Raw genomic sequence first — 55939 nt, 5'->3', positions numbered from 1 at the left:
AGGCGGGCGCTCGCCACCTACGGCGGGATCGACACCACGCGAGGGAGGCCAGATGTTGCGCCGCACGACATATGGTGATCACACCGTCCTCTGGCGGATCATCCGAAGGTCACGGATCGCGATCGAATCATTGATCGACCATGCCGCGACGACCCCGGCCTACCGGATGAGAATGGACGGCTCCATTGTCGATATCCCGAACGGCGACCCCGGCGTGGTCCTTTTCGGCGAGGGCGACCACCGCCCCGACCTCGCCCAAGTCCGCGAGTGGTTCCCCAGACACTTCCAGCTCTGGAATGCGGTGAAATCCGACTACTGGAACGCCGTAGCGCCCCGTCGATAGCGCGAGTGGCACACCACCGAGAGGTCTACTCGACGTTTGCCTCAGCCAGGTGCCACTCGTCGATTCGGCCGCCGGGAGGCGATGCGCCGGTTGGGGGGGACAGTTTGCGTTGCCGGGGCGCCTACTATGGCACCGCGTGAAGTTGTTGGCGCTGGTCATCGGAGGCTGCGCGATGTGGTGCGGCGGGGTGTGTCTACTCGCAGGAGGGTGAACGGTATTGGCTGACGGTGGGATTCGGCGCGGAGCGGTACTGCGCTGGACCATGGCGGGGATCTTGGCGACGGTCGCGGGGCTCGGGATCGTACTGCTGGCCGAGACCACCGGAAGTCGGCCGCCTTTCGATCCGGACGCGGTCGCGGGGACGCAAGTCGTTTGGGTGACAGCCCCGGCAGGCGCCGATCGAGGGACGTTGGAATTGTGGCAGCGGAACCGGTTTCGACGGTGGGAGCGCACGTTGGCGGCACCCGCCTGGGTGGGCTCGGCGGGGATTTCACGGGAGGCCAGAGAAGGGGCGGCGTACACGCCGGAGGGCACGTTCACGTTGACCGAAGGGTTCGGTCGATTGCCCGGCGCAGACGCGAAGCTTCCCTATCTGGCAGTGGATGAGTCCATGTGGTGGGTGTCCGATACGGAAAGCCCGCTGTACAACCAGGAATATCGGTGCGCCGAGGGCGAATGCCCGTTCGACACCGCGCTCAGCGAGAATCTCGGCCGGACCGACCCGCAATACAACTACGCGCTGGTCATCGACTACAACCGTTTTCCGGTCGTGCCGAAGCGGGGCTCGGCTTTCTTCATCCATGTGGAGGTCGGCAGGCCGACGGCAGGATGCGTCGCGGTCGGTGACGACGTCATGCGTACGCTGCTGGCCACCCTCGAGCCGTCGCAGAAGCCCGTTATCGGCATCTATGCGATCTGAATCCGTTGCCGCGACCAACTCGGTGACAATGTTCGGCTACTCGCCCAACGGAGCGACATCCGCTCGCGCCGCATGGTCACCAAGCCCAGCCAGCGCGCGCAACACGCCGACAGGTTGCGGCGCGGCTATCTTTGCGAACGTCGAATCCGCAATCGACCGACGGCGTTGGACACGTAGACGAGGCGTTTCTCGAATGCCACCGTGAGATGAGCGAAGGGCCCCGGAAGCCGGAGCCCTTCTCGAATGGTGGGTGTCGCCTGCGATCAGAGGGTCACGACAAAGGTTCGGTGGACTTGGCGGCGGACGTGAGGACGCCGGCGTTGGTGAGGTAGGTGAAGGCGGGGGCCGTCAGATCGGGCTGGAGGAAGTAGAAATGAGCCTTGGTGACGGTGCCGTTCTCGGTGGCGTCGCAGAGGGCGTGCAGGGCGGTGGGGTCGACGGTGAGGGCGGTGAGCTTGCCCGCCTCGTAGTCCATCTCCACCCACTTCGCGTGGATGGCGGCGCTCATGACGCTGCCGGTGAAGCTCTCCCGGTCGGAAGCGGCGCTCAGGCCCATCTCGAGACCGTCGTCGAGGTCGGTCGGCGTGTGCTGCCAGCGGCCGAACTCCCACCAGCGCACGAAGCTGACCGGGCCGTCGACGCCGCCGGGCAGCTTTGCCGTCGGCTCCACCGAGCGCACCCAGGCGGGCGCCGCGGCGAGCGGATCGTAGGAGGTCCCGGCGACCTCGTTGTCCTCGTCCCGCCCGAATAGCAGCGCGCGGTCGCCGGGATATCTGACCAGCGAGTACCAGTTGCCCTCGCCGTCGTCGCTGATCAGCCGGCCACCTTCCACTCCGGCCGTCTGCCCGATCTCCTGTCCGCTCGCGACCCGATCCGTGCGAGTGGCGGCGGTGATCACGTCCAAGACGGTCACGCGCGCCCACAGCACCTCGGGATGCGGCAACTGAAATCCCATGCCGGGCAACGTATCACCGGCCCCTTACGGCGACAACCGATCGGCAACCGGCCGGACAACCCGCTCGGCCGCGCGTGCCCACCCTGGCAAACAGGGGCGAACGGGGCGCTCACAGGGTCCCCTCAGGCTCGAAAAGAAGGGGCAAATTTGTAGCTACGACGGGGGCTGGTGCAGCATTCCGCACCGCGAGTTCCGCCGACGTGAACTCCGATCGCTCGGCGCGTCCGGAACGCAGCGCACGAATAACACCAGGTTCGAGAACACGCCCGTGACGGGGTCGCCGATCAGGCGGACTCCGGTTCGGAACGCTCGGTGCGCCGGGGGCGCAGCGCGTAGGCCGGGACCAGTTGGTCGCGCACGTGCAGGTCCGGGCGGCCATCGGCGAACTGGATGCTGTAGGTCACCCGCCCCATCCAGTCCCCGTCGACGGTGGGGAACCAGTGCGTCAAGGTGCCGGGGCGCTCGCCGCGCATGACGACTCCCGCGCCGTTCACGTGCCGCGGGGTGCCGGGGTCGCGGACCAGGATCGCGTCCAGCCGCACCCACACCGGGCGCGGCGGGTAGGTCAGTGTCCGGTAGTAGTGACCGGTCCTGTTCGGGTATACCAGCTCCGGTCCCGTGCCTTCGGTTCGCGGCGTTTCATCGCTTATCGAACCCATGTTCGAATGTTAGCCGGACATATGCGGCAAGCACCAGGCAACCCGGTCTCGAATCGGACGACATGACTCCGGCCACACGACTATGGCCGACACGGCCGAGACGTTCTAATATGATCGTTCTAGAACAATCACTTTAGAAGGAGTCGGACATGTCCGTGAAGAGCGAGGTCGTCAAGGGTTTCTACACCGCTACGCAGACGGGTGACGGACCGGCGATCCTGGCCCTGCTGCATCCGGAGTTCGAAGTGCGCACCGCCCCGGGCATGCCGTGCGGCGCGGGCGGCGCCTTCCACGGCCCGCTGGCGGCCATGGCGCGGATCTGGGGCGCGGTTGCCAGGGACTTCGACACCGCACCGTTCGACGAGACCTGGCAGGAAACCACGGACGGCACCGTCGTCGTGACAGGTCACTATCGCGGCGCGGCCCGCGCGACCGGCCGCGCGTACGAGGCCGAGTTCGTGCACCTGTGGCAGGTCGACGACGAAGGCCGCATCACACGACTGCACCAGTACACCGACACCGCGCGCTGGCACGCCGCATTGGCCGCCTGACGCAGCGAAACCGTTCGCCGCGAGTCCTGACCACCGCACCGCACCGCAACGCATGGCCTCGTGTCGCGGCCACCCGGTATCCACCGTTCCCGTCCTCGATACCCCTCGGTACCGAAGCCGACCGTTGCCCGTCGCCCGCCCGAACGATCCGACCCGTTTGGTTTCCGCTACCCCGGGCACGCCTTGGCGTAAAGATCCAGCCACCGGGGGTAGACCGGAGGACGAGATGGCTTATCCACCGGGCGGGCAACCGCCGGATGATCGACCGCCCCACCCGCAACAGCCCTCGCCTGGCCACCCACCCTCAGAGCCCGGCCAGGTACCACCGGGCCAGGGCCATCCACGGCCCGAGTCCGGGCAGCCACCTCCGGGCCCGGGCTATCCGCCCGCGGGGCAGTCGACCTCCGGCCCGGACTATCCGCCACCCGCCCCCGGGCAGCCACCCTCGTCCCCTGGTTATCCGCCACCCGGCTACCCGCCCTGGGGATATCCGCCGCCGCCCAAGAAGAGCCACACCGGCTTGATCGTCGGCTTGGTGGCGATAGTCGCTCTGGTGATCGCGGGCGCGGTGATCGCGGGGGTGTTCCTGACCTCGCAGGGCAGAGGTCCGCTCGCCTCGGACGAGAAGCGGATCGAACTCGCGATTCGCGACTTCTACGAGACCCTCGACACCCGCGGCTTCCGCGCGGCGGCCGAGCAGGCGTGTGCGCACGAACGCGCCGCGTTCGAGGCGATGACCGAGAGCGAGAAGAGCGAATTCGACAGCACCTCGATTTCGGTCACCATCGATAGGATCGAGGACATCGTCGTCACCGGAGACACCGCGACCGCGAAGGTCACCGGCAAGCTCACCGTCGCGGTGCCCGGCGAGCAGCCCGATACCGAATCCAGCACGACCGAGCATCTGACGAAAGAAGACGGCAAGTGGAAGGTCTGCTCCGCGGAGGGCACGCGCTGATCGCATGCACCCACGCATGAGTTGTTGCGGACCGAACCGCAGAACCGTTCTCGGGGCACTCGGCCTCGCCGCACTCCTCCCCTTCGCCGGTCGAACGAAAGCTCGGGCACTGCCGGACGCGGCCGTCGCCACCGATCTGGAAGTCGTGACGATCACCGACACCTCGGTGATCGTCACCTGGACCACGCTCGCCCCCGACCCGGCCGGCCGGCTGATCCCCGTCGACGCCGACACCCACGTACGGATCGGTCCCGCCGACTCGGCGCGAGCGCCGGTGCCGGTTTTCGCCGACGACCACCCGACGCCGTTCCACTATGCCGAGATCGGCGGCCTCGAACCGGGCCGCGCCTACCGCTTCGAAGCCTGGTCCGCGGGCCTGCGGGCCACGCCCGCCCTATCGCTCACCACGTCCGATCCCGCCGCGCCGGAAGCACGCGGCGAGTTCACCACCCTGGTTCCGCCGCCCGGCCGCAGGCTGCGCACCCTGGCGCTGGCCAACGACGTGCACTTCGGCGAGCAGGTCAGCGGGCTGATCGCCGGTGACCTGCCGCCGGGCTTCCGGCAGGGCCCTGGCCTCGCGCCCTACCCAGAGGTGATGCTGGCCGCGGTGCTGGACGACCTGCGCCGTCCCGACCGGGGAGCCGAACTGCTGCTGCTCGCGGGCGACCTGACCGCCGAAGCCTCCGAGTTCGACACCCGCACGGTGCGGGCCCGTCTCGACGGGTGGGGTGCGCTCGGCCGCGACTACCTCGCCGTGCGCGGCAATCACGACCGGCCGCACACGGGCGGCGAGTACACCGGTTGCGCCCCCGCGCCCGCTGATCACCGTGACTGCTGGGCCGATGCCTTCTCCGCGCGCCAGCAACTCGTCGAGCACGAGGTGGGCGGGCTGCGCGTGCTCGGCTTGGATACCAGCAGCCTGGACGGCGCGGGCGGGTCCATCGAGCGCACGCAATTCGATCACCTCGCCGCACGTCTGCGCGCCGATCCGGACCGGCCGACCCTGCTGTTCGGCCACCACCCGGTCACGACCGAGTCCGGACTGACCAACCTCGCCGGACCGGGTTTCGTGCTCGACGGACGCGACAGCGGCGAACTGCAAGCGCTCTACACCCGCTCCCCCGGCGTCTTCCTACAACACAGCGGCCACACCCACCGCAACCGCCGCACCAGGCCGGACGCGCCGTGCGCGGTGGAGTTCCTCGAGGTCGCCGCGGTCAAGGAGTACCCGGGCGGCTACAGCCTGCTACGCCTCTACGAGGGCGGCTACATGGTCAACTTCTACAAGACCCGCACCGAGGACGCGCGGCGCTGGAGCGCGCTCACCCGCGGCGAGTACTTCGGACTGCTTCCGGATTACACGCTCGGCACCTGCGCCGATCGCAATCACGTTGTGCCGCGCGATTTCTCGGGGCTGCGGTAGCTGGCGCGCGGGTTCGCCACATCCGGGAAACGTTTGCGCACGTCGGACGCTGTATCTTCCTTAGGTAAGGCTCAACATATGCAACGGGGAACGTGGTCGGAAGGACGAGGATGAAGCCGGTCAGATGGAAGACGATTGCCGCTGGATTGGTCCTCGCGATGACGGCGCTCGGCAGCACGGCTTGCTCGAATTCCTCCGACGACGCGAACGAGATCACCGTCTACAACGCGCAGCACGAGTCGCTCACCAAAGAATGGGCCGACGCGTTCACCAAGCAGACCGGCATCAAGGTGACGTTGCGCCAGGGCGGTGACACGGCGCTGGGCAACCAACTGGTCGCCGAGGGCGCGGCCTCGCCCGCCGACGTCTTCCTCACCGAGAACTCCCCCGCCATGGCGCTGGTGGAGAACGCGGGCCTGTTCGCCGACGTGAACGCCGAGACGCTGGCGCAGGTGCCCGCGCAGTTCCGGCCGTCCACCGGCAAGTGGACCGGCGTTGCCGCGCGCTCGACGGTTTTCGTCTACGACAAGAACAAGGTCCAGTCAGGCCAATTGCCTGCCTCGCTGCTCGACCTGGCGCAACCGCAGTGGAAGGGGCGCTGGGGCGCGGGCGTATCCGGCGCCGACTTCCAGGCCATCGTCGCCGCCCTGCTCGCGCTGAAGGGCGAGGACGCCACCCGCGCCTGGCTGAAGGGCATGAAGGAGAACGCGACGCCGTTCCCGAACAACGTCGCCACCATGAAGGCGGTCAACTCCGGCAGCCCGGACGGCGGCGTCATCTACCACTACTACTGGTACCGCGACCAGGCGAATACGAAGGAGAGCAGCGCCGACACCGCCCTGCACTACTTCAAGAACCAGGACCCGGGCGCCTTCGTCAGCGTCTCCGGCGGCGGCGTGCTGAAGGCGAGCAAGAAGCAGGAGGCGGCGCAGAAGTTCCTGGCGTTCATCGTCGGCAAGGCGGGGCAAGAAGTGTTGCGTGACGGCACATCGCTGGAATACCCGGTCGCCAGTGGCGTGGCCGCGAACCCGGCGCTGCCGCCGCTGGAAGACTTGCAGGCTCCGGCGATCGACCCGTCGAAGCTCGATTCGAAGAAGGTCACGCAGCTGATGACCGAAGCCGGTCTGCTGTAGCCGTGGCACTCCGGAACGTCGTCGCCGCGCCCCGGGTGGGCAGACCGGGGCCGGTGGTCACGGGCGTCGCGCTGCTGCTGGTGGCGGCGACGTTCGTGCCGCTCGGGTACATCGTTTCGACCGTTTTCTCCACCGGTGTCGATCAGGCGGCGGAACTGGTGTTCCGGCCCAGAGTCGGTGAACTGCTGGGCAATACGGCCGCGCTGGTGGCGTGCACCGTGCCGATCTGCGTGGCGCTCGGCGTCGGGCTTGCCTGGGTGGTGGAACGCACCGACGTGCCGGGGAGGTCGTGGTGGGGGCCGGTTTTCGCGGCTCCGCTGGCGGTGCCCGCCTTCGTCAACAGCTACGCCTGGGTCAGCGCCTTCCCGACCATGCACGGTCTTCGGGCAGGCGTGGTGATCTCCACGATGTCCTATTTCCCGCTGGTCTATCTGCCCGCCGCCGCCACGCTGCGCCGCCTGGATCCGGCGGTGGAGGAGTCGGCGCGGGCGCTGGGCTCGGGACCGGTCGCGGTGTTCGCGCGGATCGTGCTACCGCAGTTGCGCTTGGCCGTCCTCGGCGGCGGGCTGCTCATCGGGCTGCATCTGCTCGCCGAGTACGGCGCCTTCGTGATGGTCCGGTTCGACACGTTCACCACGGCCATCTTCGAGCAGTACCAGTCCAGCTTCGCCGGTCCGGCGGGCAGCATGCTGGCCGGTGTGCTCGTGCTGTGCTGTCTGGCGCTGCTCGGGGCCGAGGCGGGACTGCGCGGCCGGGCGCGCTACGCGCGGATCGGCAGCGGGGCTCCGCGCGCCGCGACCCGGATCCGGTTGGGCGCGGGCACGTTACCGGTTCTGGCCGCGCTCGTCGCGGTGACGGCGGCCGCGCTGGGCGTGCCGCTGTGGACCATCGGGCGCTGGCTGCGCATCGGCGGAGCGGCGGTATGGGATGTCACCGACATCGGCAACGCGCTCGGGCAGACGGTCGGCCTCGCGGCCGTCGCCGCGCTGCTCACCACCCTGTGCGCGTTCCCGGTGGCGTGGATCGCGGTGCGTTCCACCTCGGCGTTCGCGCGGCTGGTCGAGGGCGCCAACTACGTCACCAGCTCGTTGCCCGGCATCGTGATCGCGCTGGCCATGGTGACCGTGACGATCCGGTGGGCGCCCGCGCTCTACCAGACGGCGGGCATGGTGATCGCCGCCTATCTCCTGCTGTTCCTGCCTCGTGCCCTGGTCAGCGTGCGGGCCGGGCTCGCCCAGGTGCCGGTCGGCTTGGAGGAGGCGTCCCGTTCGCTGGGTAAATCGGCGCCGGCGACGTTCTTCCTGGTCACGCTGCGTCTGGCGGCGCCGGCCGCGGCCGCCGCCGCCGCACTGGTGTTCGTCGCGGTGGCGACCGAGCTGACCGCGACCCTCTTGCTGGCGCCCAACGGAACTCGCACGCTGGCGATGCGGTTCTGGGGCCTGTCCGGCGAATTGGATTACGCCGCCGCCGCTCCGTACGCCCTGATCATGATCGCCGCCGCCGTGCCCGTGACGTACTTGCTGTTCACCAACTCGCAGAAGGCGGCCGGGATATGAGTCGCGTTGTCGTCACCGATGTGTCGAAGACCTTCGGTCACACCCGGGTTCTCGGTGGCATCACCCTGGACGTGCCGAACCGCACCGCCACCGCCGTGGTCGGGTCGTCCGGATGCGGCAAGACCACGCTGCTGCGCGTCATCGCCGGATTCGAGTCGCCGGACGCCGGTTCGGTGTCGATCGGCACGGAAACCGTTGTCGGCGAACGCGTCTCGGTGCCGCCACAGCGTCGCAACATCGGTTACGTCGCCCAGGACGGGGCGCTGTTCCCGCATCTGACCGTCGGCCAGAACATCGCCTACGGCCTGCCCGGCTCGGCCCGCCGCAACCACCGGCGGGTGTGCGAACTGCTGGAGATGGTGTCGCTGCACGCGTCCTACGCCGACCGGCGGCCGCATCAGCTCTCCGGCGGCCAGCAGCAGCGCGTGGCCCTGGCCCGCGCACTGGCGCGCAAGCCGTCGGTGATGCTGCTGGACGAGCCGTTCAGCGCCCTGGACGCGGGTTTGCGCGCCACGACCAGGCAGGCCGTGGCCGACACGCTGCGCGAGGCGGGCATGACCAGCATCCTGGTGACCCACGACCAGGAGGAGGCACTGAGTTTCGCCGAACAGGTCGCGGTGATGCGGGAGGGGCGCTTCACCCAGGTCGGGACACCGGAGGAGGTCTACGCCACGCCGAAGGACCTGTTCACCGCCCGGTTCCTCGGCGATTGCGTGCTGCTGGAGGCGGTGGTCGAGGGCGATGCGGCCAAGTGCGCACTGGGCCGGATTCCGGTGCAGCGCAACGCCACGAGCGGACCGGCCACCGTCATGCTGCGACCGGAACAGCTCGTGGCCGATATCGCTTCGGAGAACGAGGCGGACAGCGGCCGGATCAGCGCCGTCGACTTCCGCGGCGCCGACGTCATCCTGACCATCGACCTGGACGGCGCGAGCACTCCCATCCGGGTACGCCGCGCCAGCGTCGCCGCCCCGGTCACCGGGCAGCGGGTGCGCCTCGACGTGGTCGGCACGGCCGTGGCGTACACCGAACCGAACGACGCCGTCTGACGCGGCACGCTGCGCGGGAACCCGGGCATACCGGGTAGAGGCGTGCCTCGAAATGCTCGGCTCGGCGATGACGTGCACCGAGCCGAGCGCCGAGGACACTTGGAGCGAGCGGCGGGAATCGAACCCGCGTTAACGGCTTTGCAGTTCGATGGTCGGCATCGTTGCAGGTCACGGCATCGTTGGCTGAGGTTGGCACTGTGAGACGACCTGGGGAAACAGCGGTTTGGAGCGTTGGCGCGGTTGGCTGAGGTTGGGCGAACTGCGGACTGAATGCGGACGACGATATCGGCGGTGGACGTTGTTCCCCCGTCGCCTTCGCGTGCCCGGGCGACTTCCCTTCCCCTGCTTCCTCATACTGGCCGCTCTGAGCTGAAGGAGGGCTAGTCAAGGGTGCCGAAGGCATCGCGCAGCGACGCGCAGCGCCCTTTACTCGCCCGGACTGAAGTCAGATAATTCGGCCATGAGGAGGCAGGGGTTTCGCAACCAGCCAGTCTCCACCCACGGATGTCCGCAGTCAGATTCGTTCAGCAGTGGCAAGACATCTCCGCAGGCGAAAGCAACTGTCAGAAAGTAGATGCTCCGGTCGGTGACGGCCGATACTGTCGACTGTTGACCCTAGTACATGTGATGGTGAGACGAGGAGTGGAACCTTGGGGGACAGCGCCGAGCTGTTAGACAAAGTTGCAAAGTGGGTGCGACAGCAGGGCTACCCATTGGAGTTGCGTACCGCTAGGGAACTGGAATCGAAGAAGATCTCAGCGACAATTGGCTGGTACTACACCGACCCTGACTCTGGTCAGGAAAGGGAGAGCGATGTACTAGCTCTGGCCACCCGTTGGGCTACGTCGGATGACTGCGTTGCAATCAGTCTTGCAATCGAATGCAAGTCGGCGCGGGACAAGCCGTGGGTCTTGGTTGCCCCTAACTCCGACGGGCTACGCTGGGCATCCTCACCGTGGTATCGCCTCCGTGCGCCGCAAACGAGCTGGTTGTCAGGCATAGAGCAGGTTGCAGACGGCAATCTTCCGACGCCTCTGCTCGACATGGATAGGTCGTGCGGATACACGTTGGTACGAGCGTTTGCTGGGGGAAATGAGGATGTCGCGTTCAGTGCGATGATGTCGGTAGCCAAGGCTGCGAGAAGTGTTCACGCAGAGCATGAGCATGATCAGGAAACAGGGAACTTCTTCGCGCCGTCATACGCCGTGGTGGTGCCGGTGCTGCTAGTTGATGCTCCGCTTTTTCGGTGTGATCTGAACAGCGATAGAGACGTGCGTCTGACGCCGATCGACCAGGGCACCGTTATTTTCAAGCACCGAGTTGTAGGCCCCAGTACAGCTCCGTTGGCCATCAAGGTTGTAACATCTGAAGCATTTCCATCGCTGGTTGATGACGTGAATGTGACCGCCGATAGCTTGAGCGCTGTCATTAGAGACCTCGGAGGCTCCGTTGAGGGAGGAGTCGAGACGCCGGATTGACTGCGTACTGCCGGATCCTTTCAGCAACTCGTCGGTGCCGGACTGGCGAATGCCGATCACGTAGTGACGCCGTAGGCGCTCTTGATGACCGCCGGTGTCGTGATAGCCCTCGGATCAGTCAGACCGCCACGGCCGGTGAGGAACTGGTGACCGGCGGGGCCCCGCTCGGCTGACTGCGGTGACCTGCTCGTGAACGTGTCCGGAGCTCCACGGGACCACAGCCGGTGGACCGGGCAGAGTGCCGGCCGATTCGTTGAGGGCTGCGGGAGGTAAGTCGGGTACGGCTCTCGTCGTGCCCAGCACTGCGAGGATGCTCGAAAAGTGGCCAGAGAGGCTCACTGCGCCCCGGCGGCCGAGTGTCGCCGACGCGCCCGCCGCTCCGGTGGCCGAGGAGCCTGCGACGAGGACGCCGCGGTGCGGCCTGGCGCGGCGGCGGCGCGAAGCGCCGCCGGGGCGCTCTTGATCCTATATAGCCAAATTCAGCAACAACTCGCACAACGCAGGATTCAGGCGTCCGTCGTGATCGGGTACTCATTCACGATGACAGTGCGTTCAGCGGGCCAGATCGACTCGGCCACTTCGAGAACGGTCTCATCTTCGGACTTCGCGCAGTGTACGACGTGGACCACCGGCGAACCGGCGGCGAGGTCGAGAACCTCAAGTTCATCGGCAGTAGCGAGTCGGGCGATTAGCCGATCCTGAGCCTTTGCGTAGCGTTTGCCTGACAAGTCCTCGATGCAGAGGAATAGAGCTTTCGGCACGACGGTAGGAGTCTCTAAGTAGGTCCCGGCTGCGAAGTCCATCGGGATGTAGCTAGCACCAATCTCCTCGGGCCGACCGGTCTCCTTGTCGTACAGGTGCCTACGGCGAGTCACGACATGCGTGGTGCCTTCGGGGAAGAGGTCCGCGACGTGTGACGGGACGGGCTCGACACCAGCGAATACGATCTCGTGACGTAGATGCGGAGTAAGCAACTTCTGATCCGCACGCGCTCGGCCGTAGTGCCTCCAGCCTGGACGCTGTAGCCGGTCAGTCTCCTTGACAAAGGAGCCGATGCCGTGTCGCGACACGATCAGCCCTTCGGAACGAAGAACACCTAACGCCTGTCGGACTGTCGGCAGGCTGACATGGAACCGCTCCGCAAGCTCCGACTCGGTCGGTAGCCGTTGCCCTGGGCTCAGCGCTCCGGCTTCGATGTCGTGACGAATCGACTCTGCGATGCGCCGGTACTTCGGAGCAAACGCGCTGGTGCTGCTGTCCACGTGAGTTCCTGTCTGTGCGGTATCCGTGGTTCCGGATTCTAGTCTTAAAGAAGACTTGACCTCCATCGGGCCGGATGCCGTACTGGAACAGTCTTAATGAAGACGTTAAGACATACCGAAGGACAAAAAACTCCCCGGCGGCTGCAACCACCGGGGAGTGAAGACCAAAGCGGCTGCAACCGCTTCAGCTGATTTCCAGACTTCAGAGAGAGGTCCGAAGCCATGACCATGGTACTCCGTCGTTCTGTCGACCAGGAGCTTCGTCCGCCGCGTTTGAACTTCGCGGGTTTCTGCGTGTACTGCCTGGAGCGGGGTTGTGACCGGCCGCGGTGCATCGCGAAGCACGCTCGGTTGGTCTGGCAGGTGTGCCCGGATTGCGGGGGCACGGAGTGGGTGCGCGGGCACATCGACCCGGATACGGCGACCGAGCGGTGCTTCTGCATCGGTGGCGTGTGCGAGGTTGCTCCTGCTGAGGCGGTGGCGTGATGAGCGAGGAGTTCGCGCGGCTGCTGCTGTTGGGTGTGGAGGCGTTGCCGGTGCAGGAGCGCTGGTTGCTGGGTTGGCTGTTGTCGCGGCCAAACCGGATGTCGATCGCGTTCGAGGAGACGGCGGGCCTGGGGCCGCTGGGTTCGCGGGCGTTCCGGGAGATGGTTGCGCGGTGGCGGGAGTGCGAGCTGCTGACTCTGGCCTACAGCGAGGAGCACGACGCGACGCTGTGGCAGGCCACCGACTTGGCGGAGCTGCTGTTGGGCCTGGACCCGGTGGAGTGGGTGCTGATGACCACCGACACGAGCAACCTGCCGCCGGTTGACCTGGACAACGTCGTGGAGCTCGGGATGGTGGCGTGATGGGTGAGCAGACGCGCGGGAACGTGATCGCGCTGCGTGGCCGGTCGGCTGAGCCGTTGCGTCCGCCTCGGTTGACGTTCGCCCGTCGCTGCATCTGGTGCGGCGAGCTGGATTGCCAGCACCCGGATTGCGTGGCGCTGCATGAGGTTTCGGAGTGGGCGGTTTGCCGTCACTGCGACGGCACCGGGTTGGCGTTCTCCGGGCCGCAGGGCTGCACGTGCGCGTTCGGCCTGGTCCACGTCGCTCCGGCGGTGCATCGGGTGCTGGGTGTCACCGGCAAGGGCGAGGTTGTGACCGAGCAGGGGCATTGGTCGAACTACAACGACCGCACCTACTACGAGTACACGCATCCGCCTGTGGCCTCCAAGCGTGTCACGCCAGTCGCTGCCCTCGACGCGGGAACGGGTGAGGCGGTGGCCCTGTGACCACAACCCAGCCCATAGGCACGGCTCCGGTCGGTGCTGTCGCGCCGAATCGTCAGACTGCCGCTGAGCGCCGGGCGATGCCGGACCTTCGGGATATCGCCGAAGCTGTCGCCGAACAGCACGGCGTGTGCGCTCGGGTGGTGCCGATGCGTGCGTTCGACACCAACACCGGCCATGTTTCCTACGTCGGTGCGCCGTGCAAGGCCACCGTGGAATCGACCTGCCCGGCGTGCGCGAAGGCGAACAAGTATGTGCGGGTGACCCAGCTGCGGGAGGGCTGGTGCGCCGAACACGAACCGGTGCAACCGGAACCGGTGGTCACCGAAGCACAAGCCGAAGTGCTGGCCACGCGTGCCGATCAGTTCAGCCGGTATCACGATGCCCGCCGCGACGGTGATGACGAACTGGCCGACGCGATCAAGGATTTGGTGGCCGACCTCGATGCCGAGCTTCGTGAACTCGGTGTGCGTGATCGTCTTCCGCCGTTGGATGCCAAGCCGCGTCGTAAGGCCAAGTCGACTCGTCGCCGTGACGATCTGCCGGACCTGCCTCGCAAGAAGGTCGCGCGCACCACGGTCGGCACCGCCTACGCGGGCGGCAAGTATCGGCCCTCGACGTTCCACACGTTGACGGTGGATTCCTACGGCGGGATCAACCGTGTCCGGGATGAGGAAACCGGGGAAATGGTGTCGGACGGTTCCCCGCGTGATCCGGAGTCCTACGACTACGCGCGTGCGGCCCGCGACATCATGCACGTGAAAGCGCTGTTCGACCGGTGGGTGCAGAACCTGCGTCGGGCGGTGGGCTGGAACGTGCAGTACTGGGGGTCGGTCGAACCGCAGAAGCGCGGGGCCCCGCACATCCATCTGGCGATCCGGGGTTCGATCCCGACCAAGCTGCTGTATCAGGTGACCGCGGCGACCTACGTCAACATCTGGTGGCCGCACTTCGACCGCGAGGTCTACACCGGCGACAACATGCCGGTGTGGGATCACGCGGCCGGCACTTTCACCGACCCGAAGACCGGGCGGGCGCTGACCTACTGGGATGACGCCCTCGCCATCATCGATTCCGTCGACGACATCGAACCCGCGCACACGCTGCGGTTCGGGGGCCAGTCCAAGCCGATTCAGATCCTCGCGGGCACACCGGAAATGGATCGCAAGGTCGGCTACCTCACGAAGTACCTCACCAAGTCCGTCGCCGAAGTGCTGGAGTCCGACAGCCCCCGCGTGAACCGTCACTACGACCGGTTGCACGCCGAGTTGCAGCGCACCCCGTGCTCACCGACGTGTGCGGTGTGGCTGCGCTACGGCATCGTCCCCAAGGGCGCCAGCGAGAAGACCCAGCCCGGCCACTGCCGGGGCCGCAACCATCGCCGTGACCTGCTCGGCGTCCCCGGCAAGCGCTGCGTGACCTCCACCAAGTGGAGCGGCAAGACCATCCCCGACCACAAGGCCGAACGCCTGGAGTTCGTCCGCAACGAACTCGCCGCGATCGGCATCATCCCGCCCGACACCTCGCACCTGCGCATCACCCCGGTCCGTCCGGGCGACCAGGACGCGCCTCCGCGCTCGCATCTGGTCATGGCGCTGGTTTCGGCGCGGATCAGTCAGCGCGCGCAATACACGATGGCTCGCCTCGCAACGACCGGAGGGCCACCAGGCGACGGCATCGCTTCGGGCACAGCAGTTGCAGCACAGCAGGATTCGTTCAGCAGCCAAGTGGCGGCATAGGGAGGAACTGACCATGAACGAGAACGACACCTTTCTCCGCGCGAAGCAGTGCGAGGAACTGACCGGTATCCCGGAAGCGACCTGGCGGTGGTGGGCGCACGTCGGTCGCGGCCCGGAGAGCTTCAAGCTGGGGCCCCGGCGGCGGGTGTGGCGCAAGTCCGTCGTGCTGGCCTGGATCGCGGAACAGGAACGGCTGACCGGCACGGGTGAGGCTGCCTGATGGCGACTCGGCGTAACCCGCGCTCGGGTATCGAGGATCGCTGGTATCCGACTGTGGTTGTGACTGACCCGGTGACCGGCGCGAAGTCAAAGAAGAAGGAGAAGTCAGCCGAGCGGTTCGGCAAGGGCAAGCGGTGGCGGGCTCGCTATGTCGACCCGAACGGCGTGGAACGCTCGCAATCGTTCGACACCAAGGCCGAGGCTCAGCGCTGGCTCGACAGCGACGTGACAACCAAGGTCGTGACCGGGACCTGGGTCGACCCGGACCGTAGCGGCGTCCTGTTCTCGGTGGTCGCGGAGAAGTGGTTCGCGACGAAGAAGTTCCGCAAACCCAAGACTGTCGCGGGTTACCGGTCTCTGCTGGATACGCTCGTTCTGCCGCAATGGGGGTCGGTGCCGCTGCGGGATATCGACTTCGAGGACATACAGGACTGGGTGGTGAACCTGTCGGAGTCAGGTAGTGCCCGGTTCAAGGGTCAGGGTCTGTCGGCGTCGCGGGTGATCCAGGCGTATCAGGTGCTCGGCCAAGTGCTGCGGTTCGCTGTGAAGTCCAAGCGGCTGGCGAGTAATCCTGCCGTCGACATCGAGCTTCCGTCGATGCTGGCGGGTGAGCGGCGATACCTCACGCACCTGGAGGTCATGCGGCTGGGTCTGGCGGCCGGTCGGTTGCGTCCGTTGGTGTTCACCCTCGCCTACACCGGTATCCGTATCGGTGAGGCATCGGCTCTGCGGGTGATGGATGTGGACCTGGTCAATCGACGGCTTCGTATAACTCGTTCAGCAACTCCGGTCGCCGGAAAAGGGACCGTGGTCACGGACACGAAGAACCACAATTCACGGGCGGTACCGATCCCGGAGACCCTGGCTAAGGATCTCGAAACCCTCATGGAGGGCCGCGAATTGACTGCGCAGCTGTTCCCGAGCGAGAAGGACGGCGGGCTCCTGGAATACCACGAGTTTCGCCGGGTGTTCAACGAGGCTGCGAACTCGGTCGGGCTTCGTGGTCTGGTACCGCACGGATTGCGTCATACGGCGGCGTCGCTGGCGATCAGTGCCGGGGCCAACATCAAGGTCGTCCAGCGGATGCTCGGACACAAGACCGCGATGCTGACGCTCGATTTGTACGGTCACCTGTTCCCTGACGACCTGGACGTCGTCGCGGCAGGGATGGAGGCCGGTGCCAGAGCTGCTGCGGACGAATTGCGGACCGCATGACGCAAAATCTGGCTCCGACCTCCAAAAAATAGCCCTGACCATTGAGCGAGCGGCGGGAATCGAACCCGCGTTAACGGCTTTGCAGACCGTTGCCTAAACCACTCAGCCACGCCCGCCTCGCCTTAGATAGTGCCCCCGCGGGTAGGCCCGGCCTACCATTGCGCTCACGGTGATCCGAAGCCTGGTCGGATGTCCCCGTCCGCCCCTGGCGGCATGGAATGATCGGAACATGTCTCGGCCACGCCCGCTTCCGAACGACCCGATCGAGGAGGCCCACCGCCAGTGGGTCGGCCACGGCTGGGGGGATGTCGCCGACGGCATGGCCGCGGTGACGTCACTGGTGCGGGCTCAGCAAATCGTCATGGCGCGGGTGGACGAGGCGCTCAAACCCACCGGCTTGACCTTCTCCCGCTACGAACTGCTCATGCTGCTCAATTTCAGCAAAACCGGTGCGCTGCCGATGGCGAAGGCCAGCGCGCGCTTGCAGGTGCACCCCACCAGCGTCACCAACACCGTGGACCGGCTGGAGGCGGCGAAGCTCGTCGAGCGCGTACCGCATCCCAGCGACCGGCGCGCTACCCTGATCGAAATCACCGACGCGGGACGGGAATTGGTGGCGAAGGCGACCGAGGAACTCAACGCGAAGGTTTTCGCGCTCCCCGGACTCCCCCCGGAACGACTGCACACTCTGCTGCAACTGCTCGCCGAATTCCGACACGCCGCGGGCGACTTCGACACCGCAGAGGGAACGGCGCGCTGGTCGGCCACGGCCACAGACTGATTCGACGTACCGGTCGGTCGCATACCTGAGGCGACCGACCGTCGGGTGACGATCGGCATCCAACCGGCGAATTGCCGGGCATGCCGTCTTGGCAGCGGAAGCGAAAAGGTCCACCATGTAAATCATGGTGCTGGTCTTGGGGGTATCGGCGGGCGCTGGCGGCGCCCATGCGATGCTGACACACTCCGATCAGCCACACCTACCCCCGATCGATCGCTGCGAAGTGCCGCGCCGGGCGGGCGGCGGTGTCGAGGAATCGGTTTTCGAGGCGATCCGCCGGATGAACGGCGCCGCCGACCGGCGTGACGAGCTGATCTCGGGCACGGCGGTGACGTGCCGCTGTCCGCTGCACGCCGACGCCATCCGCGCGGGCGTGCGCGGTGGCGGCGTGACCATCGTCGACGAACCCCTCGCCCAGCTGCGCTATCTGCGCTTCACCGGGCAACTGCCGGACAGCGGCTCGGTGATCCTCTACGACCTGGGCAGTTCGGGGCTGACCATCACGCATGTCGATTGCCGCACCGACGCGATCCTGTCCAGCAAGCGCAGCACGGTGCTCGGTGGCGACGGTTACGACGCGCTGCTGCGCTGGCGGCTGGCCCGCGACGGCGTGCTCACCGACACGCCGACCATCCGGCGCCACCGCGAGGAACTGAGCGAGGCCAGGGTGGTCACCGCCATCGATGACGGCACCGGCGACCGGGCCGTCGTCACCCGCAGCGACCTGGCCGAACTGTGCGCGGCGGGCATCCATCACTCGGTGTCGTTCGTGCGGCAGATCATCGACGAGACCGGTGTGCGGCCGGAAGCCATGGTGCTGCTCGGCGGCTGCACGCGCAGCCCGAGCATTCGCGCCGAACTGGCCGAACTGATCGACCTGCCGATCGTCTACGACCCCGAGCCCGAGTTCGTCTCCGCGCGCGGCGCCGTGCTGCTCGCCGCCGAACGAAGGGGCGGCGACGTGCGGATGGCCCGGCTGCGCGCCGGAGCCACCCTCGTCCCGGTCGCCGTCGACCGGCGCAAACTCATCGCGGCGGCCGCGGTCACCGTCGCCCTGGGCGCCACCATCGCCGGACTGCTCGCCGCAGAGAAGGACGCGCCCACGCCGGAGGGCAACAAGGTGCCCACGCCCGCGGAGATCGTCGCGCCCACATCGGGCCCCTTCGGATAACTCGCGACGAACCCGCCCGGCCGAGGGGATCGCCCGGGCGGGTCGGATGTCACCGGTTGGTGAACTTCGCCGGACGCTTCTCGACGAAGGCGCTCATGCCTTCCTTCTGATCCTCGATCGCGAACAGGGAGTGGAACACTCGGCGTTCGAAGCGCAGGCCCTCGGCGAGCGTCGTCTCGAACGAGCGGTTCACCGCTTCCTTGGCGATCATGGCGACCGGCAGCGACATCGACGCGATGGTCTCGGCGACCTCGGCCGCGGTGTCGAGCAGCTCCGCCGCGGGCACGATGCGCGAGACCAGCCCCGCTCGCTCGGCCTCCTCGGCGTCCATGTTGCGGCCGGTGAGCACCAGATCCATGGCCTTGGCCTTGCCGATCGCGCGGGTCAGGCGCTGCGAGCCGCCGATGCCGGGGATGACGCCCAGCTTGATCTCCGGCTGCCCGAACTTCGCGGTGTCGGCCGCGAGCAGGACGTCGCAGATCATGGCCAGCTCACAGCCGCCGCCCAGCGCGTAGCCCGCCACCGCGGCGATGGTGGGCTTGCGGAACTGCGCCAGCCGGTCCCAGCGGGCGAAGTAGTCGTCCATGAACATGTCCATGTACGACTTGGGCTGCATCTCCTTGATGTCGGCGCCCGCCGCGAAGGCCCGCTCCGAGCCGGTGATCACGATGGCACCGATCTCGTCGTCGTGCTCGAGTTCGTCGAGCGCGGCGATGACGTCGTCGAGGACCTGCGCGTTCAGCGCGTTCAGCGCCTTCGGGCGGTTCAGCGTGATCCAGCCGACCCGGCCCTTGCGTTCCAGCAGAATCGTCTCGAAGTCGGCCCCACCCGTCGCCCGGCCGCCGCCGCCCACGGAATCGCTCTGCGATGCGTTCATCCTTGTGCACCCTCTTGGTCGGATCGGTCACGGATATCGGTGACGATAGCCGAGAAGTCCCGTCCGGCATCCGTCTGGTTGAAGCGGTCGTAGATCGCGGCGGCCAGCAACCCGATCTGCCCGTCGATGTTGTTCTCGCGCAGGGCGTTCGCGGCCAGACCCAGGTCCTTCGCCATCAGGGCGGTGGCGAAACCCGGCCGGTAGTCGTTGTTGGCCGGGCTGGTCGGCACCGGGCCCGGAACCGGGCAGTAGCTGGTCAGCGCCCAGCTCTGGCCGGAGGCGGTGGAGACCACGTCGAAGAACGACTGATGGCTCAGGCCCAGCTTCTCGCCCAGCACCAGCGACTCCGACAGCGCGATCATCGACACGCCCAGCAGCATGTTGTTGCAGATCTTCGCCGCCTGGCCGACGCCGGAGCCGCCGCAGTGCACGACCTTGCCGCCCATCACCTCGAGCACCGGAAGGGCGGTGGCGAAGTCCTCGGCGGCCCCGCCGACCATGAAGGTCAGCGTGCCCGCCGCCGCACCCGCGACACCGCCGGAAACCGGCGCGTCCAGCGCACGGTGCCCGGCGGCGGTGGCGCGTTCGGCCGCGGTCTTGGCGTCGGCCACGTCGATGGTGGAGCAGTCGATGAACAAGGTGCCCGGTGCCGCGGCCGGGAGCAGTTCGGCGTACACGTCGAGTACGAGTTTGCCGTTGGGCAGCATGGTGATCACCGTGTCGGCCGCGGCGGCCTCGATGGCCGTGCCGACCGCGATCGCGCCGTCGCGCTCGGCCTGTTCGCGCGCCGCGGGCACCGGGTCGAAGGCGAGCACCTCGTAGCCCGCGCGCACCAGGTTGGCCGCCATCGGCGCGCCCATGTGGCCGAGGCCGAGGAAACCGATTCGCTTGCTCATCACGCCACCTCCCGGGTCGGCAGACCCAGCTCTCGATCGCCCAGCTCGGCGAAGTACGCGTCCACCTGCGCGTCCGTGACCGCCTCCAGCGTCGCGGGCGACCACCGGGGGTTGCGGTCCTTGTCGATCACCTGCGCGCGAATGCCTTCGACCAGGTCGTGCGACGACAGCGACGCGATGGACACCCGGTACTCCTCGTTCAGCACCGCCTCCAGGCTCGGTGCGGTGCGGGCCGCGCGCAGCGAACGCAGCGTGACCTTCAGGGCGACCGGAGATTTCGCCAGGATCTCGGAAGCCGCCGCCTGCGCGTCGGGTGCCTCGTGCGCCTGCAACCGCGCGACGATCTCCTCCACGGAGTCGGCTCCGTAGCACTCATCGATCCAGTCCTGCGCGGCGGCCAGCGCGGAATCCGGCGCGTCCGTGGCGAACTTGGCGATCGCGATGTCGGCGCTCTCCGTGCGCAGCGTCTCCAGCAGCGCGGGCAGATGCTCGGAGGCGACGAAATAGTCGGCGAAGTTCGCGGCGATGGCGTCACCGGCGCTCATGCGCGCGGTGGTGAGCCCGACGTGCGTGCCGATCTCACCCGGGGTGCGCGCGAGCAGATAGGTGCCGCCGACGTCCGGGACGAAGCCGATGCCCACCTCGGGCATGCCGATCTTGGACCGCTCGGTGACGATGCGGTGGCTGCCGTGCCCGGAGAGCCCGACGCCGCCGCCCATCACGATGCCGTCCATGATCACCACATACGGCTTCGGGTAGCGGCCGATCAGGGCGTTGAGGATGTACTCGTCGCGCCAGAACCGTCCGGTCGCCGAATCGGCGCTGGTGGCACCGCTTTTCGCGTCGGCGTGAATGGCGACGATGTCACCGCCCGCGCACAGGCCGCGCTCGCCCGCGCCGGTGACGACGACGGTGCGCACCGCGTCGTCATCGGCCCAGGTACGCAGCGCGTCGGTGATGGCGAGGGCCATGGAGTGATTCAGCGCGTTGATGGCCTTGGGCCGGTTCAGCGTGATCAGGCCCAGCCCGTCGCGCTGTTCGAGAAGAACCTCGGGTTCACTCGTGGTCTGTCCGCTCATGCCGCTCCTACCAGTGCGCGGGCGACGACCACCCGCATGATTTCGTTGGTGCCCTCGAGGATCTGGTGCACCCGCAGATCCCGGACGATCTTCTCCACGCCGTACTCGGTCAGGTAGCCGTAGCCGCCGTGCAGTTGCAGGGCCTTGTTGGCCACCTCGAAGCCGGCGTCGGTGGCGAAACGCTTCGCCATCGCGCACAGCTCCACCTTGTCCGGCGCGTCGGCGTCCAGCGCAGCGGCGGCCCGCCACAGCAGCGTGCGGGCGGCCTCCAATTCGATGCGCATATCGGCGAGGTCGAATTGCAGCGCCTGATTGCGCAGCAGCGGCTTGCCGAACGCCTGCCGCTCGGCCAGATACGGCACCGTCTTGTCCAGCGCCGCCTGCGCTCCGCCCACCGAGCACGCGGCGATGTTGAGCCTGCCGCCGTTGAGGCCGTTCATCGCGATGCGGAAGCCGTCGCCCTCCGCCCCGAGCCGGTTGGCCGCCGGGACCCTGGCGTCGGAGAAGATCACCTGGCGGGTCGGTTGGGCGTTCCAGCCCATCTTCTTCTCATTGGCGCCGACGGAGATGCCGGGGGTGTCGGCGGGCACGATGAACGCCGAGATCCCGCGCGCACCGTCGTCGCCGGTCCGGGCCATGACGACATAGACGTCGGTGGAGCCCGCGCCGGAGATGAACTGCTTGGCGCCGTTGAAGATGTAGTCGTCACCGTCGCGAACGGCCTTGGTGCTCAACGCCGCCGCGTCGGAGCCGACCCCTGGCTCGGTGAGCGCGTAGCTGGCCAGCAGTTCCATCGCGGTCAGCCGGGGCAGCCAGCGATTGCGCTGCTCGTCGTCGCCGTAGCGGTCGACCATCCACGTCGCCATGTTGTGGATGGAGATGTAGGCGGCGATGGCCGGGCAGCCGGTGGCCAGCTGCTCGAAGATGCGCACGGCGTCGAGCCTGCGCAGGCCCGAACCGCCCACGTCCTCGCGCACGTAGATGCCGCCGAGGCCGAGCGGGCCCGCCTTGCGCAGCACATCCACCGGGAAATGCTTCTGCTCGTCCCACTCCAGCGCGTTCGGTGCGAGGAATTCGTCGGCGAAGCCGCGCGCGGTGTCGCGGATCGCCTTCTCGTCGTCGTCGAGGATGAACATCCGGATCAGTCCATCGTCGGGATGACGAACGCGTTGCTCTCCTTGAGCCCGGCGGGCCAGCGCTGCGTCACCGTCTTGGTCTTGGTGTAGAAGCGGATCGAATCCGGGCCGTGCTGGTTCAGGTCGCCGAAGCCGGAACGCTTCCATCCGCCGAAGGTGTAGTACGCGATCGGCACCGGGATCGGCACGTTGATGCCGACCATGCCGACCTGCACGCGCGCGGCGAAGTCGCGGGCGGTGTCGCCGTCGCGGGTGAAGATCGCCACGCCGTTGCCGTATTCGTGCTCGTCGGCCAGCCGCAGGCCCTCCTCGTAGTCCTCGGCGCGGACCACGGTGAGTACCGGACCGAAGATCTCCTCGCGGTAGATCCGCATCTGCGGGGTCACCTTGTCGAACAGCGTCGCACCGACGAAGTAGCCGTCCTCGGCGCCTTCCACGACCAAGCCGCGTCCGTCCACCACCAGCTCGGCGCCCTCGTCGACACCGATCTGGACGTAGTTGTTCACGCGGTTCACGCCGTCCTGGCCGACCAGCGGCCCGTAATCGGCGCCCGGGTCGTCGGAACGACCGACGTTGAGCTTGTGCACCCGCTCGGTCAGCTTGGCCACCAGGCGGTCCGCGGTCTCCGCACCGACCGGGACGGCCACCGAAATGGCCATGCAACGCTCGCCCGCCGACCCGTAGCCCGCGCCGATCAACTGGTCGGCGACGTCGTCGAGATCGGCGTCCGGCATGACGATCGCGTGGTTCTTCGCGCCGCCGAAGCACTGGGCGCGCTTGCCGTTCGCGGTCGCGGTCTCGTAGATGTACTGCGCGATGGGGGTGGAGCCGACGAAGCCGACAGCCTTGACGCGCGGATCGTGCAGCAGCGTGTCGACGGCTTCCTTGTCACCGTTGACCACGTTGAACACACCGGGGGGCAGACCGGCCTCGAGGAACAGCTCGGCCAGCCGCAGCGGCACCGACGGGTCGCGCTCGGAGGGCTTGAGTACGAACGCATTGCCGGTGGCCAGCGCGGGACCGGCCTTCCACAGCGGGATCATGGCCGGGAAGTTGAACGGGGTGATGCCCGCGACGACGCCGAGCGGCTGGCGCATCGAGTACACGTCGATGCCGGTGCCCGCGCCCTCGGTGTATTCGCCCTTGAGCAGGTGCGGGATACCGACGGCGAACTCGATCACCTCGAGGCCGCGCTGGATGTCGCCCTTGGCGTCGGCGATGGTCTTGCCGTGCTCGGAGGACAGCAGCGCCGCCAGCGAATCCATCTCGTCCTGCACCAGGGACAGGAACTTCATGAGAACGCGCGCCCGCTTCTGCGGGTTGAACGCGGCCCATTTCGGCTGCGCGGCCTCGGCGTTCGCGATGACCGCCTCGACCTCGGATTTGCTCGCCAGCGGCACCCGCGCCTGCACCTGGCCGAGGTTGGGGTCGAAGACGTCGCCGAACTTGCCGGAAGTGCCCGGCACATGCTGTCCGCCGATGAAATGGGTGAGTTCGCGAACCATGCCAGTCCTGTTCTCGTAGCGATCGGGACACCGCGGTGCGGTATGCGGTCATCCTATAGTTGGACGTCCAAGTATTGACAAGGCCGGAGGGCCGATGTGATTCATCCCACGCCTTCCCCAGGTGAGGGCTCGTCCAGCCCCCGCCTACGGCTTCGGCACGGGAACGGCCGGATCGGCTTCCTTCGCCCGCCGCGGTCGCACCAGCCGGAACGCGCCCAACCCGAGCGTGATCGCGCCGATCGCTACCACCACCGCCGCCGCGCCGAGCGAATCGCCGGTCCATTCCGAGACCGCCTCCCCCGCCGCCACCGCGATGGCCACACCGCCCCCGACGACGAGCACCGCCGACCGCTGGGTCGCGTACAACGCGAAGCAGACCACGGCGATCAGCGCCGTGATCCCGTAGGCCCAGGTCCGGCCATCGATGTCGAGACTCTGCGCGGCCGCGACGGACGTGACGATCGCGATCAGGTATCCGATCCGGAGGTCCGCGAGCGCACCGATCCTGGTCAGCGCGAACCACACGCCACCGAGTAGCAGTACCGCCGCGCTGCCCCACGTGTCGTCGAGACCGATTACTTCGGTGAGGATCCCCGCGACGGCCGCGGGCACGAAGCAAGCGCAGACCAGCAGTCCGAGCACCGACGGCAGCGCGAGGTAACCGAGTACGGCGATCACCGCTCCCGCCGCACAGGCGAAAACCCACGCGGCATCGGTGCTCGCGTTCTCGAGCGCGGTGCCGACGGACCCGGCGAGCGCGACGGACCCGAGCGCGAAGAGCACGGCCGCCAGCCTCGCGCGGGCACTGTTCGCGCTCGTGCGGCCGGTCGGCGCCCCGGCGAGCAGAACGCCCCCGAACAGCAGACCCGCCGACACGACGGCGAGCACGCCCACCCGCACCGGCCGGTCGAGCGTGTCCCAGGACGAGGCCGCCACCAGGGCGATTCCGCCGAACAGCAAACCCGCTCCGACGTAGGAGGCGATCTCGGCGAGCACCTTCCCACGCGCCACCACCGCCGCCCGCTCGACGGCGAGCGCCGCGAGCACCGCGTCGGCCTGGTCGCGGGTCAGCACACGCTCGGCGACCAGCCGCCCTACCGCGGCTTCCGCCCTGTCGTCGCGCACCATGGGCCCAGTATGTCCGAGTCGGCCGCCCTGACAACACAATCGGCCGGAGCGGGGTATCCGCGCACGCGCACCGCCGTCCGATCGTCCCCGCGAAAGGCGCCCGGACGGGTGCGCGCCTTCGACGTCGACCGTCACCGAAATCCGTCGGCCCGGAACGGGCACGGAAACAGCGATGCGGACAACCCGGCGGTGACCCTGGCGATGTGATCGCCGTCACCGTACGATTAGTTTGACGTCCTAGTATCGGGCGACAATGGAATCCCGAGAGGAATCCCGTGGCCGACAGCAGCGCGCTCTACGCGCCCACCCACCCCGTTCGCTTCGTCACCTCGGCGGCCCTGTTCGACGGGCACGACGCGGCGATCAACATCATGCGCCGCATCCTGCAGAGTCAGGGCGCGGAGGTGATCCACCTCGGCCACAACCGCTCGGTCAGCGAGGTGGTCGACGCCGTGCTCACCGAGGACGCCCAGGGCGTCGCGGTCAGCTCCTACCAGGGTGGCCACGTCGAGTACTTCGAATACCTCGCCGACGCCCTGAAGAAGGCCGGCGCGGAACACGTGCGGATCTTCGGCGGCGGCGGTGGCGTGATCGTGGCGGAAGAGATCGCGCGACTGGCCGCGTCCGGCGTGACCATCTTCTCTCCCGAGGACGGACAGCGACTCGGCCTGCCCGGCATGATCAATCGGTTGATCCGCGCCTGCGACATCGACCTCGCGACCGAGCCGCCGGTGCCGGACGCGGTGCTCTCCGGCGAGCGCGCCGCCTTGGCGCGCGCCATCACCTGCCTGCAAGCGGACGCGCTGCCGGAGGCCGACCGGCGGAAGCTGGCCGAGGCCGCGGCGGCGCGCACCGTGCCGGTGCTCGGCATCACCGGGACGGGCGGCTCCGGAAAGTCCTCGCTCACCGACGAATTGGTGCGCAGGCTGCGTTCGGATCAGCAGGACAAGGTGCGGGTGGCGATTCTCGCGGTGGACCCGACCCGGCGGCGCGGGGGTGGCGCACTGCTCGGCGACCGCATCCGGATGAACGCCCTCGACGGCGAGCACGTCTTCTTCCGCTCGCTGGCCACCCGCGGTGGACGCGAACTACCGGACAATATCGATCTGATCATGACGGCTTGCAAGGCAGCGGGTTACGACCTGGTCGTTCTGGAGACCCCCGGCATCGGTCAGGGCGACGCCGCGGTGACCGACCACGTCGACGTGTCGATGTACGTGATGACGCCCGAGTTCGGCGCCGCCTCCCAGCTGGAGAAGATCGACATGCTGGACTACGCGGACGTGGTGGCGATCAACAAGTTCGAGCGTCGCGGCGCCGCGGACGCGCTGCGTGACGTGGCCAGGCAGTTGATCCGCAACCGCGAGCAGTTCCATGCCGCGCCGGAGGACATGCCGGTCTTCGGCACCAGCGCGGCGACATTCAACGACGACGGGGTGACCGCGCTCTACCAGCACCTGACGGGCCTGCTGGCCGGCCACGGCCTGCGGCTCGAGCCCGGCGCGCTGCCCCGGGTGGACACCCGCGTGTCCACGCGCTTCGCCCAGCTCATCCCGCCCGCGCGCGTGCGCTATCTGGCCGAGATCGCCGAGACCGTGCGCGGCTATCACGCCGAGACGGCGGCGCAAGTCGCCGCAGCGCAACGTCTGCAACGCCTCGAGCAGGTGGCGGCCGAACTGCCCGAGGACACGGCCGTCGCCGAACTGGCCGAACGCGCCCGCGCCGACCTGACGCCCGCGAACGCCGCACTGCTGGCCGAGTGGCCCGCCCTCGCCGAGTCCTATCGCGGGGAGGAACAAGTGGTCCGGGTGCGCGACCGGGAGATCCGCACCCCGCTGCGCCGGGAGACTCTGTCCGGCAACTCCATCTCGCGCGTGGCCTTACCTCGTTTCACCGATCACGGGGAGCTGCTGCGCTTCCTGCGCGCCGAACACCTGCCGGGGCGGTTCCCGTTCACCGCAGGGGTGTTCCCGTTCAAACGGGACAACGAGGATCCGGCGCGCATGTTCGCGGGCGAAGGCGACCCGTTCCGCACCAACCGCCGGTTCAAAGTGCTCAGCGAGCATTCCGACGCGAAAAGACTGTCCACGGCCTTCGATTCGGTGACGCTCTACGGCCACGATCCCGCCGAGCGCCCCGACATCTACGGCAAGGTCGGCACGTCCGGCGTGTCGATCGCCTCGCTCGACGACATGAAGGTGCTCTACGACGGTTTCGATCTGACCGCGCCGACCACCTCGGTGTCGATGACGATCAACGGCCCCGCGCCGACCATCCTGGCCTACTTCCTGAACACCGCGATCGATCAGGCGCTGGACCGCTTCGCGGCGGAGCAGGGACGGCCGCCGACCGACACCGAGGCCGCCGACCTGCGCGCCCGCACCCTCGCCACGGTGCGCGGCACGGTGCAGGCCGACATCCTCAAGGAGGACCAGGGCCAGAACACCTGCATCTTCTCCACCGAGTTCAGCCTGCGCATGATGGCCGACATCCAGAAATGGTTCGTGCGCAACGGCGTGCGCAATTTCTACTCGGTGTCGATCTCCGGCTACCACATCGCCGAGGCGGGAGCGAACCCGATCAGCCAGCTGGCTTTCACCCTGGCCAACGGTTTCACCTATGTGGAGGCGTATCTCGCGCGCGGCATGCACATCGACGACTTCGCGCCGAATCTGTCGTTCTTCTTCTCCAACGGGATGGACCCGGAGTATTCGGTGATCGGCCGGGTGGCCCGCCGCATCTGGGCCGTCGCCATGCGGGACCGCTACGGCGCCAACGAGCGGTCGCAGAAGCTGAAGTACCACATCCAGACCTCCGGCCGGTCGCTGCACGCGCAGGAGATGAACTTCAACGACATCCGGACCACGCTGCAGGCGCTGATCGCGATCTACGACAACTGCAACAGCCTGCACACCAACGCCTACGACGAGGCGGTCACCACCCCGACCGAGGAATCGGTGCGCCGCGCCCTGGCCATCCAGCTCATCATCAACCGGGAGTGGGGGGTCGCGATGAACGAGAACCCGCTGCAGGGCAGCTTCCTGATCGATGAGCTCACCGATCTGGTCGAGGAGGCCGTGCTGGCCGAGTTCGAGCGGATCAGCGAACGCGGCGGCGTGCTCGGCGCGATGGAGACCGGCTACCAGCGCGGCAAGATCCAGGACGAATCGATGCGCTACGAACAGCGCAAGCACGACGGTTCACTGCCGATCATCGGGGTGAACACCTTCCGCAACTCCCACGACGAGCCGCACCGGGAGCTGGAGCTGGCGCGCGGCACCGAAGCGGAGAAGCAGTCGCAGCTGCGGCGGGTGCGCGAGTTCCAGCAGCGCAACCGGGACGGCGCCCATGCCGCCCTCGCCCGGCTCGAAGCGGTCGCCCGCACCGACGACAATATTTTCGAGGTGCTGATGGAGGCCGCCCGGGTGTGCACGTTGCAGCAGATCACCGACACGTTCTTCACCGTCGGCGGGCAGTACCGCCGCAACGTGTGAGACCCGCGAGCGGCTGAGGGATCAGAAGATCCGCACCTCGGGAACGGTGTCCATCAGTGCGGCCCATTCCGGGTACCGGGCGAGCTTCGCCTCGTGCAGCGCCATGATCTTCTCGCGCAGATCGGGATCGGGCTGATCGGAGACATCCGGGCCGATCGCGATCTTCGCGAGGTGCGGGATGATCCGCGGATCGCCCTCCAGGTGGACCGGGTCGTACAGGTACCGCTCCAGCGCCTCCAGGTCTTCGATGCCGACGCAATAGCCGTGCGTGAACCCCTCGGACGCGTCACCCAGGTTCTGGCCGACGGTCGCGAACGACACGGACTCGACCGACGCGGTGCGGCGCATGAGCGTGAGCACCTCGGTCTTCCGCTCCTCGGTCGTCTCCGGATGAAAGCTGAAGCGCAGCAGGTGAACGATCATGGACTCCTCCTCGAATTGAACTTGCTAGTTCAATCTAGAGAACTATCTGGTCAATACACAAGATAAAACTCATCAGTTCAGTCCAGGCGGTCGGGAAGCTGGCGTGCCGAGCTGAGCGCGACACGGCAGCACGGGGCGCATCGACAAGCGGCGGGCGGTCCTGGAGTCGCCTTCACCGTCTTCGCCCGCCCCGGTTGTGACGAAGCGCGCGTGGCCGCTTGCGCGTCCCGCTGATTCACCGGCCTGTCTCGCGCGGGGCATGTGACAATCGCCGAGCAAACCTTCGGCGCGGTTGGGATGGCAGACATGGAGCTCTCGGGTATACGGATCATCGACGCACACATCCACCAGTGGGATCCGTTCACCACACCGCGAGATTTCAGCGCCTTGGCGAAGCTGTTCCGGCTGCTGCCGGTCCCGGTGGACGCGGCAAAGCGCCTCGCACCGCGGCGCGACCGTGAGTTCGTCGGAGATCCGGTCGCCTACCTGCGGCCCTACCTCCCGTTCGACTACCGCGCCGACGCGGGCAACGCGCCCATCGAGGTGATCGCGCACATCGAAGTCGAATGGTCGCAGCGGGGACCACTGGGAAAGGCCGGGGAGACGGCCTGGGTGGCCGGGCTGCCGCTGGAGGCGGCCCCGCGGCTCGGCGCGATCCTCGCGGGCGGAGACCCGGCCGACCCGGCGTTCGCGGAGCTGCTCGACGCGCACGCGGCGGCATCACCGCTGCTGCGCGGTGTCCGCACCATGGTCGCCCACCATCCCGATCCCGGCGTGCGATCGTTCACCGACGTGCCCGGCAAGCTCGCCACCAAGGCATTCCTGGACGGCTTCGCGCGGCTGGCCGAGCGCGGCCTCTCGTTCGAAGCGTGGGTGTACTCGCACGCCATTCCCGACGTCACGGCGCTGGCCGAACGCTATCCCGAGGTGCCGATCGTGCTGAACCACCTCGGCACCCCCGCGGGGATCTTCGGCGCGGTCGGCAAACGCACCGGTACCAATCCCGGCCTGCGCAGGCAGCTGCTGGTGCGGTGGCGCGACGATCTCGCCGAACTGGCCGCGCGCCCGAACGTGGTCGCGAAGGTGAGCGGGCTGATGATGCCGATCCTGGGCCACCCGATCCCGCCGCGGGGCACGCCGACGCCCACGGGGCACCTGCTCGACCGGATCGGCCCGCTGGTCGAGCACGCGCTGGACGTCTTCGGAGCGGACCGTCTGATCTGGGGCTCGAACTTCCCCGTGGACAAGCCGGTCACCAGCATCGGCAACAGCATCGAGGCGATCGCGACCGCCGTCACCGGCCACGGCGGCGGAAGGACGGAATTGGAGCAGGTCTTCCGGACCACCGCGCAGCGCGTCTACCGGATCGCGGACTGAACCAGGACCGGCGACCGGGACGGTCGATCATGTCGGTGCCCGTGGTTACCATCCGCTGCGTGAAAGTTACCGGCACCTTCTCTGTACGCGATTTCGTCCCGACCGAGGTGGTGCCCGATCCCACCATCGCTACCGCGTTGCCGGTCGGCGTCGCCCTCATCACCAAGCAGTTCGCCGGCGCGATCGACGGCCGCTCCTCCACGATCTTCACCGCCGCGTTCGACCAGGCCACGGGCGTGGGAAGCTACACGGCGATGGAGTCGTTCGAGGGCGCGCTCGACGGTGTCGCGGGTACCTTCAACTTCCTGCACGTCGCGAGCACCACCGGCGCGGACCGCACGAACTGCGTGATCGTCCCGCACAGCGGCACCGGTGACCTCGCGGGCATCACGGGCACGGGCGGAATCGGCGTGGACGCCGACGGCACGCACCACATCTGGTTCGACTACGACCTGGGTTGAGCCGCCCGGGCGAGTTGCGCGGTGAGCGTGCCGCGCGCGGTCGCCAGGGACGGCCCGTACCAGGTGAGGGCCCGGCCCTCCACCAGCGCGACCGGGATATCCGGAAACGCCTCGGGCCCATCGTCTTCGGTGAAGACATACGGCTCGTCGGGCAGCACCGCGAGGTCGACGCCCACGGTCAGCTCGGCCTCGGTGAGGCGCGGATAGCGACCGGGCCGATCGGCATGCACCAGCCGCAGGCCCAGGCGGTGCGCGATGTCTCCGGTGAACGTGTTGCGGCCGACCACCATCCACGGATCGCGCCAGACCGGAATGACGGCGGCTCGGGCCGGTTCCGGCGGCGGTGGCGCCCAGGCGGATTCGGCTTCGGCCAGCCATGCCGGAACACCGGCGCCGAGCACCTCCACGCAGAGCCGGGTGAGCGAGACCATGGCCTCGTCGATCGTCTCCACCTCGGTGACCCACACCGCGACCCCGGCCGCGCGCAGCCGCTCGACATCGATGCGGCGGTTCTCCTCTTTGTTGCACAGCACCAGGTCCGGGGCTAGTTCGATAATGCGCCGCACGTCCGGGTTCTTGGTCCCGCGGACCCGTTCGACCGCCAGATCGGCGGGGTGCGTGCACCATTGCGTGGCGGCGACCAGGACTTCCGGGCAGGTGTGCGCCACCGCCTCGGTCAGCGACGGAACGAGCGACACCACCCGGCGCGGGGGTGTGCGGAGGTCCACGGGGGTACCGAGGTCGTCGCGAGGCAACCCGGACGCTGGGCTCTTCCCTGCCACACGGTCAGCCTATAACAGGAGATCTGCACTGCTCGGCGTTCTTTTCCGGCTGGAAGAGGCCGGGTGCGACCACTGGGCAAGTTCGGCGCAAGGGCAGCGTCCGGGCGTCAGTGGGGCAGTTCCGTGCCGAGTTCCGCTGCGCGAGACTGGATAGCGGCACCCGGTGTCGGGAAGTCTCCGGTCCCTTCGCTCCGCCGGTATCGATCCCGCCCCGACAGACCGGCGGTAACCGACAGCCCCGACGCCGGGTGCCTACCAACGTCAGCGGTCGAACAGCCGATAGAGCGCGGTGAGTTCGCGCAGCCCGGTCGCGGCGGTCGTCTCGTCGGCCGAGGTCATCCGCAGCGCCTTGCGCAGCAGCATCGGATCCAGATCCTCCGGGGCCGGGCGGAATTCGACGGCGGGCAGGTCCGGCAGGGGAATGTGCTCACCGTAGGGGTCATCGAGAGCAGGCGGTCGCGGCTCGCGTTCGATACCGCCGATCAGAGTGTCCAGGTCCAGGCCGCGGAGGGTCAGGATCTCGCGCGGATGTTCGTCGAGCCGCTCGGCCAGCAGGTAGCAGACCGCGGCCACGTGCTTGCACGGCCAGCCGGGGTCCGGGCAGGTGCAGGTGAAATCCAGCTCCGCCGCGGTGCTCGGCAGCAGCACCGGTCCCAGCCCGCTCGGCAACGCGCCCGAGGCGATCTCGGCGAGCATGCCCGGGGCCGAGCGGATGGTCTCGATGAGTTCCTCGAGTTCGTCCTCGCGCAACGGGCGCACGGTGAACACCGCGGTGAAAGGTCGCGGTTGGCTGCCCTGCACTTCCGCCGTCACCGCCCCCGGCTCGATCCGGTAGTTGACCACCTGACCGGACCTGGCGTAATTGCGGCCGCGCGCCAGCCGGCCGGGCTCCGCCATCCGCTCCACCGATTCCACCAGCGCCTTGCCCCACCAGGTGCGCCCGAAGCCGCCGCGCCTGCTGCGAGCTTCCACGCCACCGCGCACCGGCAGCTTCTTGCCGTACTCGGAGTAGTCGACGAAAGGACTCATTCGCCCACCGCCGCCGCGCCGAGGGTGAACAGGTCGCGCAGTTCGTCGGTGCTCAGCTCGGTGATCCAATTCTCGCCCGCGCCCACGGCCAGGTCGGCGAGTTGCCGCTTGCCGTTGATCATCTCGTCGATCCGCTCCTCGATCGTGTCCACGCAGACCAGCTTGCGCACCTGCACATTGCGCCGCTGGCCGATCCGGAAGGCGCGGTCGGTGGCCTGGTTCTCCACCGCGGGATTCCACCAGCGGTCCAGGTGCACCACGTGATTGGCGGCGGTGAGGTTGAGCCCGGTGCCGCCGGCTTTGAGCGACAGCAGCATCAGCGGCGGGCCGTCCGGCGCCTGGAATCCGGTGACCATCGCGTCGCGCTTCTTCTTCGGCACGCCGCCGTGCAGGAACGGGATCGCGGTGCCGAACCGTTCGGCCAGGTAGGGCGCGACCAGTTCGCCGAACTCCCGGAATTGCGTGAACAGCAGCGCCTTCTCGCCGTCGGCCAGCACCGCGTCCACGACGTCCTCGACGAGGGCGAGTTTGCCGGAACGGTGCGCCCCGCGGTGCAGCACACCCGACCCGTCGCCCAGGAAATGCGCGGGATGGTTGCACACCTGCTTGAGACGGGTGAGCGCACCGAGCACGGCGCCTTTGCGCGCCATGCCCTTGGCGTCCTCGAGCTTGGCCAGCATGTCGTCCACGACCGCCTGGTAGAGGGCTGCCTGCTCGACGGTGAGGTTGGCCCGGACGGTCATCTCGAGTTTCTCCGGCAGGTCGCTGATCACCGTGGGGTCGGTCTTCACCCGGCGCAGCACGAACGGCTGGGTGAGCCAGCGCAGGCGGCTGATCGCGTTCTGGTCGCGTTCGCGTTCGATGGGCACCGCGAAGCGGGCGCGGAACGACTGGGCGCTGCCGAGCACCTTCGGCATCGCGAAATCCATGATGGAGCGCAGTTCTTCCAACCGGTTCTCCACCGGGGTGCCGGTCAGCGCCAGCCGATGCCGCGCGGGCAGCGACCGCGCCGCCCGCGCCTGTCGCGTTCCCGCGTTCTTGATGTGCTGCGCTTCGTCCAGGACCACGCGGTCCCAATCCTGCCTGCCGAGTTCCTCGGCGTCGCGCGCGAGCAGCGCGTAGGTGGTGACTACCAGATCCGCGGCGGCGACCGTCTCGTCGAGGTCGGCGCCTGCCCGCCGTCCCGCGCCGTGGTGCACCCACACCCGCAGGTCGGGCGCGAACCGTTCCGCCTCGCGCTGCCAGTTGCCGACCACCGACATCGGGCACACCAGCAAGGTCGGGCCGGGCCGCTCCGGCTCGGACGCGGTCTCGCGCTCGTGGACCAGCAGGGCGAGCACCTGGACCGTCTTGCCCAGGCCCATGTCGTCGGCCAGGATCGCGCCGCACCCCATCCTGCTCATGGTGGCCAGCCAGGCCAGGCCGCGTTCCTGATAGGGGCGCAGCTGGGCCTTCAGGCCGACGGGCGGGGCGAGCGCTTCGGGCTCGCGCGTGCGATCGAGCAGGTCCTCCACCCATCCCGAGGCCGTGACCTCGGTGATCGGCACCTGCGGCACCCGGGAGACCGCGATCTCGCCGAGCATGTCCGCGAAGGTGACCGGAGAGTCGTCGGCATGCGCGGCGACGTACCGGGCCGCGGCGGCCAGCGCCTTGTGATCGGCTTGCACCCACTGGCCGCGCAGCTGGACCAGATCGGACTTGCCGCGCACCAGGCGTTCCATCTCGGCCCGGGTCAGCACCATGTCGCCCAGCGCCAACTCCCAGCGGTAGGACACCAGGCCGCGCAGACCCACCGTGCTCTGCGCGGCGGGCACCGCGCTGTCCACCCGCAGCCGCATGCTCGGCTCCGCGACACTCCAGGCGCGCGGCAGCAGCAACCGCACCCCCGCGGCGTGCAGGGCGTTCGCACCGTGCGCGACCAGATCGAGCACCACTTCCGTGGGCAGCAGCAGATCCATGCTGCGCGGATCGCTCGGCAGATCACGCAACCTCGGATACGCGCGCTTGGCCGCCCCGAGCTTGTCCCCCGCGATCCGCACCAGATTCGGATCTTCGTGCAGCGGGATCGTTCTGGGCGCCTCACCGGTCAGGCGCAGGCAGACCTCCAGCCGCCACAGCGCCACCGACTCGTCGAGGCCGAGTTCGCCGTCCGGTTCCAGCAGCCGCAGCACCAGTTCCGGCTCGTCGCCGGTCAGACTGGCCCGCCAGCGCTCCAGGACCTCGGCGACCTGATAGCTGCCGTTGTCCAGCGGAGTGTCGCCGACCAGGGCGGCCACCAGGGGATGCGGCGAGTCCGGCGGATCGGCCAGTGACCGGGCGATCGGATCGGTGAGTTCGGTGACCATGTCGTCGAGCAGCACGGCCGGACGCCCGGCCACCCGCAGCGCCTCCGGCATGGCGACCGCCAGTTCGGCCAGCCAGGCCCGTTGCCGCTCCCCGCCGACCAACCGCCAGCGCACCCACCACTGACCGTCCTCCCTGCGCAGATCCGGCACGACACGCCCGGCGCGCACCCAGCGTTCGATGCCACGGGCGACGTGCGCGAGGTAACGCAGATCCCCGGACACCAGCTCCACGGGCAGCCGCTGCCGGAGGGCCTCCGCCGCCGCGACCGGGGCCAGCGCGTGCGCCCGGACCCGCTCGGTACCGGCGACGCCGTTCGCGACCACCAAGACCTCGGCACGGTGCCGGAACTTCGACGCCCGCAGCACGCGGCCCAGCGGATCAGGAAGCCGCGCGGACGTCGCGACGACCGGTGCGTCGTGCCAGAGCAGCAACCCGGATCCCGGCGACCACAGTCCGTGCAGCATCACCCCATCAAAGCAGGCGGCTCCGACACGACCGCGCACACCGCGGCCCGAGCGTTGTGGATTTCTGCGCGATACCGGAACATACTGGAATATCCGCAGGTCATCGCAGAATAATCGCAGCTCGGCGTCAACGAAGCGGAGGAAGCAGCATGACGATTCTGCTCCAGGTTCTCGAGCAGAGCTTCACACCGACGACCGCGTGGGAACGGCGCAAATTCACCTTCGTGCATGCCGACAAGATCGTCGGCATGCGGCTGGACGGGCAGTGCGGCGTGTGGCTGGACCTGTCGCGTCCCGGCGAATCCCAGCGGCTGGCCCGCACCGCCGACCCGCGCGAGGCGATCACGTTCCTGCTCACCACCTTCGCCAAGCTCGCCGAATGCGAGGAGCGCGGCGGCTCGTGGGTGATCGGGCACGACGGAACGCATATCGAGTCGATCGCGGCCACCCGGTTCCCGCCGCGAGCCAGCGAGGTCACCGACGACGACCTCCTGGCCCGCGCCTGGCTGTAGGGGCCTTTACAGCGGCGGGTCAGCTACCTGTCGCTACCGGCCGTTTCGGATCGTTCGACCACTGCGACCACGACCCGGGATACAACGCCGCCTCCACACCGACGATGGCGAGCGCCGCCACCTGGTGCGCCGCTGTGACGCCGGAACCACAGTACACGGCCACCGGCCCGGATCCGAACCCGGCGAAACGGTCGCGCAGTTCCGGTACCGCGCGGAAGCGCCCCTCGGCGTCGAGATTGTCGGCGGTCGGGGCGCTGAGCGCTCCGGGGATGTGCCCGGCGCGGGGGTCGATCGGCTCCACCTCACCGCGGAAGCGCTCGCTCGCGCGAGCATCCAGCAGCACGCCCTTCCAGCGAGCGGCCGCGTCCGCGTCGATCACGGGCAGGTGGCCGGGGCTCAATTCGACATCTCCGGGCTCCGGGTCTGGCTCGGCGCCGGTCGCGACGGGGCCGCCAGCGTCCACCCAGGCGGGTAGCCCGCCGTCGAGAATGCGCACGTCCGCGACTCCCGCCCAGCGCAGCAGCCACCAGGCGCGGGCCGCGGCCATGCCGCCGGTTGCGTCGTAGACGACCACCGGATCGCCCTGGCGAACACCCCAACTGCGCGCGCACTTCTCCAGTTGCGCGAGATCCGGCAGCGGATGCCTGCCGCGCGCGGGTGACGGCGGCGCGGCCAGTTCGGTCTCCAGGTCGACGAACACGGCACCGGGAATGTGACCGTCGAGATAGTGCTGGGGGCCGTCCGGGTCGCCCAGTGCCCATCGGACGTCCAGCAGCCGAAGCCGCTTGTCCGCCAACGCTTCCCGAAGCTCTCCCGGTGAGATCAGTACCGCGCTCAACTCAGCTCCTCGTCCCGAATGACGTCCTCGCGCACCGACTCCCCCACCCTACGCACCGGATGTGCCGATGTCGCCGTACTCTCGCCGCGCGTGCCACCGGCCGGTCCAAGTCAGTCCAGTTTCGCGGCACTGGCAGGCGACACACCCTCGTGACCAGCGGCAATATCCGACCGATGTCGAACGTTTCCGCCGAAGCCACCGCGACACCGGCGCCCGAACGGCCGCCGGCCGGACCGGCGCAGGCGATCGGCGCGGGCATGGTGACCGCGCTGGTCGGTTTCACCAGCTCGTTCGCCGTGGTGCTGAGCGGGTTGACCGCGGTGGGCGCGAGCCGCGCGCAAGCCGCGTCGGGCCTGCTCGCGCTGTGCGTCACGCTGGCGATCGGCATGATGGCGCTGAGCTACCGCTACCGGATGCCGATCACGCTGGCCTGGTCCACGCCGGGCGCGGCGCTGCTGGCCGGGGCGGGCGCGGTGGAAGGTGGCTGGCCCGCCGCGATCGGGGCGTTCGTGCTGGCGGGAGCGCTGATCGTGGTCACCGGACGGTGGCAGCGGCTGGGCGGGCTGGTCGCGGCGATCCCCGTGGAGATAGCGCAGGCCATGCTGGCCGGGGTGCTGCTGCCGCTGTGCCTGGCTCCGGTCCGGGCGGTGCAGACGAGTCCGGCGGTGGTGGCGCCGGTGATCCTGGTCTGGCTCGTGTTGCAACGGTATGCCCAGCGGTGGGCCGTGATCGCCGCCTTCGTGACCGCCGCGGCCGGAGCCGCGATCAGCATCGTGGCGGGGCACCGGCACCTCGACGTCGGCGCGATGGCGCCGCGGCTGGAACTGACGCTGCCGCACTGGAGCTGGCAGGCGCTGATCGGCGTCGCGATCCCGCTCTACATCGTCACCATGGCGTCGCAGAACATCCCGGGCACCGCGGTGCTGGCCTCGTTCGACTACCGGGTGCCCTGGCGCGCGGCGATGACCGTCACCGGACTCGGCACCGTCATCGGCGCGCCCGCGGGCGGGCACGCGATCAATCTCGCCGCCATCAGCGCCGCGCTCTCGGCCGCCCCCGCGGCGCATCCGGACCCGAAGCGGCGCTGGATCGCCGCGTTCACCGCGGGCGCGTCGTATCTGCTGCTCGCGCTGGGCTCGGCCGCGCTGGTCACGCTGATCGCGACCGCTCCGGCGGGCACGCTGGAAACCGTCGCCGGTCTCGCGCTGCTGGCGACCCTGGCCGCGGCGCTCGGGGCGGCGCTGCGCTCCGAGCACCGCGAGGCGGGCGTCGTGACCTTCCTGATCGCCGCCTCCGGGGTCGGATTCGCCGGCATCGGCGCCGCCTTCTGGGCGTTGCTCGCGGGGTTGATCGTGCGAAAGATGCTGCGCTAGGGCGCGCTACTCGGTCAGGGCGGCCTGGAAGCGGCGCATTCCGTCGAGCCAGCGATCGTAGTCGGAACCCTTGTGGCGGTACATCTTCAGCACCTCGGGATGCGGGAGGATCAGGAAGCGCTCGTCGGCCACCCCGGCGAGCACGATCTCGGCGACCTCCTCCGGGGACAGCACCGCCCCCGCGCTGGTGACGGCCTTCACCGCGAGTTCCGCCTCGGCGGCGTGCTCCGGCGGAACGAGACCGCCGTGCAGCAGCCGCGTGTCCACGCCCATCGGGCACACGCAGCTCACCCGGACCCCGCGGTCGCCGTAGGTGACCGAAAGCCATTCCGCGAAACCGACGGCCGCGTGCTTGGACACCGCGTAGGGCGCGGATCCGAGCTGGGTGAGCAGACCCGCCGCCGACGCGGTGGCGACGAAGTAGCCGCCGCCCCGCGCCAGCCATCCGGGCACCAGCAGCCGGGCGGCGCGCACGTGGGCCATGACGTTGACCTCCAGCGCCGCCGCCCACTGCCGGTCGGTGCTGTCCAGCCCCGCACCTCCGCCGATGCCCGCGTTCGCGAAATATACGTCGACCGGGCCGAACTCCGCTTCGGCGCGATCGATCAGAGTGCGGATCACCGCCTCATCCGCCACATCCCCGCCGACCGCGACCGCACCGGCCCCGAGAGACTCCGCGACCCGCACCGCACTCGCCTCGTCGAGGTCGGCGAGCACCACGCGCGCACCGGCGGCGACGAGCCGGGCGGCCAAAGCCGCCCCGATCCCCGCGCCCGCCCCCGTGACAATGGCAACTTTGCCCGAAATCTCCATTCCCGCACCCTAGCGGGGCGTCACCGCGGCTCTGCCGGGAATCCGCCGACCACCTCGTGCCGAGGCCTCAGCTCGAATTCGCCAGGCGGTCCAGCAGCGGAGCGGTGCGCGGGCCCACCAGTTCGCGCATCACCAGCGCCATGTTGGTCCGCTCGACGCCGGGAATCTTGAGGATCTGCCCGGCGATGCGATACAGGTCGTCGGCGTCCCTGGCGACCACCCGCACTGTGAGGTCGGTGAGCCCGGTCATGCCGCACACCTCGGTCACCTCGGGCACCTCGGCGAGTTCGTCCACCACGGAGTCGAGGCGGTGCTGGTCGACGACGACCGCGACGAACGCCGCCAGCGGATAGCCGAGCGCGCGCGGCTCGACGCGCCGCTCGAAGCTGCCCAGCACGCCCCCGGCCTCCCAGCGGGACAACCGGGCCTGCACGGTGTTGCGGGACAGGCCGAGCCGCGCGGCCAGCTCCACGCCCGTCGCCCGGGGGTTGGTGACCAGTTCCAGTAACAGCCTGGCGTCGGTGGCGTCCAGGCTCACGCCGGCGTTTTCTCTGGTCATACCACGCAGTATGACATCAGGCCGCCGATCACAATTGAGCATTCTGCTCATCGACCGGTCGGCCACTTGCGCAGTTCGCATTCGGGGGGATGCTGTGAGGTAGGACACATCACCGATGTGGCGACCACCTGGTGAGGAGGCGAACACCATGCCGGGCAAGCCCGAGTTTCCGGTGCAGTTGGTGCAGCCGGACGGTCGCCGCGTCCTCGATCGCGAGCACGCGGCGCTCGTCGCCGACGTCGGGCCCGACGAGTCGCGGGCGCTGTACGAGGACATGGTGGTCGCCCGGCGGATCGACGTCGAGGCCACCACGCTGCAACGCCAAGGCCAGCTCGGCCTGTGGGCGCCCATGCTCGGACAGGAGGCGGCCCAGGTCGGCTCCGCGCACGCGCTGCGTCCCGACGACTACGTCTTCTCCAGCTATCGGGAGACGGCGGTGGCCTACTGCCGAGGCGTGCCGCCCACCGATCTCACCCGCCTGTGGCGCGGCGTAGCCCACCATTGCTGGGATCCGCACGCGGTGAACATGACCAACCCCAATATCGTGGTCGGCTCCCAGGGTCTGCACGCGACCGGTTACGCGTTCGCGGCGCACCTGGACGGCGCCGAGATAGCCACCATCGCCTACTTCGGCGACGGCGCCAGCAGCCAGGGCGATCTGGCCGAAGCGCTCGGGTTCGCCGCGACCTGGAGCGCCCCCGTCGTGTTCTTCTGCCAGAACAACCAGTGGGCGATCAGTGCCCCGGTGCGGGTGCAGAGCGCGACGCCGATCGCCCGCCGCGCCTACGGCTACGGCATGCCGGGCAGGCAGGTCGACGGCAACGACGTGCTCGCCGTACTCGCCGTCACCAGGCAGGCGGTGGCCAGGGCGCGCTCCGGCGGCGGCCCGTCGTTCATCGAGGCGCTCACCTACCGGATGGGTCCGCACACCACGGCGGACGATCCCACCCGGTACCGCTCGGCCGCCGAGACCGAGCAGTGGGCGCGGCGCGATCCGATCGACCGGATGCGCAGGCTGCTCGAGCGCGAGGGCCACTGGGACGACGCGTTCGCGAGCCGGGTCGCCGAGCGGTCGGACGCGGTGGCCCGAGCGGTGCGCGCCGCGACCATCGACACACCCGATCCCGCGCCGAGCGAGCTGTTCGAGCACGTCTACACCACCCCGCATCCGCTGATCACCGAACAGCGGAGGGCGTACACGGAGTACCTGGCCGGCGATCCCGGCGGGGCCTCCGCACGAGGAGAAGGAGTCCCGCGATGATCACCACCTTCGCCGCCGCGCTCAACACCGGCCTGCGCCGCGCGCTGGAGGACGATCCGAAGGTCCTGCTGATGGGCGAGGACATCGGCCGCCTCGGCGGGGTGTTCCGGGTGACCGATACGTTGCAGAAGGACTTCGGCGACAACCGCGTCATCGATACGCCGCTGGCCGAATCCGGCATCATCGGAACGGCTTTCGGCATGGCGCTGCGCGGATACCGGCCGGTGTGCGAGATCCAGTTCGACGGTTTCGTCTATCCCGCCTTCGACCAGATCGTCTCGCACGTCGCCAAGATCAACTATCGGACCCAGGGAAAAGTGCACGCCCCCTTGACGATTCGCATCCCGTTCGGCGGCGGCATCGGTTCGGTGGAGCACCACTCCGAATCACCCGAGGCCTATTTCGCGCATACCGCCGGGTTGCGCGTGGTGACCCCGAGCAACCCGGCCGACGCGTACGCGATGATCCGCCGGGCGATCGCGCTGGACGATCCGGTCATCTTCTTCGAGCCCAAGCGCAGGTACTGGGACAAGGCCGACGTCGACTTCGCCGCGCTCGACCGCGACGGCGGCCTGCCGCTGGATCGCGCGCGCGTGTGCGCCACGGGATCGGACGCTACCGTCGTCGCCTACGGCGGGACCGTGGCCACCGCGCTGGCGGCCGCGGGAATCGCCGCGCGAGAGGGCCACTCGCTCGAGGTGATCGACCTACGCAGCCTGTCGCCGATCGACTTCGACACCATCGAGGAGTCGGTCGCCAAGACAGGGCGGCTGATCGTCACGCACGAGGCGCCGGTATTCGCGGGGCTCGGCGCCGAGATCGCCGCGCGGATCACCGAACGCTGCTTCTACCACCTGGAAGCGCCCGTGCTGCGCGTGGGCGGATTCGACATCCCCTACCCCCCGGCTAAGCTCGAGAAGCACCATCTGCCCGATCCCGACCGCATTCTCGACGCGGTCGACCGCTCCCTCGCCGCCTGAGGCAGGGTACGCCGTAGTGAGAGGTGCCGCGTGGAAAACCCTGCCCGCCAAGACCTTCCGTCGTCCCTGCTGGAGTTCCGACTGCCGGATCTCGGGGAAGGCCTGGCCGACGCCGAACTGGTGTCGTGGGCGGTGGCCGTGGGCGACATCGTCGAGTTGAACCAGCCGATCGCCGACGTGGAGACGGCCAAGGCGGTCGTCTCGTTGCCGTCGCCGTTCGCCGGCCGGGTGGTCGAATTGCTGGCGCGGCCGGGCGACACCGTCGCGGTCGGCGCGCCGCTCATTCGCGTGCGGGCAGCCGGAGCGGACGACGCGGCGAGCGACATGGGCCGCACTTCCGTCCTGGTCGGCTACGGCCCCGAAGCGGAGGCGACGTCGCGGCGGCGTCCCGTCGGGCCGCCCTCGCGCAGCGTTCCACCGACCGGCGAGGCGGACACCGAGCCGCGCCGACCTGGTAACGCGGCAGCGACACCCGCCGCGCGAAAGCTGGCGCGCGAACTCGGCTTGGATCTGTGGTTCATCGCGGGCTCCGGGCCGGGCGGCGCGGTCACCGTCGAGGACGTGCGCGGCGCGGTGCCCGTCTCACAGCCCCATCCGGCCGCTCCGGCCCCCGTGCCCGGCGCGGACAGCGAGGCGGTCCGCCCGTCCGTGCGCGAGGAACGCACTCCGATCAGCGGCATTCGCAAGCGCACCGCGACGGCGATGTCGAACAGCGCGCGCACCATTCCGCAGGCCGCCGCGTTCGTCACCGTCGACTGCACCGCCTCGATGGAACTCCTCGATCATCTGCGCAGCACGAAATCCTTCGCCGGCCTGACCTTGACGCCGCTGGCGCTGGTCGCCAAGGCGGCACTGGCCGCGCTCGCGGACTTTCCCGGCATGAACGTCTGCTGGGACGAGGCCGATGGGGAGATCGTCACCAAGCACTACGTCAACCTGGGCATCGCGGTGGCCACCGAGCGCGGCCTGCTGGTCCCGAACATCAAAGAGGCGCACACACTGAGCCTGCGCGACCTGGCCCGCGAGATCGCCTGGCTGGCCGAGACCGCACGCGCGGGCGGCGCGACGACCGCCGAACTGCGCAGCGGCACGTTCACCATCACCAACATCGGCGTCTTCGGCGTGGACACCGGCATCCCGCTGGTCAACCCGGGCGAGTCCGCGATCCTGTGTCTCGGTTCGATCCGCAAGCGGCCATGGGTCGTACGCGACGAGATCGCGGTCAGGTGGGTGACCACCCTCGGCGTCGGCTTCGACCATCGCATGATCGACGGCGAGCAGGCGGCCCGCTTCCTGGCCACCACCGCGGGATTCCTGGAGGACCCGCTCACCCTGCTCGGCCGGGCGTGACCCGGCGCTCAGTCGGTGACGAGCGCCGTCGCGGCGGTGCGGATGACCTCCGGGATCTCGACCGGTTTGCGGGTCTCGGCATCCACGTAGACGTGCACGAAGACACCGGTGGCGGACAGTTCCAGCCCGCCGTCGGCCTCCCGGAAGATGGCCAGATCGTAGGTGATGCTGGAGCGGCCGAGCCGGGAGACGCGCAAGCCGACCTGTAACTGGTCCGGGAAGCTGATCGAGCCTTGGTACGAGCAGGAGGTCTGCGCCACCACGCCGAGCGCGGGCAGTTCGCGGATGTCGGTTCCGGTGGCGTGCATCAACCACGCGTTGACCGCGGTGTCGAAGTACGAGTAATAGGTCACGTTGTTCACGTGCCCGTAGTGGTCGTTGTCGGCCCACCGGGTCGGCACCGGCCAGAGCACCGGATACTGCTGCGTCACCCGGCCGACGATAGCTCAGGGTGACGATGGGGTATCCATCGCGCCGCGTGCGGGGCCCTACGTGGCTACGCGCGCTCCCTCCTCCGGGCCTGACCGCACACGGCTGGATCCATCGCGCCGCGTGCGGGGCCCTACGTGGCTACGCGCGCTCCCTCCTCCGGGCCTGACCGCACACGGCTGTGCCGGTGGTCACGCGGAGAGACGCCGAAGTGCCGTTTGAACGCGGTGCTCAGCGCGAAGGCGCTGCCGTACCCGACCTGACGTGCGATGGCCTCGATGGTGGCGTCCGACTCCTGGAGCAGGTCGGCGGCCAGTGCCAGCCGCCATTCGGTGAGGAAGGCCATCGGCGGCTCGCCCACCAGATCGGTGAACCGGCGCGCCAGCGCGGCCCGCGACACACCCACCGCCTCGGCCAGGCCCGCGACCGTCCAGCCGTGCGCCGGATTGTGCTGGAGCAGGCGCAGGGCCTTGCCGACCAGCGGGTCACCGTAGGCGTGGTACCAGGCGGGCGCGTCGTTGCGGGCGAACCAGGCGCGCAGCGCGGCGATCAGCACCAGGTCGAGCAGGCGGTCCAGCACCGCGCTCTGCGCGGGCTCGTCCTTGGTCACCTCGTCGACCAGGATGTCGAGCACCCGGCTGTCGAACTCACCGCGCCGCAACACCAGCACCGACGGGAGCGCGCGCAGCAGGCGCTGGCCCGCCGCGCCCGCGGACTCGTAGGTTCCGGTGACCATCAGGGTCGCCCCGTCGGGGTCGGTCCCCCACTGCCGAACACCCAGGCTGAGTGTCTCGCAGAGGATCTCACCCTGCGGCGTCTTCGTCACCTGACCGGGATGGATGACGATCTGCGGTTCGGTCGCCGGGTCGTCGGCCACCGTGTACGGGGCGGGCCCGCGGAAGATCGCGACGTCGCCCGCGCCCAGCTGCCGCGGCTCGCCCTCGTCGGTGACGATCCACGCGTCGCCGCGGATCATCGACAACACGGTCAGCGGGGCCTCGTCCTGGATGCGCAGCGACCACGGCGGATTCAGCAGCGAACACATCAGGAACGCGCCGCGGGCGCGGGGGCCTTCGAGCAGACTTGCGAGCGCATCCACGTGCCCAGAGTAGACGATTGCGCATGATTATGCGCTGTCGAGCCAAGATCCGTCTCTGCTGCGGCGACGTGCCCGCGCGGTGGCGGAGAAAGCCGTCAGCGGAAATCCGGAATGTCCCGGCCTCTCGAGACGTTGAAAACATAAACAGACCCGCTCGCGGACGTGACGCGCAGAGCCGAGCGTCACGCACGGTCGCACGACCAGGTCAACGGCGCCCTGGACCGCCGCCGCGGGCGGGGCTGGCCCGATCGGAGGATCCGTCGGTACCGTCGAAATGGTGTTGAGCCCGACGGTCGATCGCCCGATCCGCGTCGCGCGCGCCGCGGTGTTCACGGTCTTCGCGTTGAACGGCTTCCTGCTCGCCATGTGGGTGGTGCACATCCCGGTCATCACCGACCGCACGGGCGTCTCCAAATCCATGCTGGGCATGTTCATCCTGCTGATGTCCGGTGCGGGCATCGCCGGAATGCGGCTGGCGGGTCCGCTCGCCGATCGGTTCGGCAGCAGGACGCTGGTCGGCACAGCAGCGTGCATCGCGTCGGTGGCGGTGGTCGGCCCCGGCCTCGCCACCGGACCGTTCACCTTGGCACTCGCCCTGGCCTGTTTCGGTTTCGGCAACGGCGCGCTGGACGTGTCGATGAATACCCAAGCGGTGCTGGTGGAACGGGCCTACCGGCGTCCGATCATGGCCGCTTTCCACGCGCTGTTCTCCGGCGGCGGCCTGCTCGGTTCACTGCTCGGAGCCGCCACGCTCCGGGCGGGCTGGGATATCCGGGTGACGCTGGTCCTCGCCGCGGCGAGCTGCGTCGCGCTGACCCTCACCCTGGTGCCGCGGTTGCTGCGCGAAACCGAGGCGGGTGCGCAAGCGGCGACGCTCCACGGCGTCGCGTCCGTGCACGCGACCGACCTCGACGAGACGTCGCCGGACCACGGCGCGACATCGTACGAGACCACGTCGTCCCAGCACGACGTCATGCCGATCGGCTCCGACGCCGAGCGGTCGCCGGATCAGCCCCGCCAGGACCGGATGACGCGCGATCACATGTCGACGCCCCTCGACGCCCGTGATCGCGGCCGAAAGGTATTCGCACTGGCCGCGATCGCCTTCGCGCTGCTGCTGGCCGAAGGGGTGGCCGCCGACTGGAGCGCCTTGCAGCTGCACGAGCATCTGAACGCGGACGCGGCCACCGCGGCGCTCGCCTTCGGAGCCTTCTCCACCACGATGACGATCGGGCGTTTCGGCGCCGACCGGGTCAGCCACGCCTTCGGCCGGGTCGCGGTGGTGCGCTACGGCTCGCTCATCGCGGCCGCCGGCCTGGCGGTGATCGTCGTCTCGCCGTGGATTCCGCTGACACTGCTCGGCTGGACCATGGCCGGGCTCGGACTCGCCGGCGGTATTCCGCAGATCTTCACCGCGGCAGGGAATCTCGGCTCCGCCAGGGCCGCTACCGACATGTCGCGGGTATTCAGCATCGGCTATCTCGGACTGCTCGCCGGTCCCACGGTCATCGGCTGGCTCACCGCCGTGATGTCGCTGACCACGGCGATGGTCGTGCCGATGATCGCGATCCTGCTCTGCTCCCGGTACGCGAGCGTCGTCGCCACACCGCGGGCCGGCTGACCGGATCAACGATCCATCGTCAGCTCGACCATCGGCACCTCTTAGATGCCCGCACCCGTGGCTTCCTCGACTATCCGGCCGAGACTCCGGTATGCCCGCGGATGGTCGCGCCCATAGCCCTCGAGGACGGCGGCGGATTCGTCCGGGCTCAGCGCCCGGGCCAGTGCCGGAATCCTGGAGTGCACGCCGATACTCGCGTGACAGCGCGGATCGGCGGCGGGATTGCGAACCGCGCGCCGACGCTCGTCAACGTTCCGGGCTAGCCGCGCACTACTTGGGCGGCACCAGGCACAGGGTGATCGGCTCGGGCTTGGGGTAGACGATCGTGTCGTTCTCGGTCGCCTTCGCCCCGCACGCGGATTTGTCCGCGGTGCCGCGCACGATCCGGCCGATCTTGAAGTCCGCCGTCGACCCACAGGCCACCTTGGTGCTGGCGCCGAGGAAACCGCCGTCGATGCAGTCGCCTTCCTTGACGTTCAGCCGCAGGCACAGCGTGTATTCGTTGCTGCCGGTCTGGTAGTAGCTGGCGTAATCCTTGGTGGCGCAGTCCGCGTTCGCGCCGTCGAGCCGTTGCGCCACCACGTAATTGGCTTCGGCATCGGAGCATTCCTTGGTTTCGAACTCCGCTTTGACGGTGGTACCCGACAGCTTCGCGCACTGACCGATATCGATCTTCTCGCCGTCCGAACGGAACACGGTGCGACCGCCGATGACCAGCAGGCCGATCACCACGACAACACCCAGCACGGCGAGGATCTTGCCCACTCCGCCACCGCCGCTCCGATTCTGCTGGGGTGGCGGTCCCGGCGGCGGGAAACCCCCACCGGGGTAGCCCGGCTGCTGCGGGAAACCTCCCTGCGGCGGATAGCCCGGCTGGCCGGGGTAGCCGGGCTGAGGCTGCGGCTGACCGGGATAGCCCTGCTGCCCTGGAAAGCCCTGCGGCGCACCGGCAGGCGGTTGCTGCGGATAGCCGGGCTGGCCAGGTGGTGGATAGCCGGGCTGCCCTGGCTGCGGATGGTTCGGTGGTGTTGTCATGGATCCCCTCCCCGGGTCTCGCGTGGTTCCGTGCGCACAGGCGACGGGCGAACCCATGGAATCTAGCCGATCACCGCGAACCCCGCCGGACCGGTGAACCGCCGCAACGGCTTCGGCGCACGCCGGTTCTCACAGATGGCGCACGCCGGTTCTCACAGATACAGTCCCGGATTGACCGCATCCCGCGCGACGGCATCGATCCTGGCCTCGCCGTCGCGCACCGCCACGAGCTCGGCCAAGGTGGCGCCGTCCGGATAAGCGCCTGCCTCGCACCGCTGCTCCCGGTCCAGCCAGGCCGCCGCCTCCACGCCGGACAGCCGCCCGATCTCGATCCGCGCCAGGCACCGGCCCGGCCGCGTCACCGCCGGGTGCAGGCGCGAGAGGTCCTCGTTGGTGGTGATGGCGACGAGCACGTCCCGGCCCTGGCCGAGCATGCCGTCGGTCAGATTCAACAGCCGCGAGAGTCCCTGCCCGGCCGCCTCCTTGGCTTCGCCACGGATCAGCTCGTCGCAGTCCTCCAGGACCAGCATCCGCCAGCGGGGCGCGCCCTCGTCGGCATTGTCGACGCCCGCGGCCACGTCCATCAGGTAGCCGGGCTTGCCGAACATCACCTCGGGATCGAGCACGCAATCGAATTGGCACCAGGCGCCCCAGGCACGCGCCAGTGCGCGCAGCGCCGTTGTCTTTCCCGTACCGGGAGGTCCGTGCAGCAGCACCAGGCGGCCGCGGACGTCGGCGGCGGTGAGCGACATCAGGCGATCCATCGCGGTGGCGACCTCGCCCGTGTAGTTACCCCGGATCGACGACCACTCGGGCGCCGAGATCGAGCGAGCACGCCGCTGCGGGCCCTGGGTGTGCATGTGCCAGAAGCCCATCTCCACGGTGTCGCCCACCTCCGGCGGCGCCGCCGCGTCCCGGATGGCCTCGGCGAGCAGCTCGTCCGCGAGCCTCTCGCTGACGGCGGTGACCTCGACCATCGCCGAACCGCCCGACCAGCGCACCGACCGCAGCGACCAGCCGGGACCCACCACCAGCGTCGCTCCGCTGTCGTTGTCGCGCACCGTGCGCACCACGCGGCCACGGCCGGGACGCAGCGGCGCTTCCGGCCGCACCCGCTCCAGATGCGCGGTGCGCGCGCACGGCTGATCGCCGCGCAGGAACGGACCGAGCGCGAGGGCATCGATCGCGTCGCGGATCGAGTACGTGGAATCGACTACGACGGTCCACGGCAGCCGCTCGGCGGGATCGGCCGAGGGCTCCCCGGGACCGATCAACCGAAGAGGCTCATGACGTGCGGACACCCGGAGAATGATCCGGGGGGCCTGCCGCGATGTCCATCGAATTACGAAAGCGCCCCTCCACCGAAGGTGAAGGGGCGCTTCGCGGGAACCTCCGGCCTACAGCGCCTTCAGTTCCTCGGTGACCGCTCCGACGGACTTCTTGGCGTCGCCGAACAGCATGGAGGTGTGGTCGGCGTAGAACAGCGGGTTGTCGATCCCGGCGAAACCACTGTTCATCGACCGCTTGAGCACGATGACGCTCTTGGCCTGGTCGACGTTGAGCACGGGCATGCCGTAGATCGGGCTGGAGGCGTCCTCGCGGGCGGCGGGGTTGGTGACGTCGTTGGCGCCGATCACCAAGGCGACATCGGTGCGATTGAATTCGCCGTTGATGTCGTCCATTTCCTTGAGCGCGTCATAGGACACCTCGGCCTCGGCCAGCAGCACGTTCATGTGACCGGGCATACGACCGGCGACCGGATGGATGGCGTATTTGACCTCCACCCCCTTGGCCTCCAGCAGCGAAGCCATCTCCTTGACCGCGTGCTGCGCCTGCGCCACCGCCATGCCGTAACCGGGCACCACGATCACCTGGTTCGCGTACGCCATCTGGATCGCGGCGTCCGCGGCGGAAGTGGCCTTGGCCTGCTTCTGCTCACCACCCGCGGCGCCGGGCGCGGTCCCGCCGCCGCCGAAGCCGCCCGCGACGATCGCCGGGATCGACCGGTTCATCGCCTTGGCCATCAGGTTGGTCAGGATGGTGCCGGACGCGCCGACGATCATGCCCGCGACGATCATCGCGGTGTTGTTCAACGCCAGACCCGCCGCGGCGGCCGACAATCCGGTCAGGGCGTTGAGCAGCGAGATGACCACCGGCATGTCCGCGCCGCCGATCGGCAGCACCACCATCAACCCGAGCACACCGGCTGCCACCAGCACCGCGATCATCCACAGCTGCGACACCCCCGCACCGGTGGCGCCGACGCCGATCACCACCGCCGCGGCGACCGCGCCGAGCAGCAGCAGCAGGTTCAACGGTTGCTGCAATTTGCCGATCCCGATCGGGCGGCCGGGCAGGATCTCCTGCAGCTTCCCGAACGCGATCAGCGAACCCCAGAACGACACCGAACCGATGATCGCCGCGAACAGCGACCCGATCACGATGTGCACGGTCGGTTCCTCGTCGAAGTGCGAGAAACCCTGGGAGTTGATGAATTCCGACCACGCGATCAGCGCGACCGTGCCACCGCCGACACCGTTGAACGCGGCCACCAGCTGCGGCATCGCGGTCATCTTGGTGTACTTCGCGGGCGGCACACCCAGCACGACACCGACCACCAGACCGGCGACGATGAGAATCCAGTTGTCGGTGTGCCGGATCGAGATCAGCGTCGCGACCACCGCCAGCGCCATGCCCACCGCGGCGATCAAGTTGCCGCGCACCGCGGTCTTCGGGCCGGTCAAGCCCATCAAACCGTAGATGAACATGCCGAAGGCGATAATGTAGAGACCGTTCACCAGATAGGTGACGTTGTCGAAGGTGTGCATCACTCACCCGCCTTCGCCGAGTTCCCAGCCGCGGCCGGTGCTTTTTTGCCCTTGAACATCCCCAACATCCGGTCGGTCACCACGAAACCACCGATCACGTTCAGGGTTCCGAACACCACGGCGACGAACAGGATGATCTGCGTCAGGATCGACGGGTCCTGCACATTACCCAGCGTGACCAGCGCGCCCAGCACCACGATGCCGTGAATGGCATTGGTGCCCGACATCAACGGCGTGTGCAGCGTGTTCGGGACCTTGGAGATCACCGCGAAACCGACGAACCCGGACAGCACCAGGATCGCGATATTCGCCAGCAATTCGGTATACATCAGTTCTCCACCTTCGCCTCGGTCGCGTCGTTCACCTGCGCCGACTCCGCCGATTCGGTCGCGTCCGCCGAGTCGGCCGCGGCACGGGTGACGCAGGAATCCGCCAGCACCTGGTCGCTGAAGTCGGGCGCGAGCTTGCCGTCGACCAGCATCAGCTCCAGCAGCGCCGCGATGTTCTTCGAGTACAGCTCCGAGGCGTGCTCGGGCATGGTGGCGGGCAGGTTCAACGGCGAGGCGATCGTCACCTCGTGCTTGACGACCGTCTGTCCGGGCTCGGTCAACTCGCAGTTGCCGCCGGTCTCACCGGCAAGATCGACGATCACGCTGCCGGGCTTCATGCCCTCGACCGCCGCGGCCGTCACCAAGCGCGGCGCGGGACGCCCCGGCACCAGCGCGGTGGTGATCACCACGTCGAAGCCCTTGATCGCGTCCTCCAAAGCCCGCTGCTGCTCGGCCTTCTCCTCGTCGGTGAGCTCGCGGGCGTATCCGCCCTCACCAGCGGCGTCGATCCCCAGATCCAGCCACTGCGCACCCACCGACCGCACCTGATCGGCGACCTCCGGCCGCACGTCGTACCCGGTGGTCCGACCACCGAGGCGCTTCGCGGTCGCCAGCGCCTGCAAACCCGCCACGCCCACACCCAGTACCAGCACGGTCGCGGGCTTCACCGTGCCTGCGGCGGTGGTCAACATCGGGAAGAACCGCGTCGACTCCGACGCCGCCAGCAACACCGCCTTGTATCCCGCCACATTCGCCTGCGAGGACAACGCGTCCATCACCTGCGCGCGCGAGATCCGCGGAATCGCCTCCACCGCGAACGCTTGCACCCCCGCCGACTTCAGCGCGCCGATCTGATTGTCGGCGTTGCGCGGCGCGAGGAAACCGATCAGCGTCTGCCCGGACGACAGCTTGCCCACCTCGTCGTCACTGGGCGGGGCGACCTTCACCACCACATCCGCCGACCACGGATCACCGATCGTCGCGCCCGCCTCCACATACGCTTCGTCGGGAATGAGCGCGCCCTGTCCGGCCCCGGACTCGACGACGACCTCCACGCCCTGCTTCACCAGGCTGGGGATGATCTTCGGCACCAATGCGACACGTCGCTCGCCCGCGTTCGATTCGCGAACGACACCGACACGCGCGCCGCGCGGCGATGGATCGCCTACGCTCTGCGTTGTCTCCACTTGTCAGACTTCCTTCTCTTACCGAGCTTCAGGCAACGGGTAGACGACCGGACGATGTTACCGTCGAGTAAGTTCGCCCAAATCCTCGCAACTGTACCTGGCCCGCCGTGAGCCTAGCTGAGATGCCCGTCACACACGCCGGGCGATTCGCGCCGGTGCGCCGGGGGTTCCCCGGTCGCCACGGAGCGAGCCGTCTTCCATCGAAGCCGTGGTCCACCCATTTTCCTTCTCGCTCTGTGATCGTGGTCGCCGCAGGTGAACACGGCAAGACCGTACGTAAAAGTCTGTTACCAACCTCGAGGTGCGGGCCTGATCGGAGGCCCGGCGTCCCGGTGAGCGGACGTGCGCGTCCTGCCGAACGACGCTCCGGGGGTGTTCCGCTCGGCTCGTACGCCGTATGGTCCAGCGTGTGAACGACTGCGTCTTCTGTCGCATCGTGGCAGGCGAGGCGCCGGCGGCGAAGGTGTACGAGGACGACGCGCTCTGCGCGTTCCTCGACATCCGGCCGGTCGCCCGCGGGCACACGCTGGTCATACCGAAGCGGCACGCCGCAGAGTTGGAGGACCTCGACGCCGAACTCGGCGCGCGGATCTTCCGGACCGGGCACCGGCTCGCACTGGCCGTCCGGCGCAGCAGCCTCGCCGCCGACGGCGCCAACCTGGTACTCAACGACGGAACCGCCGCGTTCCAGACCGTGCCGCACGTCCACCTGCACGTGATCCCGCGCAGGCACGGCGACAAGCTACGGTTCGCCACGGGATTCCTGCTGCGGCGCCCGCACGATCCGGTGACCACCGCCGCGGCCATCCGGGACGGCATCGCCGCATTGGACAACGAGGGCGAACGCCCGGACAAGGAAATCGACGGATGACCGAGACGTTCGATCGGGCCACGCTGATCGACCTGCTGGCACGGCAATGGGACGCGATCGACGCACTGGTCGCTCCGCTGGACGAGGACCGCTGGCGCACCCCCTCGTCGCTGCCCGGCTGGACCGTGTTCGACGTCCTCGCCCACATGGTCGGCACCGAGTCCTGGCTACTGGGTGACCGCCCGCCCGCCCACGACCCCACCACCGCGAAGACCGATGTGCGCACGCTTCCCTACGTGCGCAACGAGACCGCGGTGCTCAACGAGATCTGGGTGGACCGGTTGCGCCCGCTGTCCGGCGCCCGGCTGCTCGAGTTCTATCGCGACGTCGTCGCGCGCAGACGCGCCGCGCTCGCGGCCATGGGCGACGCCGAGTGGGAGAGGGAGACCGTCTCGCCGATCGGGCAGGTCACCTACGGCAGGTTCATGCGGGTGCGGTTGTTCGACTGTTGGATGCACGAACTCGACATCGCCGACGCGCTCGGCGTGCCGGTGGAAGAGGGCGGGCCACGCGGGGAACTCGCGTTCGCGGAGTTCGCGCGTAGCATCCCGCGCGTGGTGGCGAAGAAGGGCGAGGCGCCGGACGGCGCGCGGATCACCTTCGCGCTGACCGGCCCCCTGGCCAGGACCTTGCACATCGAGGTGGCGGGCCGGGCGCGCTACGTGGACGCGTTCGACGAACCCGCCACGGTCGAGATCGGCCTGGACTCGAGGCTTTTCGTGCGGCTCGGCGGCGGTCGGACGACCGCCGAGAAGCACCTGGACGAGATCACCGTCCAGGGCGATGCCGAACTCGGGCGACGCATCGTGCGCCACCTGGCCTTCACCATCTGATCCGCGATGCGGCTGTTCCTGTCCAGCTATCGCTTCGGGGCGCACTACGACCGGCTCGCCGCGCTCGCGGGCCCACCCGGCCGGGTGGCGCTGATTCCGAACGCCTGCGACGCCTGGCCGCAGGCGTGGGCGGGCGCGGTGACCAGTGACATGGCGCCGCTGCGCAAGCTCGGCTACCGGCCCGAGGTGCTCGACCTGCGCGAGTACGCCGGTCGGGAAGCCGAGCTGGAACGGAAGTTGGCCGAATTCCCGCTGGTGTGGGTGCGCGGCGGCAACACCTTCGTGCTGCGCGCCCAATTCGCCCGCAGCGGCGCGGACCGAGCGCTTCTGCGGCTGCTCGCCTCTGACGCGCTCGTCTACGCCGGTTACAGCGCCGGGGCCTGTGTGATGACACCGGACCTGCACGGCCTGGAGTCGGTGGACGATCCCGGCGAGGTCGCCCCGGCGTGCGGCATCGAACCCCGATGGGACGGATTGGGATTGGTCGACCGCCGGATCGTGCCGCACATCGATTCGGCCACCGATCCCGACGGTGAGTGCAGTCGGCTCGCCGCCCGCTACCGCGCCGAAGGCGTCGAGCACTGGGCACTGACCGACGAGGACGCGATCGTCGTCGACGGCGCGCGCACCGAGGTGCTCATCGCTCCGGCGGTGTCGTGAGCGTCGTCTTCACCTCGCGTCCGACGCGAGTTCGGGTTCCGGCTCGGCAGCCCGGCGGAAGACCACCCAGCGCATCGCGCTGTACATGTAGACGGCTTCGCACGCGCCCGCCAGGACCCGGGACAGGTGGTACTCCAGCCCCAGCGCGGTCAGTCCGCCGCCGACGCCGAGGATGAACGCGAGGTAGTTGACCACGACCACCCCCACGTACACCGTGGCCTGCCTGCCGACCGGCGCGTGGGAATGGAAGTTGAACGTACGGTTCAGCACGAAGGCGAGTCCGAACGCGCACACATACGCCACGGTCACCGACAACCACACCGGCAGATCGAACGAGCCGTGCAAGACGGTGAGCAGCGCCAAGTCGACGGCGAAGGTGCCGCTGTTGATCAGCGCGAAGCCCAGGAAGGTCGGCGGGACGAGACGGTCCAACCCCAACGGCAGCCGCCGCACGACCGCCTCGCACCAGCGGGTGAACCGGTCGGCGATCGTTTCGGCGGTCTCGGACGGCTCGTGCACGCGACCAGGCTGCCAGCGGCAGATGTCCGGCAGATGAGCAGGCGGCGACCGCCCGGTGGATCAGCTGATCTGCGCCCGGCCGGGACCGTCCTGGGCCTGGTCCAAGCCGGCCCAGGCCGCCAGGCACCGCCGCCGCGCGACATCGTCCGCGTCCGCCAGCAGCGCCTCCAGCAACTCGCGGGGCTCGCGGCGCCAGAGGTCGGCGAGCTCGGCGAGGGCCTCCTTGCCGAAGACACCGGAGCGGTCCAGCGCGGTCAGCCACTCCTCGTGCTCGCCCGCGTGCACACGGCGCAGCACGTCCGGGTCGATGCCGCCCTCGACGAACTCGCTGGAGAACATCGCGGCGACCAGTTCCCGGCGACTGGGTTGTTCGCCCTGCATCCGTTCCATCCCTCCAAGTGGTACGCGGCGAACCGCATGGTCGGCCTGCGCCACGACACGGCGGCGCCGGGAGAACTCGATGCCCCGAACACTAAGCCCCTGTGGGCATTCTGGTCTCCCGTCAGCGGTAATACCACTGTGGCGGGTGACATCACATTCCGGGGCTTTCGCGCGCCACACGCGCACGGGTCGGCCGATCAGCAAATCACGGGCACGGGGAGCTAGCGTGAAGTTGTGGACCTGCATGACTTGATCGCCGCCCTCCCCGACGGCACGGTGCTCACCGACGCCGACCTGCTGGCGAGCTACCGCCAGGACTGGGCGCGGGATCCGGACGCCGGGACCGCCCTCGCCGTGGTGCGGGCGACCAGCACCGACGACGTGGCCGCCACGCTGCGATGGGCCACCGCGCATCGTGTCCCGGTGATCCCGCGCGGAGCAGGATCCGGGCTGTCCGGGGGCGCCACGGCGGTCGACGGAGCGATCGTGCTCACCACCGAGCGGATGCGGGATATCACCGTCGACCCGGTCACCCGGACCGCCGTGGTGCAGCCGGGCCTGCTCAACGCCGAGGTCAAGCGCGCGGTCGCGGAGCACGGCCTGTGGTATCCGCCCGACCCGTCGTCGTTCGAGATCTGCTCGATCGGCGGTAACGCGGCGACGAACGCGGGCGGACTGTGCTGTGTGAAATACGGCGTGACAACCGATTACGTGCTCGGGATGCAGGTCGCGCTCGCCGACGGCACCGTCGTGCGGCTGGGCGGTCCGCGATTGAAGGACTCG

55 protein-coding genes and 1 tRNA gene (2 of these 56 only partly in view) are annotated in these 55939 nt (G+C 68.8%); 30 read left to right on the top strand and 26 right to left on the bottom strand.

Annotated elements, in window-relative coordinates; all coding sequences use genetic code 11:
- The 3 genes from ACZ6DL_RS32130 to ACZ6DL_RS32120 all read left to right on the top strand — a co-directional run.
- On the top strand, nt 1-78 hold the 3' portion of the coding sequence (locus ACZ6DL_RS32130; protein ID WP_466056737.1) for a hypothetical protein. The gene continues 210 nt to the left of window position 1, outside the view; only the last 78 of its 288 coding nucleotides appear in the window; its start codon lies beyond the left edge, outside the window; it ends in the stop codon at nt 76-78.
- The gene (locus tag ACZ6DL_RS32125) at nt 53-343 is read left to right on the top strand and encodes a hypothetical protein (RefSeq protein ID WP_466056736.1); all 291 of its coding nucleotides are present in this window, start codon (nt 53-55) and stop codon (nt 341-343) included. Before ACZ6DL_RS32130 ends, ACZ6DL_RS32125 begins: the two co-directional genes overlap by 26 nt.
- Before the next feature lie 262 nt (nt 344-605).
- A complete protein-coding gene (locus tag ACZ6DL_RS32120; protein WP_466056776.1) occupies nt 606-1262 on the top strand; it encodes a L,D-transpeptidase family protein in 657 nt (218 codons plus the stop codon).
- A 271-nt stretch (nt 1263-1533) separates the two neighbouring features.
- Here the strand turns inward: ACZ6DL_RS32120 and ACZ6DL_RS32115 are convergent, their stop codons facing one another.
- Both ACZ6DL_RS32115 and ACZ6DL_RS32110 read right to left on the bottom strand, forming a co-directional pair.
- Nucleotides 1534-2217 carry a hypothetical protein gene (locus tag ACZ6DL_RS32115; RefSeq protein ID WP_466056734.1) on the bottom strand — a complete coding sequence of 228 codons (684 nt, stop codon included), beginning with the start codon at nt 2215-2217 and terminating at the stop codon, nt 1534-1536.
- Nucleotides 2218-2501: 284 nt separating this feature from the next.
- Nucleotides 2502-2876, bottom strand: a complete 375-nt coding sequence (locus ACZ6DL_RS32110; RefSeq protein ID WP_040865145.1) for a hypothetical protein — start codon at nt 2874-2876, stop codon at nt 2502-2504.
- Between the two features lie 149 nt (nt 2877-3025).
- Between ACZ6DL_RS32110 and ACZ6DL_RS32105 the strand changes: the two genes are divergently transcribed.
- The 7 genes from ACZ6DL_RS32105 to ACZ6DL_RS32075 all read left to right on the top strand — a co-directional run bounded on the left by ACZ6DL_RS32105 (nt 3026) and on the right by ACZ6DL_RS32075 (nt 11024).
- Nucleotides 3026-3427, top strand: coding sequence for a nuclear transport factor 2 family protein (locus tag ACZ6DL_RS32105; protein ID WP_357125900.1), 402 nt, complete (start codon nt 3026-3028; stop codon nt 3425-3427).
- Between the two features lie 52 nt (nt 3428-3479).
- The gene (locus ACZ6DL_RS32100; protein ID WP_466056732.1) at nt 3480-4385 is read left to right on the top strand and encodes an Rv0361 family membrane protein; all 906 of its coding nucleotides are present in this window, start codon (nt 3480-3482) and stop codon (nt 4383-4385) included.
- A 16-nt stretch (nt 4386-4401) separates the two neighbouring features.
- Nucleotides 4402-5808, top strand: coding sequence for a metallophosphoesterase (locus ACZ6DL_RS32095; RefSeq protein WP_466056731.1), 1407 nt, complete (start codon nt 4402-4404; stop codon nt 5806-5808).
- Between the two features lie 110 nt (nt 5809-5918).
- Complete coding sequence (locus tag ACZ6DL_RS32090; RefSeq protein ID WP_466056729.1) at nt 5919-6941, top strand: iron ABC transporter substrate-binding protein; 1023 nt, start codon at nt 5919-5921, stop codon at nt 6939-6941.
- A 2-nt stretch (nt 6942-6943) separates the two neighbouring features.
- Nucleotides 6944-8497: an ABC transporter permease gene (locus ACZ6DL_RS32085; RefSeq protein WP_466056728.1), complete on the top strand. Its 1554-nt coding sequence runs from the start codon at nt 6944-6946 to the stop codon at nt 8495-8497.
- Entirely contained in the window at nt 8494-9546 is a 1053-nt protein-coding gene (locus tag ACZ6DL_RS32080; protein ID WP_466056726.1) for an ABC transporter ATP-binding protein, read from the top strand. The genes ACZ6DL_RS32085 and ACZ6DL_RS32080 overlap by 4 nt, the downstream gene beginning before the upstream one ends.
- Nucleotides 9547-10196: 650 nt before the next feature.
- On the top strand, nt 10197-11024 hold the full coding sequence (locus ACZ6DL_RS32075) for a hypothetical protein (RefSeq protein ID WP_466056725.1): 828 nt from the start codon (nt 10197-10199) through the stop codon (nt 11022-11024).
- A gap of 506 nt (nt 11025-11530) precedes the next feature.
- Here the strand turns inward: ACZ6DL_RS32075 and ACZ6DL_RS32070 are convergent.
- On the bottom strand, nt 11531-12286 hold the full coding sequence (locus ACZ6DL_RS32070; RefSeq protein ID WP_466056723.1) for a GntR family transcriptional regulator: 756 nt from the start codon (nt 12284-12286) through the stop codon (nt 11531-11533).
- A 485-nt stretch (nt 12287-12771) separates the two neighbouring features.
- Between ACZ6DL_RS32070 and ACZ6DL_RS32065 the strand changes: the two genes are divergently transcribed.
- From ACZ6DL_RS32065 to ACZ6DL_RS32045, 5 genes are all read left to right on the top strand, one after another.
- Entirely contained in the window at nt 12772-13134 is a 363-nt protein-coding gene (locus ACZ6DL_RS32065) for a hypothetical protein (protein WP_466056721.1), read from the top strand.
- The gene (locus ACZ6DL_RS32060) at nt 13134-13559 is read left to right on the top strand and encodes a hypothetical protein (RefSeq protein WP_466056719.1); all 426 of its coding nucleotides are present in this window, start codon (nt 13134-13136) and stop codon (nt 13557-13559) included. The genes ACZ6DL_RS32065 and ACZ6DL_RS32060 overlap by 1 nt, the downstream gene beginning before the upstream one ends.
- 77 nt (nt 13560-13636) lie before the next feature.
- On the top strand, nt 13637-15295 hold the full coding sequence (locus ACZ6DL_RS32055; protein ID WP_466056717.1) for a replication initiator: 1659 nt from the start codon (nt 13637-13639) through the stop codon (nt 15293-15295).
- A gap of 13 nt (nt 15296-15308) precedes the next feature.
- Nucleotides 15309-15515, top strand: coding sequence for a helix-turn-helix transcriptional regulator (locus tag ACZ6DL_RS32050; RefSeq protein ID WP_357046185.1), 207 nt, complete (start codon nt 15309-15311; stop codon nt 15513-15515).
- Between the two features lie 59 nt (nt 15516-15574).
- Complete coding sequence (locus ACZ6DL_RS32045; RefSeq protein ID WP_466056715.1) at nt 15575-16729, top strand: tyrosine-type recombinase/integrase; 1155 nt, start codon at nt 15575-15577, stop codon at nt 16727-16729.
- Between the two features lie 44 nt (nt 16730-16773).
- On the opposite strand, the gene ACZ6DL_RS32040 is transcribed toward ACZ6DL_RS32045, so the two are convergent.
- Nucleotides 16774-16845 (bottom strand) — tRNA-Cys (locus tag ACZ6DL_RS32040).
- 113 nt (nt 16846-16958) lie between these two features.
- Between ACZ6DL_RS32040 and ACZ6DL_RS32035 the strand changes: the two genes are divergently transcribed.
- A complete protein-coding gene (locus ACZ6DL_RS32035) occupies nt 16959-17510 on the top strand; it encodes a MarR family winged helix-turn-helix transcriptional regulator (RefSeq protein WP_040865121.1) in 552 nt (183 codons plus the stop codon).
- A 124-nt stretch (nt 17511-17634) separates the two neighbouring features.
- Nucleotides 17635-18681 carry an Hsp70 family protein gene (locus ACZ6DL_RS32030; protein WP_466056712.1) on the top strand — a complete coding sequence of 349 codons (1047 nt, stop codon included), beginning with the start codon at nt 17635-17637 and terminating at the stop codon, nt 18679-18681.
- A 49-nt stretch (nt 18682-18730) separates the two neighbouring features.
- Here ACZ6DL_RS32030 and ACZ6DL_RS32025 read toward each other — a convergent pair whose 3' ends face one another.
- The 6 genes from ACZ6DL_RS32025 to ACZ6DL_RS32000 form a co-directional block, all read right to left on the bottom strand.
- Nucleotides 18731-19558 (bottom strand): enoyl-CoA hydratase, encoded by an 828-nt coding sequence (locus tag ACZ6DL_RS32025; protein ID WP_051174905.1) that lies wholly within the window; start codon nt 19556-19558, stop codon nt 18731-18733.
- Entirely contained in the window at nt 19555-20454 is a 900-nt protein-coding gene (mmsB, locus tag ACZ6DL_RS32020; protein WP_466056710.1) for a 3-hydroxyisobutyrate dehydrogenase, read from the bottom strand. The genes ACZ6DL_RS32025 and mmsB overlap by 4 nt, the downstream gene beginning before the upstream one ends.
- Entirely contained in the window at nt 20454-21533 is a 1080-nt protein-coding gene (locus tag ACZ6DL_RS32015) for an enoyl-CoA hydratase/isomerase family protein (RefSeq protein WP_466056709.1), read from the bottom strand. Before ACZ6DL_RS32015 ends, mmsB begins: the two co-directional genes overlap by 1 nt.
- Nucleotides 21530-22669: an acyl-CoA dehydrogenase family protein gene (locus ACZ6DL_RS32010; RefSeq protein ID WP_466056707.1), complete on the bottom strand. Its 1140-nt coding sequence runs from the start codon at nt 22667-22669 to the stop codon at nt 21530-21532. The genes ACZ6DL_RS32015 and ACZ6DL_RS32010 overlap by 4 nt, the downstream gene beginning before the upstream one ends.
- 5 nt (nt 22670-22674) lie before the next feature.
- Nucleotides 22675-24174, bottom strand: a complete 1500-nt coding sequence (locus ACZ6DL_RS32005) for a CoA-acylating methylmalonate-semialdehyde dehydrogenase (protein WP_466056706.1) — start codon at nt 24172-24174, stop codon at nt 22675-22677.
- A 144-nt stretch (nt 24175-24318) separates the two neighbouring features.
- Nucleotides 24319-25302, bottom strand: coding sequence for a hypothetical protein (locus ACZ6DL_RS32000; protein ID WP_466056704.1), 984 nt, complete (start codon nt 25300-25302; stop codon nt 24319-24321).
- Nucleotides 25303-25577: 275 nt separating this feature from the next.
- On the opposite strand from ACZ6DL_RS32000, the gene icmF reads away from it, so the two are divergent.
- On the top strand, nt 25578-28796 hold the full coding sequence (icmF, locus tag ACZ6DL_RS31995; protein ID WP_466056703.1) for a fused isobutyryl-CoA mutase/GTPase IcmF: 3219 nt from the start codon (nt 25578-25580) through the stop codon (nt 28794-28796).
- Nucleotides 28797-28817: 21 nt separating this feature from the next.
- Here icmF and ACZ6DL_RS31990 read toward each other — a convergent pair whose 3' ends face one another.
- Nucleotides 28818-29219, bottom strand: coding sequence for a Dabb family protein (locus tag ACZ6DL_RS31990; RefSeq protein WP_466056701.1), 402 nt, complete (start codon nt 29217-29219; stop codon nt 28818-28820).
- Nucleotides 29220-29525: 306 nt separating this feature from the next.
- On the opposite strand from ACZ6DL_RS31990, the gene ACZ6DL_RS31985 reads away from it, so the two are divergent.
- Both ACZ6DL_RS31985 and ACZ6DL_RS31980 read left to right on the top strand, forming a co-directional pair.
- Nucleotides 29526-30596, top strand: coding sequence for an amidohydrolase family protein (locus tag ACZ6DL_RS31985; RefSeq protein WP_466056699.1), 1071 nt, complete (start codon nt 29526-29528; stop codon nt 30594-30596).
- Between the two features lie 59 nt (nt 30597-30655).
- Complete coding sequence (locus ACZ6DL_RS31980; RefSeq protein WP_466056698.1) at nt 30656-31057, top strand: DUF3224 domain-containing protein; 402 nt, start codon at nt 30656-30658, stop codon at nt 31055-31057.
- Here the strand turns inward: ACZ6DL_RS31980 and ACZ6DL_RS31975 are convergent.
- The 3 genes from ACZ6DL_RS31975 to ACZ6DL_RS31965 form a co-directional block, all read right to left on the bottom strand.
- On the bottom strand, nt 31042-31839 hold the full coding sequence (locus tag ACZ6DL_RS31975) for a helical backbone metal receptor (protein ID WP_466056696.1): 798 nt from the start codon (nt 31837-31839) through the stop codon (nt 31042-31044). The genes ACZ6DL_RS31980 and ACZ6DL_RS31975 overlap by 16 nt on opposite strands.
- 261 nt (nt 31840-32100) lie before the next feature.
- Nucleotides 32101-32868 (bottom strand): SWIM zinc finger family protein, encoded by a 768-nt coding sequence (locus ACZ6DL_RS31970; RefSeq protein WP_466056694.1) that lies wholly within the window; start codon nt 32866-32868, stop codon nt 32101-32103.
- Nucleotides 32865-35678 carry a DEAD/DEAH box helicase gene (locus ACZ6DL_RS31965; protein WP_466056692.1) on the bottom strand — a complete coding sequence of 938 codons (2814 nt, stop codon included), beginning with the start codon at nt 35676-35678 and terminating at the stop codon, nt 32865-32867. The genes ACZ6DL_RS31970 and ACZ6DL_RS31965 overlap by 4 nt, the downstream gene beginning before the upstream one ends.
- A 149-nt stretch (nt 35679-35827) precedes the next feature.
- Between ACZ6DL_RS31965 and ACZ6DL_RS31960 the strand changes: the two genes are divergently transcribed.
- Nucleotides 35828-36190 (top strand): hypothetical protein, encoded by a 363-nt coding sequence (locus ACZ6DL_RS31960; protein WP_040865109.1) that lies wholly within the window; start codon nt 35828-35830, stop codon nt 36188-36190.
- Nucleotides 36191-36209: 19 nt separating this feature from the next.
- On the opposite strand, the gene ACZ6DL_RS31955 is transcribed toward ACZ6DL_RS31960, so the two are convergent.
- On the bottom strand, nt 36210-37028 hold the full coding sequence (locus ACZ6DL_RS31955; protein ID WP_466056691.1) for a sulfurtransferase: 819 nt from the start codon (nt 37026-37028) through the stop codon (nt 36210-36212).
- Between the two features lie 173 nt (nt 37029-37201).
- Between ACZ6DL_RS31955 and ACZ6DL_RS31950 the strand changes: the two genes are divergently transcribed.
- Nucleotides 37202-38401: a benzoate/H(+) symporter BenE family transporter gene (locus tag ACZ6DL_RS31950; RefSeq protein WP_466056689.1), complete on the top strand. Its 1200-nt coding sequence runs from the start codon at nt 37202-37204 to the stop codon at nt 38399-38401.
- Between the two features lie 6 nt (nt 38402-38407).
- Here ACZ6DL_RS31950 and ACZ6DL_RS31945 read toward each other — a convergent pair whose 3' ends face one another.
- Together ACZ6DL_RS31945 and ACZ6DL_RS31940 are read right to left on the bottom strand one after the other, a co-directional pair.
- Nucleotides 38408-39214, bottom strand: coding sequence for an SDR family oxidoreductase (locus tag ACZ6DL_RS31945; RefSeq protein ID WP_466056687.1), 807 nt, complete (start codon nt 39212-39214; stop codon nt 38408-38410).
- A gap of 67 nt (nt 39215-39281) precedes the next feature.
- Nucleotides 39282-39773: an Lrp/AsnC family transcriptional regulator gene (locus tag ACZ6DL_RS31940; protein ID WP_466056686.1), complete on the bottom strand. Its 492-nt coding sequence runs from the start codon at nt 39771-39773 to the stop codon at nt 39282-39284.
- A gap of 148 nt (nt 39774-39921) precedes the next feature.
- On the opposite strand from ACZ6DL_RS31940, the gene pdhA reads away from it, so the two are divergent.
- From pdhA to ACZ6DL_RS31925, 3 genes are read left to right on the top strand one after another with little or no spacing between them, the layout of a single operon-like run.
- Complete coding sequence (gene pdhA, locus ACZ6DL_RS31935; RefSeq protein ID WP_466056774.1) at nt 39922-41034, top strand: pyruvate dehydrogenase (acetyl-transferring) E1 component subunit alpha; 1113 nt, start codon at nt 39922-39924, stop codon at nt 41032-41034.
- Nucleotides 41031-42014: an alpha-ketoacid dehydrogenase subunit beta gene (locus ACZ6DL_RS31930; RefSeq protein WP_466056684.1), complete on the top strand. Its 984-nt coding sequence runs from the start codon at nt 41031-41033 to the stop codon at nt 42012-42014. The genes pdhA and ACZ6DL_RS31930 overlap by 4 nt, the downstream gene beginning before the upstream one ends.
- A gap of 30 nt (nt 42015-42044) precedes the next feature.
- Nucleotides 42045-43364 (top strand): dihydrolipoamide acetyltransferase family protein, encoded by a 1320-nt coding sequence (locus ACZ6DL_RS31925; RefSeq protein ID WP_466056682.1) that lies wholly within the window; start codon nt 42045-42047, stop codon nt 43362-43364.
- A gap of 8 nt (nt 43365-43372) precedes the next feature.
- Here the strand turns inward: ACZ6DL_RS31925 and ACZ6DL_RS31920 are convergent, their stop codons facing one another.
- Nucleotides 43373-43795 carry an acyl-CoA thioesterase gene (locus tag ACZ6DL_RS31920; RefSeq protein ID WP_466056680.1) on the bottom strand — a complete coding sequence of 141 codons (423 nt, stop codon included), beginning with the start codon at nt 43793-43795 and terminating at the stop codon, nt 43373-43375.
- 131 nt (nt 43796-43926) lie between these two features.
- A complete protein-coding gene (locus ACZ6DL_RS31915; RefSeq protein ID WP_396987797.1) occupies nt 43927-44892 on the bottom strand; it encodes an AraC family transcriptional regulator in 966 nt (321 codons plus the stop codon).
- Between the two features lie 277 nt (nt 44893-45169).
- Here ACZ6DL_RS31915 and ACZ6DL_RS31910 point away from each other — a divergent pair, with 277 nt between their 5' ends.
- Nucleotides 45170-46513, top strand: coding sequence for an MFS transporter (locus ACZ6DL_RS31910; protein WP_466056678.1), 1344 nt, complete (start codon nt 45170-45172; stop codon nt 46511-46513).
- Nucleotides 46514-46783: 270 nt separating this feature from the next.
- Here the strand turns inward: ACZ6DL_RS31910 and ACZ6DL_RS31905 are convergent, their stop codons facing one another.
- The 5 genes from ACZ6DL_RS31905 to ACZ6DL_RS31885 form a co-directional block, all read right to left on the bottom strand.
- Entirely contained in the window at nt 46784-47548 is a 765-nt protein-coding gene (locus tag ACZ6DL_RS31905) for an LppU/SCO3897 family protein (RefSeq protein ID WP_174554914.1), read from the bottom strand.
- A gap of 152 nt (nt 47549-47700) precedes the next feature.
- On the bottom strand, nt 47701-48849 hold the full coding sequence (locus tag ACZ6DL_RS31900) for a DUF5925 domain-containing protein (protein ID WP_466056676.1): 1149 nt from the start codon (nt 48847-48849) through the stop codon (nt 47701-47703).
- A gap of 96 nt (nt 48850-48945) precedes the next feature.
- On the bottom strand, nt 48946-50376 hold the full coding sequence (locus ACZ6DL_RS31895; protein WP_062971049.1) for an NAD(P)(+) transhydrogenase (Re/Si-specific) subunit beta: 1431 nt from the start codon (nt 50374-50376) through the stop codon (nt 48946-48948).
- Nucleotides 50376-50705 (bottom strand): NAD(P) transhydrogenase subunit alpha part 2, encoded by a 330-nt coding sequence (locus ACZ6DL_RS31890; RefSeq protein WP_357045070.1) that lies wholly within the window; start codon nt 50703-50705, stop codon nt 50376-50378. Before ACZ6DL_RS31890 ends, ACZ6DL_RS31895 begins: the two co-directional genes overlap by 1 nt.
- Nucleotides 50705-51892 carry a Re/Si-specific NAD(P)(+) transhydrogenase subunit alpha gene (locus tag ACZ6DL_RS31885; protein WP_466056675.1) on the bottom strand — a complete coding sequence of 396 codons (1188 nt, stop codon included), beginning with the start codon at nt 51890-51892 and terminating at the stop codon, nt 50705-50707. Before ACZ6DL_RS31885 ends, ACZ6DL_RS31890 begins: the two co-directional genes overlap by 1 nt.
- A 409-nt stretch (nt 51893-52301) precedes the next feature.
- Between ACZ6DL_RS31885 and ACZ6DL_RS31880 the strand changes: the two genes are divergently transcribed.
- The 3 genes from ACZ6DL_RS31880 to ACZ6DL_RS31870 are packed head-to-tail and all read left to right on the top strand — an operon-like array spanning nt 52302 to nt 54256.
- Entirely contained in the window at nt 52302-52763 is a 462-nt protein-coding gene (locus ACZ6DL_RS31880; protein ID WP_466056673.1) for an HIT family protein, read from the top strand.
- Nucleotides 52760-53596: a maleylpyruvate isomerase family mycothiol-dependent enzyme gene (locus tag ACZ6DL_RS31875; RefSeq protein ID WP_466056672.1), complete on the top strand. Its 837-nt coding sequence runs from the start codon at nt 52760-52762 to the stop codon at nt 53594-53596. The genes ACZ6DL_RS31880 and ACZ6DL_RS31875 overlap by 4 nt, the downstream gene beginning before the upstream one ends.
- Before the next feature lie 6 nt (nt 53597-53602).
- The gene (locus ACZ6DL_RS31870) at nt 53603-54256 is read left to right on the top strand and encodes a Type 1 glutamine amidotransferase-like domain-containing protein (protein WP_466056671.1); all 654 of its coding nucleotides are present in this window, start codon (nt 53603-53605) and stop codon (nt 54254-54256) included.
- Between the two features lie 9 nt (nt 54257-54265).
- On the opposite strand, the gene ACZ6DL_RS31865 is transcribed toward ACZ6DL_RS31870, so the two are convergent.
- Both ACZ6DL_RS31865 and ACZ6DL_RS31860 read right to left on the bottom strand, forming a co-directional pair.
- Nucleotides 54266-54775 carry a GtrA family protein gene (locus ACZ6DL_RS31865; RefSeq protein WP_466056670.1) on the bottom strand — a complete coding sequence of 170 codons (510 nt, stop codon included), beginning with the start codon at nt 54773-54775 and terminating at the stop codon, nt 54266-54268.
- Between the two features lie 60 nt (nt 54776-54835).
- The gene (locus tag ACZ6DL_RS31860) at nt 54836-55165 is read right to left on the bottom strand and encodes a hypothetical protein (protein ID WP_063051742.1); all 330 of its coding nucleotides are present in this window, start codon (nt 55163-55165) and stop codon (nt 54836-54838) included.
- A 225-nt stretch (nt 55166-55390) separates the two neighbouring features.
- On the opposite strand from ACZ6DL_RS31860, the gene ACZ6DL_RS31855 reads away from it, so the two are divergent.
- A protein-coding gene (locus ACZ6DL_RS31855; protein WP_466056668.1) for an FAD-binding oxidoreductase crosses the window boundary here: on the top strand, nt 55391-55939 show its 5' portion. It continues 810 nt past the right edge of the window; the window shows 549 of its 1359 coding nt (coding positions 1-549); the start codon lies at nt 55391-55393; its stop codon lies beyond the right edge, outside the window.

The organism is Nocardia sp. NPDC041819 (genome assembly GCF_055590505.1).
This window is presented reverse-complemented; position numbering and strand designations above follow the sequence as displayed.

Coding starts and splice junctions, on each gene's coding strand:
- ACZ6DL_RS32125 (WP_466056736.1), top strand. CDS start 53: ATGTTGCGCCGCACGACATATGGTGATCACACCGTCCTCTGGCGGATC.
- ACZ6DL_RS32120 (WP_466056776.1), top strand. CDS start 606: ATGGCGGGGATCTTGGCGACGGTCGCGGGGCTCGGGATCGTACTGCTG.
- ACZ6DL_RS32115 (WP_466056734.1), bottom strand. CDS start 2,217: ATGGGATTTCAGTTGCCGCATCCCGAGGTGCTGTGGGCGCGCGTGACC.
- ACZ6DL_RS32110 (WP_040865145.1), bottom strand. CDS start 2,876: ATGGGTTCGATAAGCGATGAAACGCCGCGAACCGAAGGCACGGGACCG.
- ACZ6DL_RS32105 (WP_357125900.1), top strand. CDS start 3,026: ATGTCCGTGAAGAGCGAGGTCGTCAAGGGTTTCTACACCGCTACGCAG.
- ACZ6DL_RS32100 (WP_466056732.1), top strand. CDS start 3,480: ATGGCCTCGTGTCGCGGCCACCCGGTATCCACCGTTCCCGTCCTCGAT.
- ACZ6DL_RS32095 (WP_466056731.1), top strand. CDS start 4,402: ATGAGTTGTTGCGGACCGAACCGCAGAACCGTTCTCGGGGCACTCGGC.
- ACZ6DL_RS32090 (WP_466056729.1), top strand. CDS start 5,919: ATGAAGCCGGTCAGATGGAAGACGATTGCCGCTGGATTGGTCCTCGCG.
- ACZ6DL_RS32080 (WP_466056726.1), top strand. CDS start 8,494: ATGAGTCGCGTTGTCGTCACCGATGTGTCGAAGACCTTCGGTCACACC.
- ACZ6DL_RS32065 (WP_466056721.1), top strand. CDS start 12,772: ATGAGCGAGGAGTTCGCGCGGCTGCTGCTGTTGGGTGTGGAGGCGTTG.
- ACZ6DL_RS32060 (WP_466056719.1), top strand. CDS start 13,134: ATGGGTGAGCAGACGCGCGGGAACGTGATCGCGCTGCGTGGCCGGTCG.
- ACZ6DL_RS32055 (WP_466056717.1), top strand. CDS start 13,637: ATGCCGGACCTTCGGGATATCGCCGAAGCTGTCGCCGAACAGCACGGC.
- ACZ6DL_RS32050 (WP_357046185.1), top strand. CDS start 15,309: ATGAACGAGAACGACACCTTTCTCCGCGCGAAGCAGTGCGAGGAACTG.
- ACZ6DL_RS32035 (WP_040865121.1), top strand. CDS start 16,959: ATGTCTCGGCCACGCCCGCTTCCGAACGACCCGATCGAGGAGGCCCAC.
- ACZ6DL_RS32030 (WP_466056712.1), top strand. CDS start 17,635: ATGGTGCTGGTCTTGGGGGTATCGGCGGGCGCTGGCGGCGCCCATGCG.
- ACZ6DL_RS32025 (WP_051174905.1), bottom strand. CDS start 19,558: ATGAACGCATCGCAGAGCGATTCCGTGGGCGGCGGCGGCCGGGCGACG.
- mmsB (WP_466056710.1), bottom strand. CDS start 20,454: ATGAGCAAGCGAATCGGTTTCCTCGGCCTCGGCCACATGGGCGCGCCG.
- ACZ6DL_RS32015 (WP_466056709.1), bottom strand. CDS start 21,533: ATGAGCGGACAGACCACGAGTGAACCCGAGGTTCTTCTCGAACAGCGC.
- ACZ6DL_RS32010 (WP_466056707.1), bottom strand. CDS start 22,669: ATGTTCATCCTCGACGACGACGAGAAGGCGATCCGCGACACCGCGCGC.
- ACZ6DL_RS32005 (WP_466056706.1), bottom strand. CDS start 24,174: ATGGTTCGCGAACTCACCCATTTCATCGGCGGACAGCATGTGCCGGGC.
- ACZ6DL_RS32000 (WP_466056704.1), bottom strand. CDS start 25,302: ATGGTGCGCGACGACAGGGCGGAAGCCGCGGTAGGGCGGCTGGTCGCC.
- ACZ6DL_RS31990 (WP_466056701.1), bottom strand. CDS start 29,219: ATGATCGTTCACCTGCTGCGCTTCAGCTTTCATCCGGAGACGACCGAG.
- ACZ6DL_RS31985 (WP_466056699.1), top strand. CDS start 29,526: ATGGAGCTCTCGGGTATACGGATCATCGACGCACACATCCACCAGTGG.
- ACZ6DL_RS31970 (WP_466056694.1), bottom strand. CDS start 32,868: ATGAGTCCTTTCGTCGACTACTCCGAGTACGGCAAGAAGCTGCCGGTG.
- ACZ6DL_RS31965 (WP_466056692.1), bottom strand. CDS start 35,678: ATGCTGCACGGACTGTGGTCGCCGGGATCCGGGTTGCTGCTCTGGCAC.
- ACZ6DL_RS31960 (WP_040865109.1), top strand. CDS start 35,828: ATGACGATTCTGCTCCAGGTTCTCGAGCAGAGCTTCACACCGACGACC.
- ACZ6DL_RS31950 (WP_466056689.1), top strand. CDS start 37,202: ATGTCGAACGTTTCCGCCGAAGCCACCGCGACACCGGCGCCCGAACGG.
- ACZ6DL_RS31945 (WP_466056687.1), bottom strand. CDS start 39,214: ATGGAGATTTCGGGCAAAGTTGCCATTGTCACGGGGGCGGGCGCGGGG.
- ACZ6DL_RS31940 (WP_466056686.1), bottom strand. CDS start 39,773: ATGACCAGAGAAAACGCCGGCGTGAGCCTGGACGCCACCGACGCCAGG.
- pdhA (WP_466056774.1), top strand. CDS start 39,922: ATGCCGGGCAAGCCCGAGTTTCCGGTGCAGTTGGTGCAGCCGGACGGT.
- ACZ6DL_RS31930 (WP_466056684.1), top strand. CDS start 41,031: ATGATCACCACCTTCGCCGCCGCGCTCAACACCGGCCTGCGCCGCGCG.
- ACZ6DL_RS31905 (WP_174554914.1), bottom strand. CDS start 47,548: ATGACAACACCACCGAACCATCCGCAGCCAGGGCAGCCCGGCTATCCA.
- ACZ6DL_RS31895 (WP_062971049.1), bottom strand. CDS start 50,376: ATGCACACCTTCGACAACGTCACCTATCTGGTGAACGGTCTCTACATT.
- ACZ6DL_RS31890 (WP_357045070.1), bottom strand. CDS start 50,705: ATGTATACCGAATTGCTGGCGAATATCGCGATCCTGGTGCTGTCCGGG.
- ACZ6DL_RS31875 (WP_466056672.1), top strand. CDS start 52,760: ATGACCGAGACGTTCGATCGGGCCACGCTGATCGACCTGCTGGCACGG.
- ACZ6DL_RS31870 (WP_466056671.1), top strand. CDS start 53,603: ATGCGGCTGTTCCTGTCCAGCTATCGCTTCGGGGCGCACTACGACCGG.
- ACZ6DL_RS31860 (WP_063051742.1), bottom strand. CDS start 55,165: ATGGAACGGATGCAGGGCGAACAACCCAGTCGCCGGGAACTGGTCGCC.